The sequence below is a fragment of the Chelativorans alearensis genome (assembly GCF_010993735.1).
Classification (GTDB): Bacteria; Pseudomonadota; Alphaproteobacteria; order Rhizobiales; family Rhizobiaceae; genus Chelativorans; species Chelativorans alearense.
In genome coordinates, this window is sequence record NZ_WQNI01000002.1 from 55,324 (window position 1) to 110,814 (window position 55,491).

Annotated in this window: 53 protein-coding genes, 1 tRNA gene and 1 riboswitch (1 of these 55 only partly in view); of the genes, 30 read left to right on the plus strand and 24 right to left on the minus strand. The window is 65.7% G+C overall.

Annotated features, from left to right (window positions below; genetic code table 11):
- The first annotated feature begins 151 nt into the window (after positions 1 to 151).
- The gene (locus GPJ75_RS03055) at positions 152 to 865 is read left to right on the plus strand and encodes a DNA helicase (protein WP_163265032.1); all 714 of its coding nucleotides are present in this window, start codon (positions 152 to 154) and stop codon (positions 863 to 865) included.
- Between the two features lie 110 nt (positions 866 to 975).
- On the opposite strand, the gene rpoN is transcribed toward GPJ75_RS03055, so the two are convergent.
- The 4 genes from rpoN to lptC form a co-directional block, all read right to left on the minus strand.
- Entirely contained in the window at positions 976 to 2,448 is a 1,473-nt protein-coding gene (rpoN, locus tag GPJ75_RS03060) for an RNA polymerase factor sigma-54 (protein ID WP_163265034.1), read from the minus strand.
- Positions 2,449 to 2,603: 155 nt separating this feature from the next.
- Positions 2,604 to 3,338: an LPS export ABC transporter ATP-binding protein gene (gene lptB, locus GPJ75_RS03065; RefSeq protein WP_246248910.1), complete on the minus strand. Its 735-nt coding sequence runs from the start codon at positions 3,336 to 3,338 to the stop codon at positions 2,604 to 2,606.
- Between the two features lie 82 nt (positions 3,339 to 3,420).
- On the minus strand, positions 3,421 to 3,972 hold the full coding sequence (locus GPJ75_RS03070; RefSeq protein WP_163265038.1) for an LptA/OstA family protein: 552 nt from the start codon (positions 3,970 to 3,972) through the stop codon (positions 3,421 to 3,423).
- A complete protein-coding gene (lptC, locus tag GPJ75_RS03075) occupies positions 3,965 to 4,813 on the minus strand; it encodes an LPS export ABC transporter periplasmic protein LptC (RefSeq protein WP_246248891.1) in 849 nt (282 codons plus the stop codon). Before lptC ends, GPJ75_RS03070 begins: the two co-directional genes overlap by 8 nt.
- Before the next feature lie 312 nt (positions 4,814 to 5,125).
- On the opposite strand from lptC, the gene sppA reads away from it, so the two are divergent.
- The 10 genes from sppA to olsB all read left to right on the plus strand — a co-directional run bounded on the left by sppA (position 5,126) and on the right by olsB (position 14,697).
- Complete coding sequence (sppA, locus tag GPJ75_RS03080) at positions 5,126 to 6,097, plus strand: signal peptide peptidase SppA (RefSeq protein ID WP_163265040.1); 972 nt, start codon at positions 5,126 to 5,128, stop codon at positions 6,095 to 6,097.
- 56 nt (positions 6,098 to 6,153) lie between these two features.
- Positions 6,154 to 6,438, plus strand: a complete 285-nt coding sequence (locus tag GPJ75_RS03085; protein WP_159592134.1) for an integration host factor subunit beta — start codon at positions 6,154 to 6,156, stop codon at positions 6,436 to 6,438.
- Positions 6,439 to 6,531: 93 nt separating this feature from the next.
- A complete protein-coding gene (locus GPJ75_RS03090) occupies positions 6,532 to 6,849 on the plus strand; it encodes a LapA family protein (protein WP_163265042.1) in 318 nt (105 codons plus the stop codon).
- 8 nt (positions 6,850 to 6,857) lie between these two features.
- A complete protein-coding gene (gene lhpI / locus GPJ75_RS03095; RefSeq protein ID WP_163265044.1) occupies positions 6,858 to 7,817 on the plus strand; it encodes a bifunctional Delta(1)-pyrroline-2-carboxylate/Delta(1)-piperideine-2-carboxylate reductase in 960 nt (319 codons plus the stop codon).
- Between the two features lie 179 nt (positions 7,818 to 7,996).
- The gene (locus GPJ75_RS03100; protein WP_205602457.1) at positions 7,997 to 8,998 is read left to right on the plus strand and encodes an RsmD family RNA methyltransferase; all 1,002 of its coding nucleotides are present in this window, start codon (positions 7,997 to 7,999) and stop codon (positions 8,996 to 8,998) included.
- Positions 8,995 to 9,849, plus strand: a complete 855-nt coding sequence (locus GPJ75_RS03105; RefSeq protein ID WP_163265049.1) for a TrmH family RNA methyltransferase — start codon at positions 8,995 to 8,997, stop codon at positions 9,847 to 9,849. Before GPJ75_RS03100 ends, GPJ75_RS03105 begins: the two co-directional genes overlap by 4 nt.
- The gene (gene lspA / locus GPJ75_RS03110) at positions 9,846 to 10,328 is read left to right on the plus strand and encodes a signal peptidase II (protein ID WP_163265051.1); all 483 of its coding nucleotides are present in this window, start codon (positions 9,846 to 9,848) and stop codon (positions 10,326 to 10,328) included. Before GPJ75_RS03105 ends, lspA begins: the two co-directional genes overlap by 4 nt.
- An 83-nt stretch (positions 10,329 to 10,411) precedes the next feature.
- A complete protein-coding gene (gene acuI, locus GPJ75_RS03115) occupies positions 10,412 to 11,401 on the plus strand; it encodes an acrylyl-CoA reductase (NADPH) (protein WP_163265054.1) in 990 nt (329 codons plus the stop codon).
- Positions 11,402 to 11,484: 83 nt separating this feature from the next.
- The gene (locus GPJ75_RS03120; RefSeq protein WP_425483116.1) at positions 11,485 to 13,704 is read left to right on the plus strand and encodes a PAS domain-containing hybrid sensor histidine kinase/response regulator; all 2,220 of its coding nucleotides are present in this window, start codon (positions 11,485 to 11,487) and stop codon (positions 13,702 to 13,704) included.
- 192 nt (positions 13,705 to 13,896) lie between these two features.
- On the plus strand, positions 13,897 to 14,697 hold the full coding sequence (gene olsB / locus GPJ75_RS03125; protein ID WP_163265827.1) for a l-ornithine N(alpha)-acyltransferase: 801 nt from the start codon (positions 13,897 to 13,899) through the stop codon (positions 14,695 to 14,697).
- Between the two features lie 3 nt (positions 14,698 to 14,700).
- On the opposite strand, the gene dgcN is transcribed toward olsB, so the two are convergent.
- The gene (gene dgcN / locus GPJ75_RS03130; protein WP_163265058.1) at positions 14,701 to 15,693 is read right to left on the minus strand and encodes an N-acetyltransferase DgcN; all 993 of its coding nucleotides are present in this window, start codon (positions 15,691 to 15,693) and stop codon (positions 14,701 to 14,703) included.
- Positions 15,694 to 15,849: 156 nt separating this feature from the next.
- On the opposite strand from dgcN, the gene GPJ75_RS03135 reads away from it, so the two are divergent.
- Both GPJ75_RS03135 and hemA read left to right on the plus strand, forming a co-directional pair.
- The gene (locus GPJ75_RS03135) at positions 15,850 to 16,866 is read left to right on the plus strand and encodes a hypothetical protein (RefSeq protein WP_163265060.1); all 1,017 of its coding nucleotides are present in this window, start codon (positions 15,850 to 15,852) and stop codon (positions 16,864 to 16,866) included.
- A gap of 155 nt (positions 16,867 to 17,021) precedes the next feature.
- The gene (hemA, locus tag GPJ75_RS03140) at positions 17,022 to 18,299 is read left to right on the plus strand and encodes a 5-aminolevulinate synthase (RefSeq protein ID WP_163265062.1); all 1,278 of its coding nucleotides are present in this window, start codon (positions 17,022 to 17,024) and stop codon (positions 18,297 to 18,299) included.
- Positions 18,300 to 18,301: 2 nt separating this feature from the next.
- On the opposite strand, the gene GPJ75_RS03145 is transcribed toward hemA, so the two are convergent.
- Together GPJ75_RS03145 and mscL are read right to left on the minus strand one after the other, a co-directional pair.
- Entirely contained in the window at positions 18,302 to 19,465 is a 1,164-nt protein-coding gene (locus tag GPJ75_RS03145; RefSeq protein WP_163265064.1) for a pyridoxal phosphate-dependent aminotransferase, read from the minus strand.
- Positions 19,466 to 19,484: 19 nt separating this feature from the next.
- A complete protein-coding gene (gene mscL, locus GPJ75_RS03150; RefSeq protein ID WP_163265066.1) occupies positions 19,485 to 19,904 on the minus strand; it encodes a large conductance mechanosensitive channel protein MscL in 420 nt (139 codons plus the stop codon).
- 207 nt (positions 19,905 to 20,111) lie between these two features.
- On the opposite strand from mscL, the gene GPJ75_RS03155 reads away from it, so the two are divergent.
- A complete protein-coding gene (locus tag GPJ75_RS03155) occupies positions 20,112 to 23,600 on the plus strand; it encodes a PAS domain-containing hybrid sensor histidine kinase/response regulator (protein ID WP_163265068.1) in 3,489 nt (1,162 codons plus the stop codon).
- 20 nt (positions 23,601 to 23,620) lie between these two features.
- Here GPJ75_RS03155 and GPJ75_RS03160 read toward each other — a convergent pair whose 3' ends face one another.
- Positions 23,621 to 24,274, minus strand: coding sequence for a response regulator transcription factor (locus tag GPJ75_RS03160; protein WP_163265070.1), 654 nt, complete (start codon positions 24,272 to 24,274; stop codon positions 23,621 to 23,623).
- Between the two features lie 194 nt (positions 24,275 to 24,468).
- On the opposite strand from GPJ75_RS03160, the gene GPJ75_RS03165 reads away from it, so the two are divergent.
- Positions 24,469 to 24,843, plus strand: coding sequence for a hypothetical protein (locus tag GPJ75_RS03165; RefSeq protein ID WP_163265072.1), 375 nt, complete (start codon positions 24,469 to 24,471; stop codon positions 24,841 to 24,843).
- A 130-nt stretch (positions 24,844 to 24,973) separates the two neighbouring features.
- Here the strand turns inward: GPJ75_RS03165 and GPJ75_RS03170 are convergent, their stop codons facing one another.
- Positions 24,974 to 25,423 carry a hypothetical protein gene (locus GPJ75_RS03170; RefSeq protein ID WP_163265074.1) on the minus strand — a complete coding sequence of 150 codons (450 nt, stop codon included), beginning with the start codon at positions 25,421 to 25,423 and terminating at the stop codon, positions 24,974 to 24,976.
- A 134-nt stretch (positions 25,424 to 25,557) separates the two neighbouring features.
- Here GPJ75_RS03170 and GPJ75_RS03175 point away from each other — a divergent pair, with 134 nt between their 5' ends.
- On the plus strand, positions 25,558 to 25,905 hold the full coding sequence (locus tag GPJ75_RS03175; RefSeq protein ID WP_163265076.1) for a DUF952 domain-containing protein: 348 nt from the start codon (positions 25,558 to 25,560) through the stop codon (positions 25,903 to 25,905).
- Positions 25,902 to 26,993, plus strand: a complete 1,092-nt coding sequence (locus GPJ75_RS03180) for a quinone-dependent dihydroorotate dehydrogenase (protein WP_163265078.1) — start codon at positions 25,902 to 25,904, stop codon at positions 26,991 to 26,993. The genes GPJ75_RS03175 and GPJ75_RS03180 overlap by 4 nt, the downstream gene beginning before the upstream one ends.
- Before the next feature lie 5 nt (positions 26,994 to 26,998).
- On the opposite strand, the gene GPJ75_RS03185 is transcribed toward GPJ75_RS03180, so the two are convergent.
- The 4 genes from GPJ75_RS03185 to GPJ75_RS03200 form a co-directional block, all read right to left on the minus strand.
- Complete coding sequence (locus tag GPJ75_RS03185; protein ID WP_163265080.1) at positions 26,999 to 27,262, minus strand: DUF6460 domain-containing protein; 264 nt, start codon at positions 27,260 to 27,262, stop codon at positions 26,999 to 27,001.
- A gap of 102 nt (positions 27,263 to 27,364) precedes the next feature.
- Positions 27,365 to 30,448 carry an efflux RND transporter permease subunit gene (locus tag GPJ75_RS03190; RefSeq protein ID WP_163265082.1) on the minus strand — a complete coding sequence of 1,028 codons (3,084 nt, stop codon included), beginning with the start codon at positions 30,446 to 30,448 and terminating at the stop codon, positions 27,365 to 27,367.
- Positions 30,445 to 31,590, minus strand: a complete 1,146-nt coding sequence (locus GPJ75_RS03195) for an efflux RND transporter periplasmic adaptor subunit (RefSeq protein WP_163265084.1) — start codon at positions 31,588 to 31,590, stop codon at positions 30,445 to 30,447. The genes GPJ75_RS03190 and GPJ75_RS03195 overlap by 4 nt, the downstream gene beginning before the upstream one ends.
- A 197-nt stretch (positions 31,591 to 31,787) precedes the next feature.
- Positions 31,788 to 31,862, minus strand: a tRNA-Gly gene (locus GPJ75_RS03200).
- A 135-nt stretch (positions 31,863 to 31,997) separates the two neighbouring features.
- On the opposite strand from GPJ75_RS03200, the gene GPJ75_RS03205 reads away from it, so the two are divergent.
- The gene (locus GPJ75_RS03205; RefSeq protein ID WP_425483109.1) at positions 31,998 to 32,786 is read left to right on the plus strand and encodes an ion transporter; all 789 of its coding nucleotides are present in this window, start codon (positions 31,998 to 32,000) and stop codon (positions 32,784 to 32,786) included.
- Positions 32,787 to 32,858: 72 nt separating this feature from the next.
- Here GPJ75_RS03205 and GPJ75_RS03210 read toward each other — a convergent pair whose 3' ends face one another.
- On the minus strand, positions 32,859 to 33,950 hold the full coding sequence (locus tag GPJ75_RS03210) for a 2'-deoxycytidine 5'-triphosphate deaminase (protein ID WP_163265087.1): 1,092 nt from the start codon (positions 33,948 to 33,950) through the stop codon (positions 32,859 to 32,861).
- Positions 33,951 to 34,028: 78 nt separating this feature from the next.
- Positions 34,029 to 34,106, plus strand: a riboswitch (SAM riboswitch).
- A 40-nt stretch (positions 34,107 to 34,146) separates the two neighbouring features.
- On the opposite strand from GPJ75_RS03210, the gene GPJ75_RS03215 reads away from it, so the two are divergent.
- From GPJ75_RS03215 to trmB, 5 genes are all read left to right on the plus strand, one after another.
- On the plus strand, positions 34,147 to 35,334 hold the full coding sequence (locus tag GPJ75_RS03215; RefSeq protein WP_163265089.1) for an O-succinylhomoserine sulfhydrylase: 1,188 nt from the start codon (positions 34,147 to 34,149) through the stop codon (positions 35,332 to 35,334).
- 105 nt (positions 35,335 to 35,439) lie between these two features.
- The gene (gene lnt, locus GPJ75_RS03220) at positions 35,440 to 36,990 is read left to right on the plus strand and encodes an apolipoprotein N-acyltransferase (protein ID WP_163265091.1); all 1,551 of its coding nucleotides are present in this window, start codon (positions 35,440 to 35,442) and stop codon (positions 36,988 to 36,990) included.
- A 121-nt stretch (positions 36,991 to 37,111) separates the two neighbouring features.
- The gene (locus GPJ75_RS03225; RefSeq protein ID WP_163265093.1) at positions 37,112 to 37,528 is read left to right on the plus strand and encodes a helix-turn-helix domain-containing protein; all 417 of its coding nucleotides are present in this window, start codon (positions 37,112 to 37,114) and stop codon (positions 37,526 to 37,528) included.
- A gap of 256 nt (positions 37,529 to 37,784) precedes the next feature.
- On the plus strand, positions 37,785 to 39,062 hold the full coding sequence (metK, locus tag GPJ75_RS03230) for a methionine adenosyltransferase (RefSeq protein WP_163265096.1): 1,278 nt from the start codon (positions 37,785 to 37,787) through the stop codon (positions 39,060 to 39,062).
- A 177-nt stretch (positions 39,063 to 39,239) separates the two neighbouring features.
- Positions 39,240 to 39,938, plus strand: a complete 699-nt coding sequence (trmB, locus tag GPJ75_RS03235) for a tRNA (guanine(46)-N(7))-methyltransferase TrmB (protein WP_163265098.1) — start codon at positions 39,240 to 39,242, stop codon at positions 39,936 to 39,938.
- Positions 39,939 to 39,945: 7 nt separating this feature from the next.
- On the opposite strand, the gene GPJ75_RS03240 is transcribed toward trmB, so the two are convergent.
- Positions 39,946 to 40,110 carry a hypothetical protein gene (locus tag GPJ75_RS03240; protein ID WP_163265100.1) on the minus strand — a complete coding sequence of 55 codons (165 nt, stop codon included), beginning with the start codon at positions 40,108 to 40,110 and terminating at the stop codon, positions 39,946 to 39,948.
- Positions 40,111 to 40,354: 244 nt separating this feature from the next.
- On the opposite strand from GPJ75_RS03240, the gene GPJ75_RS03245 reads away from it, so the two are divergent.
- The 7 genes from GPJ75_RS03245 to truB all read left to right on the plus strand — a co-directional run bounded on the left by GPJ75_RS03245 (position 40,355) and on the right by truB (position 47,978).
- On the plus strand, positions 40,355 to 40,759 hold the full coding sequence (locus GPJ75_RS03245; RefSeq protein ID WP_163265102.1) for a lysozyme inhibitor LprI family protein: 405 nt from the start codon (positions 40,355 to 40,357) through the stop codon (positions 40,757 to 40,759).
- A gap of 144 nt (positions 40,760 to 40,903) precedes the next feature.
- A complete protein-coding gene (gene rimP / locus GPJ75_RS03250; RefSeq protein WP_163265104.1) occupies positions 40,904 to 41,488 on the plus strand; it encodes a ribosome maturation factor RimP in 585 nt (194 codons plus the stop codon).
- A gap of 54 nt (positions 41,489 to 41,542) precedes the next feature.
- Positions 41,543 to 43,162 (plus strand): transcription termination factor NusA, encoded by a 1,620-nt coding sequence (nusA, locus tag GPJ75_RS03255; protein ID WP_163265106.1) that lies wholly within the window; start codon positions 41,543 to 41,545, stop codon positions 43,160 to 43,162.
- 38 nt (positions 43,163 to 43,200) lie between these two features.
- The gene (locus GPJ75_RS03260) at positions 43,201 to 43,836 is read left to right on the plus strand and encodes an RNA-binding protein (protein ID WP_163265108.1); all 636 of its coding nucleotides are present in this window, start codon (positions 43,201 to 43,203) and stop codon (positions 43,834 to 43,836) included.
- Entirely contained in the window at positions 43,833 to 46,388 is a 2,556-nt protein-coding gene (gene infB, locus GPJ75_RS03265) for a translation initiation factor IF-2 (RefSeq protein WP_163265110.1), read from the plus strand. The genes GPJ75_RS03260 and infB overlap by 4 nt, the downstream gene beginning before the upstream one ends.
- A 216-nt stretch (positions 46,389 to 46,604) precedes the next feature.
- Positions 46,605 to 47,012: a 30S ribosome-binding factor RbfA gene (rbfA, locus tag GPJ75_RS03270; RefSeq protein WP_163265112.1), complete on the plus strand. Its 408-nt coding sequence runs from the start codon at positions 46,605 to 46,607 to the stop codon at positions 47,010 to 47,012.
- Positions 47,013 to 47,039: 27 nt separating this feature from the next.
- Positions 47,040 to 47,978: a tRNA pseudouridine(55) synthase TruB gene (gene truB, locus GPJ75_RS03275; protein WP_163265114.1), complete on the plus strand. Its 939-nt coding sequence runs from the start codon at positions 47,040 to 47,042 to the stop codon at positions 47,976 to 47,978.
- 662 nt (positions 47,979 to 48,640) lie between these two features.
- On the opposite strand, the gene leuC is transcribed toward truB, so the two are convergent.
- The 9 genes from leuC to GPJ75_RS03320 all read right to left on the minus strand — a co-directional run.
- The gene (gene leuC / locus GPJ75_RS03280) at positions 48,641 to 50,050 is read right to left on the minus strand and encodes a 3-isopropylmalate dehydratase large subunit (RefSeq protein WP_163265116.1); all 1,410 of its coding nucleotides are present in this window, start codon (positions 50,048 to 50,050) and stop codon (positions 48,641 to 48,643) included.
- Between the two features lie 230 nt (positions 50,051 to 50,280).
- Positions 50,281 to 50,775: an MgtC/SapB family protein gene (locus tag GPJ75_RS03285; RefSeq protein ID WP_163265118.1), complete on the minus strand. Its 495-nt coding sequence runs from the start codon at positions 50,773 to 50,775 to the stop codon at positions 50,281 to 50,283.
- A gap of 38 nt (positions 50,776 to 50,813) precedes the next feature.
- Entirely contained in the window at positions 50,814 to 51,629 is an 816-nt protein-coding gene (locus GPJ75_RS03290; RefSeq protein ID WP_163265120.1) for an amino acid ABC transporter permease, read from the minus strand.
- Positions 51,630 to 51,672: 43 nt separating this feature from the next.
- Positions 51,673 to 52,467, minus strand: a complete 795-nt coding sequence (locus tag GPJ75_RS03295) for a transporter substrate-binding domain-containing protein (RefSeq protein WP_163265122.1) — start codon at positions 52,465 to 52,467, stop codon at positions 51,673 to 51,675.
- A gap of 182 nt (positions 52,468 to 52,649) precedes the next feature.
- A complete protein-coding gene (gene rplS, locus GPJ75_RS03300; protein ID WP_163265124.1) occupies positions 52,650 to 53,195 on the minus strand; it encodes a 50S ribosomal protein L19 in 546 nt (181 codons plus the stop codon).
- Between the two features lie 254 nt (positions 53,196 to 53,449).
- The gene (gene trmD / locus GPJ75_RS03305; protein WP_163265126.1) at positions 53,450 to 54,157 is read right to left on the minus strand and encodes a tRNA (guanosine(37)-N1)-methyltransferase TrmD; all 708 of its coding nucleotides are present in this window, start codon (positions 54,155 to 54,157) and stop codon (positions 53,450 to 53,452) included.
- Positions 54,154 to 54,747, minus strand: coding sequence for a ribosome maturation factor RimM (gene rimM, locus GPJ75_RS03310; RefSeq protein ID WP_163265128.1), 594 nt, complete (start codon positions 54,745 to 54,747; stop codon positions 54,154 to 54,156). Before rimM ends, trmD begins: the two co-directional genes overlap by 4 nt.
- Positions 54,748 to 54,887: 140 nt before the next feature.
- Positions 54,888 to 55,247, minus strand: coding sequence for a cell division protein ZapA (locus GPJ75_RS03315; RefSeq protein ID WP_163265130.1), 360 nt, complete (start codon positions 55,245 to 55,247; stop codon positions 54,888 to 54,890).
- A gap of 4 nt (positions 55,248 to 55,251) precedes the next feature.
- Positions 55,252 to 55,491, minus strand: partial view of a DUF4164 domain-containing protein gene (locus tag GPJ75_RS03320; protein WP_159587569.1) — the 3' portion only. It continues 33 nt past the right edge of the window; the window shows 240 of its 273 coding nt (coding positions 34–273); its start codon lies off the right edge, out of view — the gene reads right to left on this strand; its stop codon occupies positions 55,252 to 55,254.

Consider the following 55,491-nt stretch of genomic DNA (forward strand, 5'->3'; position numbering starts at 1 on the left):
TGAGCTATCATCCGATTCGGGCGCGGCCCACGCCTCCCCCCTCCGCTTGGGAAAGTATAAATCATACGGGGCTGCCTTATCATCGAACCGACTGTTCGAGCACCAAGCATAAGGAGGGATTGCGAAGATTGCTCGCAATAGGAGGTTACCGATGAAGCTGTCTGCGCCAATTTACCATTTGAAGCGCAAGGCCAAACTCTTATCCCGCGAAGAAGACATTCCACTCCATGAAGCGCTTAATCGTATAGCCCTCCAGGAGGGCTACAACGATTGGAGTCTCCTTGCGGCGAAACTGTCTGCGTTGAAGCCCGCTGGCAAGTTGTTCGCTCGATTGAAGCCTGGTGACATGGTGCTAGTGGGTGCGCGCCCGGGCCAAGGTAAGACTCTGATGAGCCTCGAACTCGCCGTGGAAACTATGAAATCCGGCAATCGGGCCGTGTTCTTCACGCTGGAGTACACAGAAAAGGACGTTCTGGATCGTTTCCGCGCAATTGGGGCGGCGTACGCGCAATTCGACGGACTGTTCGAATTCGACTGCTCCGACGCGATAAGTGCCGATTACATCATGAAGACGTTGGCATCAGCGCCTCGCGGAACCATGGTGATCGTAGATTATCTGCAGTTGCTCGATCAGAAACGTGAAAATCCCGAATTGGCGGTGCAGGTTCGCTCACTGAAGTCGTTCGCTCGGGATCGCGGACTGATCCTCATCATTATCTCTCAGATTCATCGATCATACGATGCGTCGGGGAAGCCGTGTCCTGGCATTCGGGATGTCCGGCTACCGAACCCGCTGGATTTGCACCTGTTTAACAAGACATGCTTCTTGAACAAAGGTGAAGTCCAGTTCCAGGCAACGAGATAGAGAGGCCATCAGATCCCGCTCCTGTCGTATGCTATCGCCCACGACAGGAGCTGGAACGTCTCCCCATCCAAAGCCGAAGCTCGGACAAGACACCGTCCCGCGTTCGCCCCTCACGCTCCTACCCCCGCCAGCGCCTTCTTCTCCCGCCGTCGCTGCACCGATGAGGGGATGTTCATTCCCTCCCGATATTTCGCCACGGTCCTGCGCGCCACGTCGATGCCGTCCTCGCGCAGGATATCCATGATGGCGTCGTCGGAGAGCACGTTTTTCGCGTCTTCCGCCTCCACCAGCCGGCGGATGCGCTCGCGCACGGCTTCGGCCGAATGCGCCTCGCCGCCGTCGGCGGCGGCAAGCGCGGCGGTGAAGAAATAGCGCAGTTCGAAGAGGCCGCGCGGCGTCATCATGTATTTGTTGGCGGCCACGCGGCTCACCGTCGATTCGTGCATGCCGATCGCCTCGGCCACGTCGCGCAGCTTCAAGGGCCGCAGGTGCCGCACCCCGTGCAACAGGAAGGCGTCCTGCTGGCGCACGATCTCGCTTGCCACCTTGAGGATGGTCCTGGCCCGCTGGTCGAGGCTACGCGCCAGCCAGTTGGCGCTTTGCAGGCAGTCGGTGAGGAAGGCCTTGTCCTCCTTCCCGGCGCGCGCCGAGACGGTGGCGAAATAGGTCTGGTCGACCAGCACTCGCGGCAGCGCTTCCTGGTTCAGCTCCACCGCCCAGCCGCCGTCAGCCGCCGACCGCACGGTCACGTCCGGCACCACCGGGTCCGCCGCGGCCGTCGAAAAAGCGGTGCCCGGCTTCGGGTCGAGCGCGCGGATTTCTCCGAGCATTTCTATAAGGTCCTCCTCGTCCACCCGGCACAGCCGCTTGAGCGCCTGGAAGTCGCGCTTGGCGAGCAGATCGAGATTGGCGAGCAGGCCCTCCATCGCCGGGTCCAGCCGATCGCGCGCCTTGAGTTGCAGCGCCAGGCACTCGGCAAGGCTGCGGGCGAACAAGCCCGCGGGATCGAATGTCTGGCAGGTCGAAAGCACACGCTCCAGAAGCGCAAGCTCGGCGCCGGTGCGCACGGCGATCTCTTCCATATCCGCGGTCAGATAGCCCGCCTCGTCCAGCCCCTCGGCCAGTTCCAGCGCCAGGAGCCGCTCCGCCGGCGCCTCGAAGCAGAAGGCGATCTGCTCGCGCACATGCGCGCGCAGCGTCACCGGTTCAGCCGCAATCGCCTCGAGGTTCCAGTCCCCGCCGCCGGTGAGCCCATTGCCGCCGGCAGAGCGCCACTGGGCCGAAAGGTCGGGGCCGATCGACTCGTGCCGGCCGGGATCGTCGGGAAACAGGTTTTCCAGCGAGCTGTCCAACCGGTCGGCCATGGCTTCGGAGGTGTTCGGCGCGGCCGCTTCCTCCCGCGCCGGCGTCGCCGGCCCCTCTCCATCCTCGCGCGCAAGCAGTGGGTTGCGCTCGATCTCGCCGGCGATGAACTGCTCCAGCTCGACATGCGTCAATTGCAGCAGCCGGATCGACTGCAGCAGTTGCGGCGTCATCACCAGCGACTGGCTCTGCCGTAGATTCAAACTGGGCGAAAGGGCCATTTTACTCTGCTTACTCTACCTGCCCCGGCCTTCCGACAAAATCGCGGGCCCTTCCCGCTGCTCGCGCGATAAAACTGGCCCGGGATTTGCTTGTCAAGAAAAGACGGTGGTGCGCGACGCGGAAAATGCGCCCATGGCGCCCGATTCCGCAGGGTTCAAAAGGTAAAACCCTCGCCAAGGTAGAGCCGCCGCACATCGGCATTGCCGACAATATCCTGCGGTCGCCCGTGGGTAAGAACCTGGCCGGCGTGGATGATATAAGCCCGGTCGATGAGCCCCAGCGTCTCGCGCACGTTGTGGTCGGTGATGAGCACACCGATGCCGCGTCCCGTCAGGTGCCGCACGAGCTCCTGGATGTCGGTCACGGCGATGGGATCGATGCCGGCGAAGGGCTCGTCGAGCAGCATGAAATTCGGCTTGCTGGCCAGCGCCCTGGCAATCTCCAGCCGCCGCCGCTCGCCCCCCGAAAGGGAGACGGAAGGCGCCTTGCGCAGATGGCCGATGCGGAACTCCTCGAGGAGGGCGTCCAGCGTCTTCTCGCGCTCCTTTCGGCTTTTCTCCACCACTTCCAGGATGGCGCGGATGTTCTTCTCCACCGTCAGCCCACGAAAGATCGAGGCCTCCTGTGGCAGGTAGCCGATGCCCAGCCTTGCCCGCCGGTACATGGGCATGGAGGTGACGTCGTGACCGTCGATGTGGATAGTCCCCTGGTCGACCGGCACCAGCCCCGTCACCATATAGAAGCAGGTCGTCTTGCCGGCACCGTTCGGCCCCAGAAGGCCGACGGCCTCGCCGGCGCGCACACCCAGCGACACGCCGCTGACCACTTGCCGGTTCTTGTAGGCCTTGGTCAGGCCGCGCGCGATCAGCGTCCCCTTGTAGCGCTCCAGGCCGTTGTCCTGATGCTGTTCAACCGAGGGTTCGGCGCTTCGGCGCTTGGGGCGTTTGGAAGGTGAGGCGGTCACGAAATACCTATTGCCGGTTCTGCGAGCCAGGGGTGAGCAGCATCCGCACGCGGCCGGTCGATCCTTCTTCCTTGCAGCTTTCCAACGTCGCCTGTCCGGTTGCCATCTGCACCGTCAGCTTACAGCCGACGATCACGTTCTCCCCCTCCGACAGCACCACCTCCTTGCCCGAAAGCACCAGCACCTCGGTCTTCATGTCGAAGGTGCCGCGTTCGCCCGTCGCCACCTGGTTCTCGGATTTGACGTAGACTCCGCCTTCCACCTCCAGCCGATCGATCTGTGCGCTGCCGGTGGTCGCCGAGCCGCCCTGGCGGTCGTAGTAGACCGTCATCCGCGCCGATTTGAGGAGCGTCGGCCCCTGCACGACGGAGACATTGCCGACAAAGATGCCCTTGCTCTCGCTCTCGTCCACCTCGAAGCGGTCGCTTTCGATCTGGATAGGCTCGTCGCCGGAGAGCTTCAGCCCGGTAAGCTGGCCCTGCCCGTCCTGCGCCAGAGCCGCGTTCGCCGCAACGAGCGCCAGGCCCCCGGCCACAAGCAAACTGGAAATCCTATTCATCGCCGCTGCCCTCTCCGTCCCGTCCCTGCGCCGGCCGCACCTTTCCCGGGTCGATCTCCACGCGCACGCGGTTCTCGAATACCAGTTTCTTGCCGCCATTCGAAGCGTGCAGCGCATCGGCGTTGATGCGCATCCCGTCCATTTCGATCTCCACCGGCTTGTCCGTGGTGAGATTGTTGGTGGCGATGTCTATCTCGGCCGATTGCAGCCGTGCAATGAACCCGGAGGTCGTCCTGAACGTGATCTCGGTGTCGAGCGTCAAGAGGTCGTTCGCGCGGTCGAACGTGCCGCGCGCCGCGCTGATCGTCGCCTCGTCGTCGGCGTCGATCGGCAGCGTGGCTCTGATCCCCTCCATCTCGATGGGGCCGTCGGTGGTTCCGATCGCCTGCAGCGCCTTCGCGGCGGTCACCGTGTAGGGCCGGCGCTCCCTGGTGAAGCCGTCGAGCGTGGGATTTTCTATCACGAGGTTGCCGCCTTCGATCGCCGTGGAGCCGAGGCCAATCGTGTTTCCGCCGATAGAGGGAAGGAAAGAATAGCCGACGAATAGCACCGACACCAACACCGCCACAGCCGGAAGCGCGAATTTCAGCATCCGCACCCGGCGCGAGTGGCGCGCGGCGCTGGCAAAGACGTCCGCCCCGCGCTCGGCGCGCCTGACGACGTCCGAATCCCGCGTATGGCGGCCGGCGCGTGCGCCGTTCGTATTGGCCCCCGCCTTGCGGGCGTTGTTCATCTGGTCGCTCCTGCCGGGGGAAAGGGCAGGCTCCCTCATCTCGGCCGCGCGCTGCGTGACCGGCCGTGCCACGGCACCGTCCTTCCTCACGCGCTGCAGTCTCGACATAAGGTCCCTTGCCCGCTCGCCCCACTACGGCGTTACACCGCAATATGGCTATTCTTGGGTTAACGTCAGGTACTTAACCCGCTGCCGTGCAAGGTAAACCTTGGTCGCGGGACACTGAAACCATGTAGCTCATAAGCGCGGCTTCGTCTAAAAGGCAAGCTTGGTGGTGCGATCCCGGCAGATGGTACCCATCTGTCAGGGCAAATCGCCCCACCAGATTAATAGCTTGTGGGCTGACTTCTCCAAACGGATGGGCACCATCTGTTTGGGTCAGACCACGAGAGACCCTCTCACATATTCAGCGAGGCCCCCATGTCCACCCGAGCCGACGATCTGATCGACCGCCGCCGCCTCCGGCGCAAGCTCACCTTCTGGCGCGTGATTGCCTTTCTGGTCATCGCACTGGCGCTCGCCGGCTCCCTACGCTGGCTATTCGCCGAGCGTCTCGCCACGGCGACCGCCCATATCGCCCAGGTTCGCATCGAGGGCACCATCACCGAGGACGACGAGCTTCTTGAGCGGCTCGACCGTATCCGCGAATCCGGAGCCGTGAAGGGCGTCATCCTCACCGTCGATTCGCCCGGCGGCACGACCGCTGGCGGCGAGGCCGTCTTCGAGGAGATCCGCCGCCTGGCCGAGGAGAAGCCGGTCGTCGCCCAGGTGGGCACGCTGGCCGCTTCCGCGGGCTACATGATAGCCAGCGCGGCGGACCATATCGTTGCCCGCCAGTCCTCCATCGTCGGCTCCATCGGCGTTATCGTGCAGATTCCCAACGTCACCGATCTGATGGAAAATGTCGGCGTCACGGTGGAGGAGGTGAAGTCGTCGCCGCTCAAGGCAGAGCCTTCGCCCTTCAACGCGACCACCGAAGAGGAGCGCGCCATGCTGCGCGCCATGGTGCTCGACAGCTACGACTGGTTCATCGGCCTCGTCACCGATCGTCGGCCGCTCTCGCGCGGCGAGGTGACGGCGCTTGCCGACGGTTCGGTGTTCACCGGTCGCCAGGCGCTCGACCGCAAGCTGGTCGATGCGCTCGGCGGTAAGCGCGAGGCCAAGGAATGGCTTGTCGAACGCGGCGTCGACGAGAATCTGGAGATCGTCGAATGGAAGGCGGAGACGTCCGGTGGATCGCTGTTCTTCTCAGAGGCTGCCGGCGCATGGCTGGCCCGGATGCTCGGCGTTCCGCAGCAGGGTGGCATTTTGTCCCTTCTGGGTGCCGAACGCATCTTTCTTGACGGTCTGCTGTCGGTCTGGCAACCTGAAATGACCCACTTGCCGGATTGATATTACAATAAAATTTCCGACATTCCCCTGGCAATCAAAGCGGCGGAAACGAAACCATGATCAAGTCTGAGCTTGTGCAGACCATCGCCAACCGCAACCCCCACCTGTTTCTGCGCGACGTGGAAAACATCGTGAACGCGATCTTCGAGGAGATCACCGACGCCCTGGCGGAGGGTAACCGCGTCGAGTTGCGCGGTTTTGGCGCCTTTTCGGTGAAAAACCGCCCCGCGCGCTCGGGTCGCAACCCGCGCACCGGCGAATCGGTCTATGTCGAGGAAAAGTGGGTTCCCTTCTTCAAGACGGGCAAAGAACTGCGCGAGCGGCTGAACGCGGACGAGTAGCGCCCTTCCTCGTGGAGCGATTTTGACAGATGGGTTCTATCTGTTTGGGTCAGACCACGAGGTACCCATTTCCATGAAAAGGCGGGGATCCGCATGTTCAATCGCATCGTGATCGTGCTGGTATTTGTGCCGCTGGCGATCGTCCTCATCGCGCTCGCCGTGGCCAACCGTGCAAGCACCGCCTTCACGCTCGACCCCTTCAATCCCGGCAATCCTGGCCTGACGGTGGAACTGCCGCTGTTCGTCTATCTCTTTGCCGCGCTCCTTATCGGTATGTTCGTCGGCAGCATCGCGACATGGTTCCGCCAAGGGCGATACCGCCGCATAGCCCGCGAGCGGGCGCAAGAGGTCGAGCAGTTGCGCGCGGCCGAGCGCCGGAAAAGCTCCGCCCTCACTCCCACGGACATCTGATACGTTTCATGCTTACGCTCTCCGCCGCCGACGTCGACAAATGCCTCACCTACGAGGGCCTGGTAGAAACCCTGCGCGAGGCCTTCCGTGCCGGCGCCGTGCAGCCGGTGCGCCACCATCACACCATAGAGCGGCCCCGCGGCAGTGAGAGTACGCTGCTCCTCATGCCTGCCTGGAGCGATTTCGCCGCCGAGGAAGGCGACGGCCATATCGGCGTCAAGATCGTCGCCGTCTCGCCGGACAACAACGCCATCGGAAAGCCCGCCGTCATGGGCGTCTATCTGCTGATGGACGGGAAGACGGGCGAGCCGCAGGCCCTCATCGACGGCCAGCGCCTCACCCTGTGGCGCACCGCCTGCGCTTCAGCGCTCGCCGCCTCCTACCTCGCCCGCCCTAAGGCCGAACGCCTTCTCGTCGTCGGTGCCGGCGCGCTCGCCTCCCATCTCGCCCGCGCGCACAAGAGCCAGCGGCCCATCCGCGAGGTGAAGATCTGGAACCGCACCCCCGCCAACGCCGAGAAGGTGGCCGAGACCCTGCGCGGCGAGGGGATCGACGCCAGCGTTGTGGATGACCTCGACGCGGCTGTCGGCTGGGCGCACATCGTCACCTGCGCCACGCTCTCCACCGTGCCGCTGGTTCGCGGCGCCATGCTCTCCCCCGGCACCCATGTCGACCTCGTCGGCGCCTTCTCCCCCACCATGCGCGAAAGCGACGACGAGGCCCTTTCCCGCGCCTCGGTCTACGTCGACACCCGCGCCGGCGCCACGAAGGAAGCGGGCGATATCGTCCAGGGTATCGCGTCCGGCGCCTTGTCGCCCGACGACATCAAGGCAGACCTCTTCGAGCTCACACGCGGCGAGAAACCCGGCCGCCAGAGCGACGGTGATATCACTCTCTTCAAGTCCGTCGGCGCCGCCATAGAAGACCTCGCCGCCGGCATCGCTGTCTACCGCGCCTCGAAGGACTGACGCTCTCCCTCCCCCTTGAGGCAGGGATTGAGGTTAGGGAGCGCCGGCGAAGTCGAACTAAAGACTCCATATTCGACTACCCCCACCGCCAAGGGGGAGGGGCAACCCGCTTGTTGCACCCCTCGAAGCGCTATGGCAGAAGCGGCTCAGGCTTAATCCCTCACGCTCCGGAGCCCTTGTTGAAGCCTTCGCGGGACAAGAACCGTCACCACCGCCAGCGCACCGAAAGCAGCGAAAGGCAGCCCTTAGCCGCCGCGCGCTCGTCTGGGCGCGGCACTGGCCCGCTCCCCGACGAGCGCCTGCCGCTCATCCTGGAGGTGACGCCTGACGAGAATTACGCGCTTCTCGATTCGGGCGCTGGCCGCAAGCTGGAGCAATACGGCCCCTATCGCATCGTCCGCCCCGAGGGGCAGGCGTTCTGGCAGCCGGCCTGGGATGAAGCGGAGTGGGAAAAGGCCGACGCCGTCTTCACCGGCGACACGGACGAGGAGGGTATGGGTCGCTGGCGCTTTCCCCACACCGCGCTCGGCGAAACCTGGCCCATGCGCCACGACGGCATCGCCTATCTCGGCCGATTCACCTCCTTTCGCCATGTTGGCGTATTCCCGGAGCAGGCCTCCCACTGGGCCCACATGGCAGGCCTCATCGAGGATGCGCGCCGCCCGGTCAAGGTGCTCAACCTCTTCGGCTACACCGGCCTTGCTTCGCTGGTCGCCGCCCGCGCCGGCGCCCAGGTCACCCACGTCGATGCCTCGAAGAAGGCGATAGGCTGGGCGCGCGAGAACCAGGAGATGGCGGGGCTTTCCGACCGCCCGATCCGCTGGATCTGCGAGGATGCGGTGAAGTTCGCCGAGCGCGAGGTGCGCCGCGGCAATGCCTACGACATCGTCCTCCTCGACCCGCCCGCCTACGGCCGCGGCCCCAAGGGCGAGGTCTGGCAGCTTTTCGAGCACCTGCCGGGCCTGGTGGAGACCTGCCGCGCCATCCTCTCGCAAAAGCCGCTCGCCGTGGTGCTGACGGCCTATTCCATCCGCGCCTCCTTCTTCGCCATCCACACGCTGATGCGCGATTCCTTCGCCGGCATGGGCGGCCGCGTCGAATCGGGCGAGCTGGTCATCCGCGAAAAGTCGGCCGGCCGCGCCCTCTCCACCTCGCTCTTCTCGCGCTGGGTGGCCCGATGACCGAGAGGCAGAACCGCGCGCCGGGCCGCGTCAAGGAAGTCACGAGCCTTTCCAATCCGCTGGTCAAGGAGATCAAGGCCCTGGCCTTGAAGAAATTTCGGGACCGCGAGCACGCCTTCATGGCCGAAGGCCTGAAGCTCGTCCTCGATGCGCTCGACGCCGGCTGGACCATCCGCACCCTCGTCTACGCCAAGGCCGGCCGCGGCAACGCCACCATCGAAAAGGCCGCTGCCCGGACGGTCGCCGCCGGCGGCCTCGTGCTGGAGGTTTCCGAGAAGGTGCTTTCCGCCATCACCCGCCGCGACAACCCACAGATGGTCGTCGGCGTCTTCCAGCAGCGCTACCGCCCGCTCGCCGACATCCGCCCCGCGAATGGCGACGTCTGGGTGGCGCTCGACCGCGTGCGCGACCCTGGCAATCTCGGCACCATCGTCCGCACCGTCGATGCCGTGGGTGCCGCAGGCGTCATCCTGGTCGGCGACTGCACGGACCCCTTTTCGCTCGAGACCGTCCGCGCCACCATGGGCTCGCTCTTCTCCGTGCCGCTTTCCCGTGCCGATGAGGACGCCTTCCTTGCCTGGCGCAAGTCCTTTCCCGGCCTGGCGGTCGGCACCCATCTCAAGGGCTCCGTCGACTACCGCACCCTCGACTATGCCTCCGGTCCCGTCCTGCTTCTCATGGGCAACGAGCAGCAGGGCCTGCCCGACCGGCTAGCCGAGACCTGCGACCAGCTCGTGCGCATCCCGCAGGCCGGCCGCGCCGACTCGCTCAATCTGGCCGTCGCCACCGGCGTCATGCTCTACGAGATCCGCCGCGCCGCCCTCCCGTCCACACCGGAGGCCGCCCCATGAAGCCGCGCCAGACTGCCTTCTACGGCGTCCTCCTGTTCGTCGCCATCGCCCTGGACCAGGGGATCAAGATGCTGGTCGAGGCCCGCCTGCCACTGCATGAAAGGCTGGACGTCCTGCCTTTCCTCGCCCTTCTGCATTCGCGCAATACCGGCGTCGCCTTCTCCATGTTCTCCGGCGTCGACGGCCTCTGGCTCAGTCTCGCCGTCCTCGGCGTCATCGTCTTCATCGCCGTACTGGCCGTCCGCACCGAGGCAACGCAGATGTTCGCCCGCCTCGGCTTCGCCCTCATCATCGCCGGCGCGCTGGGAAATCTCATCGACCGGGCGGTGCGCGGCTACGTCGTCGACTACGTCTATTTCCACACCCCCGTCTGGTCTTTCGCCATCTTCAATCTGGCGGACGCCTTCATCACCATCGGTGCCGGCCTCGTCATCCTCGAAGAGGTGCTCGCCTGGCGCCGCGGCAGGAAGGCCGGATGATTCCGGCGAGGGGAGTTCTCCATTGACCTCCCGCCCGCGCCGCCCCACAGTTCACTCGAACCCAGCACGCTCGGAGGAGCCCCATGACCGACCGTTTCGAGGCCGTTCTCATCACCCGCGACGAGGAGAAGAAGCAGTCGGCGGCCTTCGTCGAGATGACTGAGGACGAGCTGATGGAAGGCGACGTCACCGTCGCCGTCGAGGCCACTACGGTCAACTACAAGGACGGCCTCGCCATCACCGGCAAGGCTCCCGTCGTGCGCCGCTTCCCCATGATCCCCGGCGTTGACTTCGCGGGCACGGTCACCCGATCCACCCACGCTGACTGGAAGGAGGGCGACAAGGTTATCCTCAACGGCTGGGGCGTCGGCGAGACCCATTACGGCGCCTACGCAGCCAAGGCCCGCGTCAGCGGTGACTGGCTGGTGCCGCTGCCGGGCGGCATGAGCCCGCGCGAGGCCATGGCCGTGGGCACGGCCGGATACACGGCCATGCTCTGCGTCATGGCGCTGGAGCGCCACGGTATCACTCCCGACCGCGGCCCGGTCATCGTCACGGGCGCGGCCGGCGGCGTCGGCTCGGTCGCCATCGCCCTACTTGCCGGTCTTGGCTACGAGATCGCCGCCTCCACCGGCCGCCCCTCGGAGGAGGCCTATCTGAAGGGCCTCGGCGCCAGCGAGATCATCCCCCGCGAGGAGCTTTCCGGCCCCGCCCGGCCGCTCGGCAAGGAGCGCTGGGCCGGCGGCGTCGACGCCGTCGGCAGCCACACGTTGGCCAACGTCCTGTCCATGACCTGCTACGGCGGCGCCGTCGCCGCCTGCGGTCTGGCACAGGGCATGGACCTGCCGGCAAGCGTGGCTCCCTTCATCCTGCGCGGCGTGTCCCTCCTCGGCGTCGATTCGGTCATGGCGCCGAAGGCGTTGCGGCTGGAAGCCTGGCGCCGCATCGCCGGCGAACTCGACCATGCCAAGCTCGCCGCGCTCTCCAGCACGCTCTCCTTTCACGATCTTCTGGAGGCGGCGAAAAATATCGTCGCCGGCCGGGTGCGCGGCCGGCTGGTCGTGGAAATGTAAACAAAGCCCTGCCGTAATCGCTAAGACTTAAGCGGCCGGCCAAAATCTTCCGTAAGTCCCGCCATATATGGTCGGTCCTCATGATGGCGGGCGTCCGGCGGATATTTGCACGATTGTGGCGCGGCAGCCGGGCAGGTGGCGCCGACGGCGCTCTTTTGTGGTTCGGCCTGACGGCGCTGCTTGTCTGCTTCCTGGCTTATCTCACCGGTGCCGCCCCCCTTCTGATCCTTGCGCTGGCCCTTCTTGGATTGGCGGGCTGTGCCCTGGCGTTGCAGCCCCGGCCCGAGCTTCCATCCGGCCCGCAGGAGGATGCGCAGAAGGCGGCAAGCACGGAAGAGATCGAGGCGCTCGCCGACCGCATGTGGGAGATGCAGGAAAGCGAGCAGCGCTTCCACGGCCTTCTCGACGCTCTGGGCGACCTCGTCGTGCACCGCGACCGCAACGGTCGCATTCTCTACGCCAACAGCGTGTTCGCCGAGTTCATGGAGGTCGAGCCGGCGGCGCTGAAGGGCAAGACGCTGCCCGAACTCGGCGTCGATATCGGCCTGGTGCCCGATGCCGCCTTCTCCGACGGCGAAAGCCTGAGCTCGACCGACGTTCCGATCCACGCCAAGGGCGGTCTGCGCTGGTTCTCCTGGACCGAGCTTTCGCTTCGCGACCGGGACAGCGACACCGTCTCCCACTGGGCGATCGCCCGCGACATCACCGCCCGCAAGCGCGCCGAGGGTGCGCTGGTCAACGCCCGCGAGCGCGCCGAGCAGGCAAGTCTTGCCAAGTCGCGCTTCCTGGCCACGGTCAGCCACGAGATCCGCACGCCGATGAACGGCATCATGGGCATGGCAACGCTGCTCGCCGATACGCGTCTTTCGCCCGAGCAGCGAACCTATCTCGGTGCCATCTCCACCTCCGCCGCCGCGCTCCTGGCGCTCATCGAGGACCTGCTCGACTACTCCAAGATAGAGGCCGGCAAGCTGGAGCTGGAGCCGCAGCGCGTGAACGTGCGCGAACTGGTGGAGAATATCGTCGAGCTCCTGGCCTCGCGCGCTTTCGCCAAGAACATCGGGCTCGGCTGCCACATCGCCCCGGAGGTGCCGGACACCGTCACCGCCGATCCGGGTCGCCTGCGCCAGATCCTGCTCAATTTGCTCGGCAACGCCATCAAATTCACCGAAGAGGGCGGCGTGCTCGTCACCGTGACAGCCGCCATGCATGACGACAAGCCGGCCCTCGCCTTCAAGGTAGACGACACCGGACCGGGCCTCGACAAAGCGACCATCGAGCGCATCTTCCACGAGTTCGAGCAGGCCGACAGCGGCCCCACCCGCCGCCACGGCGGCGCCGGTCTGGGTCTTGCCATCACCAGCCGCCTGGTCGAGGCGATGAATGGCGGCATCGCCGTCGAGAGTGCGCCGGGCGAGGGGGCGGCCTTCACCGTCACGTTGCCCCTGCTCGAGGGCGCCGATGCGCCCACCGCGGCCACCCTTGCCCTCAAGGGCTGGAACGTCGCCATCCTCACGCCCCACGCGGTGGAGGGCGAGGCACTTGCCATGACGGTGCGCGCCCATGGCGGCAAGGCGCGTGTCTTCGACGGAGAAAAGAGCGCAGCAGCGCTCCTGCGCCGGGGCGAGGCAACCTTCGACGCCATTCTCGTCGACGCCTCTCTGGAAAGCGGCAATGTGGACCTGCTCGCCCGGCTGCGCCGCCAAGGCCTCCACGCCGAGCAGGCCCTGACGCTCATCGCGCCCACCGATCGCGGCCGGCTCTCCGCCTTCCGCGCCAATGGCTACGGCGTCTTCCTCGCTCGCCCGGTGCGCGGACGAACGATCCTGCGGCTGCTCCTGAACGGCCGCCCGAGCACCGCCGAGAACGCCGCGGCGGAGCCCGACGCTCCCGGCCGCGGCCCGTCCCCGCGCACCGGTGCGGCGCTCCACGTGCTGGTGGCCGAGGACAACGAGATCAACGCCATGCTGGCGCGCGCCACCCTCACCCGCGCCGGCCACCGCGTCACGCTCGTTTCAAACGGCCGCGCCGCCGTCGACGCGCTCACCCATCCCGCCCGCGACTACGACATCGTGCTCATGGACCTGCATATGCCGGTGCTGGGCGGCCTCGACGCCATCTCTGGCGTCCGCCGCTACGAGGAGGAAACGGGCCTTCCGCCGGTCCCCATCCTCGTGCTTTCGGCGGATGGCCAGGAAAAGACGCGCCACGGCGTTCTCGCCCATGGCGCCAGCGGTTTCGTCACCAAGCCGCTAGATCCGGACAAGCTGCTCGCCGCGCTGGAGGCGTATGCCGCGGCATGACCCGCAAGCACATGTCTTTACGGGCGATTGTAAGCCGGCCACTTTCCTGTCATCGTCCTGTCGCAGCTAGCTTCTATGTCGGCTTCAACGCGACGTGGAGGAGAATCAGTGGTGCAGGGCTTGACACTGAAACCGACCGCCTGTCCCGAAGGTGCTGAGAAACTGACGCTTCTCGAAGACCTCGCAGCCCGAATGTCCGAGGAGGCCGTTCTCGGCCGGATCGGCCCGCTCGAAGTGCGGCTGGCGCGGGACCCTGATGAGATCGCCGCCGCCCAATCCATTCGTTTCCGTGTCTTCTGTCAGGAAATGGGCGCGAAACCGGGCTCGCTGGAAGAGCGCGATGCCGACCGCTTCGACGCCGTCTGCGACCACCTGCTTGTGGTCGACACCTCCCTTCCCGGCACCGGGCGCGACCGCATCGTCGGCACATACCGGCTCCTCACTCAGGAAAACGCCGCCGCCGCCGGCGGCTTCTATTCCGAGGAAGAGTTCGAGCTGAAGGCCCTCGTCGGCCGTCATCCGAAGCGCCGCTTTCTGGAGCTCGGCCGCTCATGCGTTTTGCCGGCTTACCGCTCCAAGCGCACCATCGAGCTCCTGTGGCAGGGCATCTGGGCCTATTGCCGGCAGAGGAACGTCGACGTGATGACCGGCTGCGCCTCCTTCCCCGGCACGGTTCCCGCCGCCCACGCCGAGCCCCTTTCCTTCCTCGCCCATTTCTGCCGGGCCGACGCCCCCTGGTACGTGCGTGCCCGCGCCAGCCGCTACGCTGCCATGGACCTGATGCCGCCCGAGGCGGTGAACGCCAAGGCCGCTCTTGCCGCCATGCCACCCCTTATCAAGGGTTATCTCCGCCTCGGCGCCAAGTTCGGCGACGGTTGCGTCATAGACCACGAGTTTTCAACGACGGACGTGCTGGTCGTCCTGCCCGTAGAGGCGATCTCTGAGCGTTATATCGCCTACTACGGTGCGGAAGCCGAGCGCTTCGCGGTGTAGGCGCTACAGCGCGTCCACCAGCCGCCCAGCGCCGTCGCGGAACGGGTCGACCGTGGGTAGGCCCGTGCGCACCTCGATGTCCTCCAGGCACGTCCTCGCCTCCTGCGGCGAAAGTGCCGCCGTGTTGACCGAAATGCCGATCACCTTCGCCGCCGGATTGACGATGCGTGCCGTCGCCAGTGCCAGGTCGCGCAACGCCTCCAGCGAGGGCAGGGCGTAGTGCGGCAAGCCGCGCAGATGCGTGCGCGTCGGCTCGTGGCACAGCACCAGCGCATCCGGTTGCCCGCCGTGGACGAGCGCCAGCGTCACGCCGGAAAAAGACGGGTGGAAGAGGCTGCCCTGGCCTTCGATCAGGTCCCAGTGATCGGGGTCGTTGTCGGGCGTCAGCCACTCCACTGCGCCGGCCATGAAATCCGCCACCACCGCGTCCAGCGGTATGCCCGAACCGGTAATCAGTATGCCGGTCTGGCCCGTGGCACGGAACGTCGCCTTCATGCCGCGCGCCAGCATCTCGCGCTCCATGGCGAGCGCGGTATACATCTTGCCGATGGAGCAGTCCGTGCCGACGGCCAGGCAACGCTTGCCCCTACGCGGCTTGCCGTCGGCGATGGGAAACGCCTGCTGCGGCACACGCACGTCGAAAAGCTCCGTGCCGGCCTGCCGCGCAGCGTCCACCAGTTCGGGCAAGCCAGTCAGCCGGTTGTGCAGTCCGGAGGCGATATCCATGCCGGCACGGGTGGCGGCGACCAGCGTTTCGATCCAGTTGGGCGCGATGACGCCGCCACGGTTGGCCGCGCCGACCACCAGTGTCCGCGCGCCCGCCGCCCACGCCTCGTCCAGTCCCATGTCGGGCAGGCCAAGATCGGCTTTACAACCGTCGAGCCGCAACTGCCCGAGGCAGAATTGCGGGCGCCAGTCCTTGATGCCCTGCGCCACCTTGGCCGCCAGTTGGTCCGGCGCGTCGCCGAGAAAAAGCAGATAGGGCGTCTTCAACATGGCTTGGCTCCCAGAAAAAAGTCTCTCAGATAGCTGACGGCAGGGCCCGCCGCTGTCAAGAAATCCTGCTTAGGCCGGAAGGCTTTATACGCAAAGGGCGTTGATTGCGCCCGCGTCCACAGGTAACGATGGTTAAGGAACGAAAGGGGAGCACGGTTGGAGGCGGTCAAGCGGGCGATCAGGAGCGCGTTGGAAAAGGGGGACGCGCAGGAAAGGGCCTTCCGGGAGAAGGTCTACCGGCAAGCCTTTGCCGCGCTGGAGCGTTCCTTGCAGTCGCGGCCAGAACTCTCCATCGAAGACGTGCGTCAGCGCCGCGACCGCGTGAAGGCGGTTATCGTCGAGATCGAGAACGAATTCATACCCGCCGTAGCTCCCGCCCCCGCTCCCGCGCCTGGATTTGCCGAGCCGGGGCCCGAGGCGGATTTCGTGCCGCGCGTTGAGCGCGAGGATCGGCTGTCGGCTGCCGAAGAGCCGGCGGACGACATCGCCCCGCCCGGCGGCCCCCTCGCATCCGAGGACGAAATGGAGGGGCGGCGGCGCCGGCCCTTCGCCATGCTTTTCCTGTTTGCCACGCTGATCGCCGCCGTCGGCATCGGCGCGTGGTGGACGCTGCAAAGCGGCATCCTGCAGCCGGCCGAAGAGCGCGGCGCTGGCCTGTCCGCTCCGCCGATTGCCGAGGAGGAGGATTTCGACCCCGGCGACGGCCCGCCCCGGCCGGCGGCCGACACCATTCGGGCGGTCGGCGACTGGATCACCATCTTCTCCCCAGGGGATCCCACCACCGTACGGGCTCAAGGCGGCGCGAGCGCCGAGGTGATGGACGAGGATGAGGGCTTCCTGCGGATCGCCGGCGCGCCGGAGGCGGCCGTGCTCTTCGATGTCGGCCAGGGCGTTCTGGAACGGCTAGCCGGCCGGCGTGTCATCTTCAACATAACCGCAAGTGCCCAGGAAGGGCAGGAGACGCAGATCTCCGTCTCCTGCGATTTCGGGGCGCTGGGCGGTTGCGGCCGCTCGCGCTACCTCGTTGGCCCGTCGCCCACCGAATATCTGCTGGAGACGGAACTGCCCGACCGCCAGCCGGGCGCCGGCGGCACGATCTCCATCGTACCCGACGTCGAAGGTGGGGGACGCACGCTCGACATCTTCTCCTTGCGTGTGGCGACCGCCGACTAGTTCTTTCGTACGGGCCGCTTGCCGGAATCCGGTCATAACCTGGTTGATTCAGCGCAAAGCGCTGCTGTTGCGGCGTGGCATTTTGCCCTTCCGCCGGCGATGGACGCGGCGGGAGCGGGCGATTATGATCCCCAGGCAAACTTGGGAATAACAATATGGACTACGCACGGTTTTTTTCCGAGGCAATCGACCAGTTGCACGCGGAGCGGCGCTATCGCGTATTCGCGGATCTGGAGCGCATTGCGGGCGCCTTTCCGCGCGCCATCTGGCGCGCTGACGGCAAGGCCCGGGAAATCACCGTGTGGTGCTCCAACGACTATCTGGGCATGGGCCAGCACCCGGATGTGATCGCCGCCATGCACGAGGCGGCCGGCCGCATGGGCTCCGGCGCCGGCGGCACGCGCAACATCTCCGGCACGAATCACCCGCTGGTGGAGCTGGAAGCGGAGCTTGCCGACCTGCACGGCAAGGAGGCCGCTCTCGTCTTCACCTCGGGTTTCGTCTCAAACGAGGCCTCCATCTCCACCATCGCACGGCTTCTGCCCGATTGCCTGGTGCTTTCGGACGAGTTGAACCACGCCTCGATGATCGAGGGCGTGCGCCGTTCGGGCGCCGAAAAGAAGATTTTCCGCCACAACGACTTGGCGCATCTGGAAAGCCTGCTTGCCGCTACCCCCCGCGAGCGGGCAAAGCTGATCGTCTTCGAATCGGTCTATTCCATGGACGGCGACATCGCCCCCATCGCCGAGATCGCCGACCTGGCCGAGAAGTACAACGCGATGACCTACATCGACGAAGTGCATGCGGTCGGCATGTATGGCGTCCGCGGCGGGGGCATCACCGAGCGTGACGGTCTCGCCCACCGCATGGACGTGATCGAGGGCACGCTGGCCAAGGCCTTCGGCGTCATCGGCGGCTATATCGCCGGCTCGGCGGCAATCATCGACGCCGTACGCTCATACGCGCCGGGCTTCATCTTCACCACCGCTCTTCCGCCGGCCATCGCCAGTGCCGCCACCGCCTCCATCCGGCATTTGAAGGGTTCAACAGTCGAGCGCGCGGCGCACCAGCGCCAGGCCCAGCGCACCAAGGACGTGCTCAAAGCCGTCGGCCTGCCGGTGATGCCGTCGCAAACGCATATCGTGCCGCTGCTGGTGGGCGATCCGGAGCTGTGCAAGATGGCCAGCGACCGGCTGCTGGAAAAGCACGGCATCTACATCCAGCCGATCAACTATCCCACCGTGCCGCGCGGTACGGAGCGCCTGCGCATCACGCCCTCGCCCTTCCATTCCGACGAACTCATCGACGCGCTGAAGGGCGCGCTCATGGAGACGTGGGAAGCGCTCGGCATCCCCTTCCAGGAGATCGGCCAGGCACCCGCCGCCCAATCCGACCGCGTCATTCCGCTTGTGGTGTCGAAGGCCGGCGGGTAAGTCTACCCCACCGTCCACCTCGCCAGCCGCGCCGCCGCCTCTTCGAGCTGATCCGTCCTGCGGTTGAAGCAGATGCGGAAGAAGCGCTCACCGCCAACGCCGAAAGCCGTTCCAGGCGCCAGCCCGACGCCCGTTTCGTCGACGATCCGGATGGCCGCGCTGCGCGTGTCCTCGATCCCCTCCACGGCGAAGAAAAGGTAGAAGGCGCCTTCCGGTACGGCCAGGCGCACCCGCCCCGTTGCCCTGAGGGCGGTAGATAGCAGATCGCGATTATCGCGCGCCCGCTCGACCTGCCGATCGATGAAGGAATCGCCTTCGTCAAGCGCGGCCACGGCACCGCGCTGCATGAATTCCGCGACGCCGGACGTGGAATACTGCACCAGGTTCTCGAACACCTGGCCGAGCGACGGGTGCACCCGCACCCAGCCGATGCGCCAACCGGTCATGGCCCAGTTCTTGGAGAACGAGTTGACGAAGAGGATGCGGTCGTCGTCGGAAGCGATATCGAACAGGGACGGCGCACGCCGGCCCGAATAGAAGAACTTCGTGTAGATCTCGTCGGCGATGATCCACAACCCGCGCCGCCGCGCCAGATCAAGCAGTGCCTCAAGTGTCGCGCGGTTGGCCGTCCAGCCCGTGGGGTTGGACGGCGTATTGACGAAGAGCGCCCGCGTGCGCGGTGTGATGGCGGCTTCGACACGGCCGGGATCGAGGCTCCAGCCGTTCTCCGAAAAGTCCAGTTGCACCGGCACCGGCCTCCCGCCGGCGATGCCGAGTGCGGCGGGAAAGTTGGGCCAGGCGGGGCTTAGATAGACCACTTCGTCGCCGGCGCCGGCCACCGCCTGCAGCGCAAGCTGGATCGCCTGCATGCCGCCGCCGGTGACGATGAACTCCTCCGGTGCGAAGCTTCGGCCGAACGCCCGCTGGTGGTAGCGTGCCAGCGCCGCGCGTAACTCGGGAACGCCGCCCTGCCAGGTGTAGAAGGTGTCTCCGGCGGCAAGGCTCGCCGTCGCCGCCTCGCGGATGAAGTGCGGCGTCGGCAGGTCGCCCTCCCCCACCCACAGGGGAATGAGCCCCTCGCGGCCGCGAGCATGGTCGACCACGGACACAATGCCGCTCACCGGCGCTGCGCGCGCTTCAGTGCGCAGCATCTCCTTCAGGCTCATGCCTTGTTCCTTTGTGTTGCTACTTCTTTGTTGCCAAAAGGTCGCGGATTTCCGTCAACAGCTGGATGTCCTGCGGCGGTGCGGCCGGCGGCGTCGGCGATTCGGCCTGTTGACGCCGCAGGTTGTTCACCCCCTTGACGATCAGGAAGATGATCCAGGCCAGAATAAGGAAATTGATGACGACGGTGATGAAATTGCCGTAGGCGAAGACGGCGCCCTGCTCGCGCGCCGCCTCCAGCGTGTTCGCCGTGACGCCGGAGGAAAGTGGAATGAAATAGTTCGAGAAATCGAAGCCGCCGAAGATGGCACCGACGATCGGCATGATGATGTCGTCGGTGAGCGAACTGACGATAAGGCCGAAGGCGCCGCCGATGATAACGCCTACGGCAAGGTCCATCACGTTGCCACGTGCAATGAATTCCTTGAATTCGTTGAACATTTCATTTCCCTCCGTTTAACGAAGCAGGCTGGGCAGCGGCCGTTTTCCGCCGCACATGCGCCGCGAGAATAGCAAAAGCGCAGCGCTTGGTAAGTTTCCGCTCTGCGCTTTGCACATCCGGCCTCTCGAGCCCACGGCGAAAGAAGCATTGCGCCGCTGGGCCCGGCTGTGCTTGGCTTCATCATCTTGGGAGGATAAGGGTCCGCCGTGCAAGGGTGGGTCATCGGCATCATCGCCATCGCTTACGTCACGCTGCTTTTCGTGATCGCGAGCCATGGCGACAGACGGGCGGCGATCCGCAATGCCGGATCGCGGCCGTTCATCTATGCGCTGAGCCTGGCCATCTACTGCACCTCGTGGACCTTCTTCGGCTCGGTGGGGCTCGCCTCCGAGCGCGCCTTCGAGTTCCTGGCCATCTATATCGGGCCGGTGCTCGTCTTCCTTTTCGCCAGCCGCCTCATTGCTCGCATCATCCGGCTGGCCAAGAGCGAGAAGATCACCTCCATCGCCGATTTCCTGGCCGCCCGCTACGGCAAGAGCTTCGCCGTCGCCCTTGTCGCCACGCTCATCGCCACCTCGGGCACCATCCCCTATATCGCGCTGCAACTGAAGGCGATCTCCGATTCGGTGAACCTGATGGTGGAGCACTACACCGGCGCACCGCCCAATATCGACCTTGTCATCGGCGACATCTCGCTGATCGTGGCGATGCTCCTGGCGCTCTTCGCCGTCCTGTTCGGCACCCGCCATGCCGACGCCACGGAGCACCAGAACGGGCTGGTCCTCGCCGTGGCAGTGGAATCGATCGTCAAGCTCGCCGCCTTCCTCGCCGTCGGCGTGGCGGTGACCTTCGTGCTGTTCGACGGCCCGGCGGAACTGGCAAGCCGCGTGGCGTCGGAGCCGCAGGTCGCCAGCGCCTTCGCCCATCCCACCTCGCTTGCCACCTGGATCGTCATGACGACGCTGTCGGCCTGCGCCATCGTCATGCTGCCGCGCCAGTTCTACGTCACCATCGTCGAGAACAAGCACCCGGACGAATTGAAGACGGCGGTCTGGCTCTTCCCGCTCTATCTCGTGCTCATCAACCTGTTCGTCATCCCTATCGCCTTCGCCGGCCTGCAGGTGGTGGGCGCACGCACGAACGCCGACCTCTACGTCCTCGCCCTGCCGCTCTTGTCCGGTCACGACATCCTGGCGCTGCTCGCCTTCATCGGCGGCCTGTCGGCGGCGACCGCCATGGTAATCGTCGCCAGCGTGGCTCTGTCGATCATGATCTCCAACGACCTCGTCATCCCGCTCTTCGTGCGGCGGCTTTTGCGGTCCGAAAGCCGGGAGAAGGAGGATTGGTCCACCGTCATCCTCAACATCCGCCGCGCGGCGATCTTCATCATCCTTTTCACGGCCTTCCTCTATTATCGCGAGATCACCACCAACATCCGCCTGGCGGCCATCGGCCTGATCTCGTTCGCGGCCATCGCGCAGTTCGCGCCTGCCTTCTTCGGCGGCCTCATCTGGCGCGGGGCCAACAGCCGCGGCGCCCTCCTCGGCATGGGTGCCGGCTTTGCCGTCTGGGCCTATACGCTGCTCTTCCCGTCGCTGGCGCCGGCCGGAACCGAGATCATCGCCCACGGCCCCTTCGGCATAGAGGCGCTGCGCCCGCAGGCGCTGTTCGGCACGGTCGGCGAGCCGCTGAACCACGGCGTCCTGTGGAGCCTGTCGGTCAACATGCTGTTCTTCATCCTGGGCTCGCTCTCGCGCGCCGCCAAGCCGCAGGAGCGCATCCAGGCGGCGATCTTCGTACCGCGCGACGCCACGCCCATGCCCAGCCTGCGCCGCTTCCGCACGGCGGTCACCGTCAACGACCTCAAGGACACCATCTCGCGGTATCTGGGCGTGGAGCGCACCGAGCGCTCCTTCCTCACCTTCGAGACCGAGCAGGGCACGCCCCTCAACGGCCACGAGCAGGCCAGCATGGCCGTCATCCGCTTTTCCGAGCAGTTGCTCGCCAGTGCCGTCGGCTCCTCCTCGGCAAGGCTCATCCTGTCGCTCCTGTTCCAGCGCAACGACAGTTCCCCGCGCGATGCCATGCGCCTTCTGGACGACGCGTCGATGGCGCTGCAGCACAACCGCGACCTGCTGCAGACCGCACTCGACCAGATGGAGGAGGGGATCACCGTCTTCGACCAGGACTTCCGGCTCACCTGCTGGAACCGGCAATTCCGCACCCTTTTCGACCTGCCCGACGCCATGGGGCAGGTGGGCGTGTCGCTGAGCCGCATCGTCGGCCACCTGATCACCCGCGGCGACTTGGCGCCCGATTCGGAAAGGACGATCCTCGACCGGCTGACCTCCTTCGGCTCGCCCTGGGAGCTCAGGCTGCAGAACAGCGGCCGCATCATGGAGATCCGCTCCAACCTCATGCCGGGCGGCGGCATCGTCGCCACCTATACCGACATCACCGCGCGCGTGGAGGCCGACATGGCGCTGAAACGCGCCAACGAGACGCTGGAGCAGCGGGTGGCAAGCCGCACGGTCGAGTTGGTGCGCGTCAACGAGGAGTTGGCGCAGGCGCAGATGCTGGCAGAGGAAGCCAATCTTTCAAAGACGCGCTTCCTGGCCGGCGCCGGCCACGACATCCTGCAGCCGCTGAATGCGGCGCGTCTCTACTGCGCGCCGCTCAGGGAGAAGCTGGACAGGGAAGACCTGCGCGCCGTCGTCGATAACATCGATTCCTCGCTCGATTCGGTGGAAGCCATCCTGGGCGCGGTGCTCGATATCTCGCGTCTCGACACCGGCGCGCTCAAGCCCGCCGAGACGGTTTTCCGGCTGGACGGACTGCTGCGCCAGGTCGCCACCGACTTCCAACCGCTCGCCGCCGAGAAGGGGTTGCTGCTCACCATCGTCCCTTCTTCCCTCACGGTGAAGACGGACCGCAATCTCTTCCGCCGGCTGGTGCAGAACCTGGTCTCCAACGCCGTCAAATATACGCGCAAGGGCCGCGTCCTGGTGGGCGTGCGGCGGCGTGGGGAATTGGTCGAACTGCAGGTCTGGGACACCGGTATCGGCATTGCCGGCGGCGAGCTCAACGCCGTCTTCCGCGAGTTCACGCGGCTCGACGAGGGCATGCGCGAGGCGCGGGGCCTCGGCCTCGGCCTCTCCATTGTCGATCGCATCGCCCGTGTCCTCAGGCTGGAGATACAGCTCCAGTCCGAGCGTGGGAAAGGCACCCGCTTCTCCGTCATCCTGCCGGTGAGCGCGGCGCCGGCCGATGCACACCCGGAGCCCGCCGCCCCGCAAATCCGCCCGAACGTCATCCTGGCCGGGCTCGACGTCCTGTGCATCGACAACGACGACCGCATCCTCGAAGGTATGCGCCTTCTCCTGGAAGGTTGGGGCTGCCGCGTGCGGACCATCGCCGGCACGTCCGAGTTGGACGAGCGCCGGCCGCCGGAGATGCGGCCGGACATCATTCTGGCCGACTATCATCTCGACGGCGAGGATGGGCTTTCGGCCGTGCGCCGCCTGCGCCACGCCTGGGGCGCGGATATACAGGCCGTGCTCGTCACCGCCGACCGCACGAGCGAGGTGCGCGCGGCGGCCGAGGCGATGGACATCGCCGTTCTGAACAAGCCCGTCAAGCCAGCCGCCCTCCGCGCCCTCCTGACGCGCTACCGCCAGGTGCAGGCGGCGGAGTGATTGGCTTCCCCTGCTTGCCCCTACACCCCCTCCGACAGCGGATCCGTGCCGATGCGTGAAAGAAGGATCACCGCCTGGGTGCGGCTGTCGACGCCCAGCTTCTGCAGGATGGCCGAGACATGCGCCTTGATGGTGGCCTCGGAGACGGAAAGCTCATAGGCGATCTGCTTGTTGAGCAGCCCCTCGGCAAGCATGGCGAGCACCCGCGTCTGCTGGGGGGTGAGCGTCTGCAGGCGGCTGATGAGATCGGAGATCTCAGGATCGCCCTCCTCACCGAGCTCGATCTCCTCGGGCGTGTAGATGCCGCCGTCGAGCACCGTTTTGACGGCGCGACGCATCTCCTCCATGCGTGCGGATTTGGAGATGAAGCCCGAAGCGCCAAGCTCCAGCGCGCGGCGTATGGTCTGCGGGTCGTCATAGGCCGTGACGACGACGATGGGCATCGCCGGGCTGAACCCGCGCAGGGCGACCAGCCCGGAAAGCCCGCTGGCGCCGGGCATCGCCAGGTCCAGAAGCACAAGGTCTATCTCCGGGTCCTTGGCGATCAGCGCCTTGACGCTGTCGAAATCGCCGGCTTCCAGAATGGTGCAATCGGCGCCGAAGCCGGCGAGCGCCTGCTGCAGCGCGCCCCGGAAAAGCGGATGGTCGTCGGCGACCACGAAACGGTAACCCAAGAAACCCTCCCCATTTTCCCGCCAACTTATCGTTTTTTTCACTCGGCAGGATAGCTGCTGATTATGCGGGGATGGCTGCAGTTTTCAAGCGGCATGCACAATTGCCCTTGTTCTGTGGGTCAGCGTGGAACAAAATGGCGGACGCCACATTGCGCCGGGCAAGGCACCGGCACGCGAAAGCAATGGGCTCAACGATGGAAAAGATACGCAATACCGCGCTTATCTGCATCGGCCGCGCTGTGTTGTTCGGCGCGCTGGCCATTTCCCTTATTATGGTGAGCCTGTCGTTCGATCTGGCGCTGGCCTTGTTCGTGGGTGCGGTCCTGACCCTGGCCATGGCCGAAATCCTCATCGTCAAGGCGCTGATCGTGCCCTGGCAGAAGCCCAACCGCACCGAGGTGTGGACCTGCCTGGACAAGGCCGCGCGTCCCGCCGGTGCGCAGGGCAGGGCGGTTTTCACCGGTGTGCTGCGCGAGGTCTACATGGTTTTCGCCCGCAACAGCTACACCATTGCCTGCTCGCTTTTCGCCGCCTCGCTCGTCCTGCGCATCGCCCGCGGTGTTGTGTAGGGCATCGGCCCTTCGCCTTACCGTTTTGCCTGTTGGACCGTTCAGGCATGGATCTTCGGTCAAGCCCGAGGATCCGTGCCTGAACATCGACGCACCACCAGCGGTCAAATATAATGCTGCAAGGCTGCCATCAGGTGCGGTTAGGCGTGGCGGATCCTCCGCCCTCTTCCTGATTTCTATCCTCTTCAAGCCCCTTCACGATATCTATGAAGCGGCGGAAGAAACGCTCCATCAGGCCGAGCGTCTGCTCGAATTCGTCCTCGGTGGGCAGCTTGGACGTTTCCTCGCCCGCGCTCTCTTCCAGGGCCTCGACACGCGCTTCGAGCGCGGAAAGCCTTTCGCGCAGGGTCTCCATCTCGGTTTCGTACGCCTCGCGCTCGTCGGCGGCTACGTTGCAGACAAGCTGGCCTGAGCGTTCGCGGCAGAGCGACATGACGCCGGTTTGGGTATCCATGCGCATATAGCCGCTTTCCGTTTTTTCGAGACGAAAACGCTCCGTTCCCTGCGCGTATGCCTGCGCACCAAGGCCAGCGGGAACCAGCAGAAGAAGCCCTGTTGCGGCGGCGACCGGAACTCGCATTGCTTTACTCCCAGAAGCTCGATTGCTTCTTTTTCGCATAGGCGGCGAATGCGCCGCAAATAGGTTCGTGCAAAAGCGCCATCCGCGACCGCCTGTCCCTTTCGCTCCGCCATCATTGGCATTATAGCGCCCTCATGGCAAAGTTGATCTACAAGATTTGTCCCGCAGCGCTGTGGCGCCAGGCCGAGCGGGACGGCGTTTTCACCGGTGCACCGATCGACCACGCCGACGGCTTTATCCACTTCTCCACCGAAGGCCAGCTGCGTGAGACGGCCGAAAAGCACTTTGCCGGGCAAGACGATCTCGTGCTCGTCGCGGTGGATGAGGCCGTGCTTGGCGAAGCGCTGAGATATGAGATTTCGCGCGGCGGGCAGCCTTTCCCGCATCTTTACGCGCCGTTGGCGCTGGTCGCCGTGCGCTGGGTCAGGCCGCTGCCGCTCGGGCATGACGGCAAGCACCGGTTTCCGCCGCTCGCCGCATGAAGCGCCTTATCGACCTCGCCAGTCGGCCACTGCTGTTCTCGCTCGATCCGGAGCGGGCGCACGGGCTTTCCATCGCGGCGCTGAAGAGCGGTGTTCCCCTGTGCAGCCCGCCGCCCCACTCCGACAGGCTTTCTCTCACGCTGGCGGGCCTCTCCTTCCCCAATCCGCTCGGCATGGCTGCCGGCTACGACAAGAATGCCGAGGTGCCGGACGCGCTCTTGAGGCTCGGCTTCGGCTTCACCGAATGCGGGACCGTGACACCGCGCCCACAGGAGGGCAATCCGAAGCCGCGCATCTTCCGGCTCATCGAGGATCGCGCCGTCATCAACCGGCTCGGCTTCAACAATGACGGCCACGAAAGCGCCCTTGCCCGGCTCCTCGCCCGTGCCCCCCGCGGCGGCATCGTCGGCGTCAATATCGGCGCCAACCGTGACAGCCCCGACCGCGTGGCCGACTATGAGGAGGGCGTGCGCGTCTTCGCCGGGGTGGCCTCCTACCTGACGGTCAACATCTCCTCGCCCAATACGGCCGGCCTGCGCGCGCTGCAGGGCCGCGAGCAGCTTTCCGAGCTCCTGGCCCGCGTCATGGCCGCGCGCGACAGTCGGAACATCGGGCTCGCGCCAAGCACGCCGGTGTTCCTGAAGATCGCCCCGGATCTTTCCGAGGAAGCGTTGGCCGACATCGCGGCGGAGGTGCTGGACAAGCGGGTGGACGGGCTCATCGTCTCCAACACGACGCTGTCGCGCGATGGCGTAACGCACATCGCCGCCAACGAGACGGGCGGGCTTTCCGGCGCGCCGCTTTTCCCTCGCTCCACCATCGTGCTGGCCAAGATGCGCCGGCTCATCGGGCCATGGCTGCCGATCATCGGCGTCGGCGGCGTTCATTCGGCGGAGACGGCGCTGGAGAAGATTCGCGCCGGCGCCGACCTCGTGCAGCTCTATACCGGGATGATCTACGAAGGCCCCGGCCTTGCCGCGCGCATCGTGCGGGACATGGATGCCTACGTGGAGGCTGAGGGTCTCGCTTCCATCGCCGAAATACGCGACAGCCACGTCGACGACTGGGCGGCGCGGCCCCTCGACTGAGGCGCCTACCGCCGAAAGCTCAGAAGCCGCAGGATGAGGAAGGCCGGCACGACGATCATCGCGCCGAGCAGGATATAGCCGAGGAAATTGCCGAGCGCGGCAAAGCCCATGTCCCAGATGCGCAGCACCATATCGCGCAGCGCGTAAAAGATATCCAACGGCGACCAGTGGAATGCGCTCATGACGAAGCCGACGATGAGGGAGATCACCAGCAGTTTCACGATCACGCGCAGCGGGCTGTCGCCCAGGAATCTCGTCAGTGCCGACACGGTTTCACCCTGTTCAAGACGTCGAATGCCGGCCATGCACATATGGATTGTGCACGGCCGGCGCAAGCATGGCGGCAAAATGCGGTGGCAGCCGGATTACAACTAATCCGGCAAGACCGGCATCAGCTCTGGGTCCGGTTTCTCCGCGTGTTCCGGCAGGTCCTTGCCCGAAAGGAACGTGTAGAACATCGGCACCACGAAGAGGGTGAACATCGTTCCGACCAGGATGCCGGTGAAGATCACGAGACCGATGGAGAAGCGCGCCGCCGCGCCGGCGCCCGAGGCGATGATCAGCGGCACCACGCCCAGCGACATGGCGCCCGTCGTCATCAGGATCGGCCTGAGCCGCACGCGCGCCGAGGCGACGATCGCGTCGCGCCGCCGCATCCCATGCCGCTCGCGCTGCTGGTTGGCAAACTCGACGAGCAGGATGCCGTGCTTGGTGATCAGCCCGATAAGCGTGATCAGCCCCACTTGCGTATAGATGTTGAGCGTGCCCAGGCCGAGGTTCAGCGGGATGATCGCGCCGAAGATCGACAGCGGCACCGACATCATGATGATGAGCGGATCGCGGAAACTCTCGAACTGAGCGGCAAGTACGAGATAGATCACCACCACGGCCAGCACGAAGGCGATCAGGATCGTGTTTCCCTGCTCCTGTTCGAGCCGCGACTGTCCGGAATAGTCGATGAAGAAACCGGCCGGCAGGTTCCGCCTGGCGATGTCCTCGATCGTCGCGAGGCCCGTGCCGGTGGTCACGCCGGGGCGCGGAAGGGCGGAGATTGTCGCCGCGTTCAGCTGGTTGAACTGCTCGATGGAGGCGGGCGAGGCGTTGGTGGAGATGTTCACCACCGCCGAAAGCGGCACCATCTCGTCGGTCACGCTGCGCACGAAAAGGTTGCCCAGCCGCTCCGGGTTGTTCCGGTATTCCTGCGGCACCTGCATGATGATGTCGTAGCTTTGCGAATCGCGGTCGAACTGCGCGATGGAGCCGCTGCCGACGAGCAGGCTCAAGGTGTTGGCGATGTCGCGGATCGGCAGGTTCAAGGCCGCCGCGCGGTTGCGGTCGATGGAGACCGTCACCTGCGGCGCGTCGTAGGCAAGCGAGTTCTGCACGACGATGAACCGGCCGGAAGCCTGCGCTTCCTGCTTGATGGTCTCGGCCACTTCATAGACCTGGCTCGGGTCGCCGGTGGCCTGGATCACCAGCGATATCGGCAGTCCGCCGCCGGTGCCCGGCAGTGTCGGCGGCGCGAAGACCAGCGCTTCGACGCCCGTGTTGGCGATGCGGCCCTGGATGTCCTGCTGGATCTCGGCCTGCGAGCGGTCGCGGTCGGCCCAGTCCTTGAAGGCCCAGACGGCGAAGGCCTGGTCGGTGCCGCCGCCGAAGGCGACGGCCGAGAAGCTGGCTCTTAGCTCCGGCAGGTCCGCGGTCGCCCCCATCATCTCGTCGACGTAGCGGGAGGTGTATTCGGATGTCGCGTAGCGCGGCGCGGTGACCAGCGAGAAAAGCGCCCCCTGGTCCTCTTCCGGCGCAAGCTCGCTGGAGGTCTTGAGGAACATGAAGCCCGTCACCGCCACCAGCGCCACGACGATCATCAGCGTCACCGGCCGGTACTTCAGGGAACCCGCGACCAGCCTTTCGTAGCGGTTTTCGACACGCTCGAAGGTCCGGTCGACGAAGGCCTGGAAGCGGCTGGGCTCGCCCGCCCTCAGGATGCGCGCCGCCATCATCGGCGTGATGGTGAGTGCCACGATACCGGAGATGATGACGGAACCGGCGAGCGTCACCGCGAATTCGCGGAAGAGCGCGCCGGTCAGCCCGCCGGTGAAGGCGAGCGGCGCGAAGACGGCGGCAAGCGTTATCGTCATCGCGACGACGGCGGAGGAGATCTCGCGCATGCCGTTGAACGCGGCCTGGATGGCCGACATCCCCTCCTCCTCCATGTGGCGGTGGATGTTCTCCACCACGACGATCGCGTCGTCCACCACCAGGCCGATGGCCAACACCATGGCAAGCAGTGACAAAAGGTTGATCGAATAGCCGAAGGCGAAAAGGACGAAGCAAACGCCGATCAGCGACAGCGGAATGGTGACGATCGGCATCAGCACGGAGCGGAACGAGCCGAGGAAGAGCAGGATGACGAGGATGACGATTGCTACCGCCTCGCCGATGGTCTTGAACACCTCCTCGATGGAGGCGCCGATCTGCTCCGTCGCGTCGTAGACCATGGTGATGGTCATGCCTTCCGGAAGGCTCTCCTGGATGGCCGGCAATTCGTCGATGACCGCGCCCGCCGTGTCGAGCGGGTTGGCCGCCGGCGTCGGGAAGATGCCGATGAAGGTGCCGGGCTCGCCATTGAAGTTGACGATGGTGTCGGTGCTTTCGGCGGCAAGCTCCACACGCGCCACGTCGCGCAATCTCACCACCCCGCCGCTGTCGTCCGATTTCAAAGGCAGGGCGCCGAAGGCCTCCGCGGACTGCAGCGTCGACTGCACGGTGATGGAATAGGCGACCTCCTTGTTCTCGGTCTTGCCCGGCGAGGAGAGGAAGTTGGAGGCATTGATGGCATCGAGCACCTCGCTCGCCGTCATGCCGCGGGCGGCGAGCTTCACCGGGTCGACCCACACCCGCATCGAATACTCGGCGGCACCCAGGATCTGGATTTCCGCCACGCCCTGGATCGTCGAGACACGCGGCCGGATGACGCGCTCGATATATTCGGTCAGCTGCTCGGCCGTCATGTTCGGGTTCTGCATCGCCAGATACATGATGGCGAACTGCTCGCCCGTGCCCTTGACGATGACCGGGTCCTCGGCATCCCCCGGCAGTTCGCCGCGCACGCCCTGGACCTTGGACATCACCTCGGTCAGCGCGATGTCGGGATCGGAGCCGAGCTGCATCTGCACGGTCACCGTGCTGCTCGAGGGGCGGCTCTGGGAGGTGACGTAGTCGATGTTCTCGGTGGTCGAGACGGCGCGGGCGATCGGCGCGCTGATGAAGCCCTGGATCAGGTCCGCGCTGGCGCCCGGATAGGTCGTGGTGATGGTGACCACCGTCTCCTCGACCTCCGGATACTGCCGCACCTGCAGATTGATGAGGCTCTGCAGGCCGAGAAGCAGGATCAGCGCGCCCAGGACTGTGGACAGGACCGGGCGCCGGATGAAGATATCGGAGAAATTCATTTCCCAGTCGCCTCCGCGCTGTCCTGGGCCGTGGCGTCTCCACCGTCGCCATTGCCGTCGGCGACGGTGACCGGCGTCCCGTTGCTCAGCCTGTTCTGCCCTGCCGTCACCACCTGATCGCCGGCTGAAAGGCCCTCCACGATCTCGACCATTTCGCCGCTGCGGCGGCCGGTCTTCACGAACACCTGCCTGACGACGAGCGAAGACTGGTCGGCCCCGTCCTCGCCGTCCTCGGCCGGCCGCACCACATAGGCGTAGTCGCCGTAAAGGCTCGTCACCACTGCCGTCTGCGGCAGCGCCAGCACGTCGCTTTCCTTCGGCAGATCGACCTTCACCTCCGCGAACTGCCCAGGCACCAGCCCGCCGTCGGGATTTGCGACCTCGGCCCGCACGTTGGCCAGGCGCGAACTGGGGTCGATCTTGGGATCGATGCCGCGAATGGCGCCCGTATAGGACAGGTTCTGCTCGTCGGAGCCGAGCCGCACGGGCTGCCCGATCTTCAACAGGCCGAACTCCTGCTCGGGAACAGTGAAATCGACGCGCATGGTGTCGACGTCCTGCAGGGTGGCGACGGTCGTTCCCGGCGTGATGTACTGGCCGAGCACCACCCGCGGGATACCGGCAACGCCGGCAAAGGGAGCCTTGAGCTGCTTCTGGTCGAGGGCTGCTTGCGCCTTCTCGACCTCGGCAGCCGAGGCATCCGCGGAGGCCCGCGACGACTCCACGTTCACCTCCGTGCCGACCTGCCGGCGCTGCAGTTCGAGCGCGCGCTGCAGATTTGTCTGGTCCAGCTTGGCCTGCGCCTGCGCGGCCGCAAGGTCGGCGCGCTGCGTGGCATCGTCGAGCTGCACGAGAACGTCGTCTTTCTCGACCCGATCGTTGGCCTGAAAGCGGATCTCGCTGACGATCCCCGCCACCTCGACCGTAAGGTCGACGCCATTGATGGCGCTCACCGTGCCGATCGCCTCGATGGACGGGGTCCACTCGACGGGTTCCAGGGTGACGGTCGACACCGAGACCGAAGGCACCGGCATGTTGGCGAAGAAGTCCTGGATCATCCTGTCGCGAAACAGATTATAGCCGACCAGGCCGCCGACAACGATAACAAGAAGTACGAATGCGATGAGAAAGCGCTTGATCATGCGGAAAGCCCTTCGATGGACGCTGCCCGCCAAGCCCCGGCGCCCCCCATGCAGCAAACAGGAGGGGAAGTATACGTTCTAGTCTGCTTAATCAAGCAGACCGGTTTAGGAGGTCCGTCAGCACCGGGAGCCAGGCTTGGCCAAAGGCGCTTTCCTTGCGGGGGGAAGGGGCATCGGCACTTAGGCCGCTGAAACCATGGAGCGGGCGATGGGGATCGAACCCACGACATCAAGCTTGGGAAGCTTGCGTTCTACCACTGAACTACACCCGCTTGCGCGCTCATTAAATCGCCATGCCGATGCGGGCTGTCAAGCGGCTTTTCACGGATGGGCAATTGCCCTGGCTTGACGCAAGGCCGCCGTCATACCACTTCTGCGGCATTCTTCATCAACCGACGATGCCGCCCGTGATCCCCCTCAAGCAATTCATCGAGTCCCGCCGTTTCGAGGCGGCCATCACCATCCTCATTGTCCTCAACGCGATCACGTTGGGGCTGGAGACCTCGCAGCGCGCGGTCGAGGCGGCGGGCCCGCTCCTGCTGGCCGTCGACCGCCTCATCCTCGGTATCTTCGTCGTCGAGCTCATGGCAAAGCTCGCCATCTACCGCCTGCGCTTCTTCCGCGATCCCTGGCGCATATTCGATTTCGCCGTGGTCGCGATCGCACTGGTGCCGGCGACGGGCAATCTGTCGGTACTGCGGGCGTTGCGCATCCTGCGGGTGCTGCGCCTGGTCAGCATCGTGCCCTCGCTCAAGCGGGTGGTCGGCGGGCTTATCGCCGCGCTGCCCGGCATGGGCTCGATCATGTTGCTCCTGTCGCTCGTTTACTACGTATTCTCGGTCATGGCGACGAAGCTCTTCGGCGCGGAATTCCCCGACTGGTTCGGCTCCATCGGCGCCTCGGCCTACTCCCTGTTCCAGATCATGACGCTGGAGAGCTGGTCCATGGGCATCGTGCGGCCGGTCATGGAGGTCTTCCCCTGGGCGTGGCTGTTCTTCATCCCCTTCATCGTCTCGACCACCTTCACGGTGCTCAACCTGTTCATCGGCATCATCGTCTCGGCCATGCAGGCCGAGCACGAGGCCGAAGCCACCGCCGAGCGCAACGCGCTGCAGCACGAGCAGGAAGCGATCCTGACCGAGATCAGGGCGCTCCGCGAAGAGGTGCGGGCGCTGCGCGGGGCGAAGCAGTCTTAACGTCGTCATCCCGGAAAGCCGAAGACTTGTCCGGGATGACGACGGTGGGTGGTCCCCACCCGGGTTCTTGTGTTACCCCGCCCGAAAATGCTTCGACAGCTTGAGCGCTTGGCCCTGGTAGTTCGACTTCAGGTCGGTGCCGTAGAGCGTCTTCGGCAGCGCGCTCATCTTTTCATAGACCAGCCGCCCGACGATCTGCCCGTGCTCCAGGATGAACGGCACCTCGTGGCTGCGCACTTCCAGCACGGCGCGGCTGCCCGTGCCGCCGGCGGCGGAGTGGCCGAAGCCGGGGTCGAAAAAGCCGGCATAGTGCACGCGGAACTCCCCCACCAGCGGGTCGAAGGGTGTCATCTCGGCGGCATAGGCCGGCGGCACGTGCACCGCCTCGCGCGAGACGAGGATGTAGAATTCGTCCGGGTCGAGCACGAGGTCCGCCGAGCCGTGATTGTAGAGCGGCTCCCAGAATTCGGGTACGTCGTAGGCGGCCTTGCGATCGACATCGACCAGCCCCGTATGGTGCTTGGCGCGGTAGCCGATAAGATCGCCGCGTCCGCCGCCGAGATCGATGGAAAGCGCGATGCCGCCGCCGGAGATGTTGGGCGTCTCCGAGGCCACCAGCGTCTCGCGCTCGTGCAGCATTGCAAGATCGGCTTCGGTAAGCAGCGCATTGCCGCGGCGGAAGCGTATCTGCGAAAGCCGCGAGCCGGGCCGCACGACGATGGGGAAGGTGCGCGGGCTCACCTCCAGGTAAAGCGGGCCCGCATAGCCGGCGGCGATCTTGTCGAACTCGTGGCCGTTGTCGGTGAGCACGCGGGTGAAGATGTCGAGGCGGCCGGTGGAGCTCTTCGGGTTGGCGGACGCCGAGACGTCCTTCGGCAGGGCGAGGCTTTCCATCAGGGGCACGATGTAGACGCACCCCACCTCCAGAACGGCCCCTTCCTCGAGGCGGAATTCGTGCAGCTTCAGCCGCTCCAGCTTCTCCGCCACCGAATGGCCGGGGCCGGGCAGGAAGCTGGCGCGCACGCGGTAGGCGGCCTCGCCCAGCCTGAGGTCGAGGCTCGCCGGCTGGATCTGGTCGGAATCGAGCGGGCGCTGTGCTGCGAGCGCGCCATCGTCGAACAGCGCGGCGATCTCGGTGTCCGGCAGAATACCCGCGGTGGCCATCGATCCTCCATGGGAAGGCTGATCCGGGACGTTTAGCGCCCCTTGCGATTGACGCAAGGCGTTCCCGCGTCTAAAGAGATTTTATCCCGTGGTGATTTGGCCGGTCGGCTTGCAGCCACGTTAAACAAGTCGCTAAAAGGCCGTGCTCGTTGCTCGACCGGCTTTCGCGGCCGGTTTTTTTTGTTGAGCAGGGACAATGACAGATAAATCCGACGACTGGAAGCCGCAGACCGCCCTCGTGCATGGGGGCACGTTGCGTTCGCAATTCGGCGAGACCTCCGAGGCGATCTACCTCACCCAGGGCTTTCTCTATGAAAGCGCAGAGGCCGCCGAAGCCCGCTTCAAGGGCGAGGAGCCGGGTTTCATCTATTCCCGCTACGCCAATCCCACCGTCGACATGTTCGAGAAGCGCATGTGCGCGCTCGAAGGCGCCGAGGATGCGCGCGCGACGGCTTCCGGCATGGCCGCCGTCTCGGCGGCGCTCTTATGTTCGCTCAAGGCGGGCGACCACGTGGTCGCCGCCCGCGCTCTCTTCGGCTCCTGCCGCTGGGTGGTGGAGACCCTGATGCCCCGCTACGGCATCGAGGCGACGCTGGTCGACGGAGCCTCACTCGCGGCCTGGGAAGGCGCGGTGCGCCCCAACACGAAGCTCTTCTTCCTCGAAAGCCCCACCAACCCGACGCTCGAAGTCTGTGACATCGCCGCTATCGCCAGCCTGGCAAACGGCATCGGCGCCCGCCTCGTCGTCGATAACGTCTTCGCCACGCCGCTCCTGCAGAAGCCGCTGGAGCTCGGCGCGCATGTGGTCGTCTATTCGGCCACCAAGCACATCGACGGCCAGGGCCGCTGCCTCGGCGGGGTCATCCTCTCCGACAAGGAATGGATCGACGAGCACCTGCACGATTATTTCCGCCACACGGGACCCAGCCTCTCGCCCTTCAACGCCTGGACGCTCCTGAAGGGCCTGGAGACGCTGCCCTTGCGCGTGCGCCAGCAGATGGAGAACGCCGCCCGCGCCGCCGACTATCTGGCCGAGCACCCGAAGGTTGCCCGCGTCGTCTACCCCGGCCGCAAGGACCACCCGCAGGCCGATCTCGTGGCGCGCCAGATGAAGGGCGGCTCGACGCTGGTCTGCTTCGACCTCAAGGGCGGCAAGGAAGCCGCCTTCGCCTTCGAGAACGCGCTCCGCATCATCGGCATCTCCAACAACCTCGGCGACGCCAAGAGCCTCATCACCCACCCGGCGACGACCACACACAAGAACCTCGACGACGACGCCCGCGCCCAGGCCGGCATCGGCCCCGGAACCCTGCGCCTCTCACTCGGGCTGGAGGACGTCGAGGACCTGATCAAGGATATCGACCAGGCACTGCAGCGGGCGTAGCTGCTTACCCTGAGCCCAAGGCCCCAACAGTCAAAGCACACACGTTGGAAGCCGCCGCGCCTGCTGGTAAGTCTATCTTCCCGATTCGTGTTGGCGGATACCTCAATGAAGCGCCTTGCCGGTGGAGTGATCCTGTCGTGGGGGTGGCGGCGCCGGCTCGTCGCTCTCCTCGCCGGCGCCGTGGCCTCGCTGGCGCTGGCGCCGGTCGACTTTCAGGCCGCCTGCTTCATCGCCTTTCCCGTTCTCGTCTGGCTGTTGGATGGCGCCGTCGGCACGGGCGGCCGCCTCAGGCAGCTTCTGCCGGCCTTTACCACCGGGTGGTGGTTCGGCTTCGGCTATTTCCTGGCCGGCATGTGGTGGGTTGGCGCCGGGTTCCTCGGCGCGGATGCCGGCCTCGCATGGGCGCTCCCCTTCGCCGTTCTCGGCCTGCCGGCGCTGCTGGCGCTGTTCTACGGCTGCGCCACCCTTCTCGCCCGCCTCCTGTGGAGCGATGGGCTTGGCCGCATCGCCGCGCTGGCCTTCGGCTTCGGCCTCGCCGAATGGCTTCGCACCATCCTCCTTTCGGGTTTCGCATGGAACGCCGTCGGCTACGCGGCGATGCCGGTGCCGCCTCTCATGCAGGCCGCCGAGGTCGTCGGCGTCTTCGGCATCGGTGCGCTAGCCGTGTTCGTCTTCTCCGCCCCCGCCCTTCTGGTCACCGGGCGCCATGCCCACGCCGGCCTTGCCCTCGCCGCCTTTTTTGCAGCAGCAGTTGTCGGCTACGGCTATCTGCGGCTCGCCCTGCTCCCGCCGGCAGAGCCGTTGCTGCAGGTCCGCATCGTCCAGATCGCTGGCGAGCCGGGGGAGCCGTTCGAGGCGGCTTTCGATTCCTTTCTGAAGCTTTCAGGCGCCCCCGGCCCGGACGACGCTCCCGCCCCCCGCCTCATCCTGTGGCCCGAGATGGCCGTTCCCTTCGTGCTGGCCGAGCGGCCGGACCTGCTCGACGCGCTGGGGCAAGCCGCCAGTGAAGAGCAGGTGCTGCTCGTCGGCGCTATGCGCGGGGAATCCGGCGCCGGCACGCGGCGCCTCTACGATTCCGTTATCGCCGTAGACGGCAGCGGCGAGATCGCCGATGCCGCCGACAAGATGCACCTCCTGCCTTTTGCCGACTACCTTCCCTTCGCGCGCCTGTTGTCCATAGCCGGGATCGAAAGACCGTTTCCGGCAGCCGGCTACGCCGCCGGCACCAGGCGCCGGCTATTGCCGGTGGCCGCCGGGATAAAGGCGCTGCCCCTCATCGGCAGCGAGGCGGCCATTCCCGATATCGCGGCGCGCCAGGCGGGCGAAGCCGCGATCATCGTCAATCCGGCCGCTTATGCCGGCTATGCCGGCACGTCCGCCCCCTATCAGCATCTGCGGCAGGCCCAGCTTCGCGCCGTCGAGGCCGGTCTGCCGCTGCTTGCCGCGACGGCCGGCGGCATCTCGGCGGTCATCGATTCCAGTGGCCAGATCATCGATGCCCTCGCCCCACGCGCCCACGGCGCGTTGAACGTGAATGTGCCGGCGCCAAGAGAAAAATTCCTAAATACTGGGCATATCCGAGTGCGTGGGCTGACATTTGTCATGTTTTTCGGCATTCTCTCATTGCTGTTAAGCATACGTGGTCGCTTGAATTGACATTGGGGGTGAGCGCTCCACATATGCGCAGGTACCGTTGTACGCGTTTGCAACCGGGGGGCCATCCCGCAGGTGAGGCGCGAGTTTCGTTGGCTGTGTTCGAGCCGATGCCGAGGGATATATGAATAACAACAAAAAGAAGCCGAATCCGATTGACGTCCATGTCGGAGGCAGGATCCGGCTTCGCCGGAACATGCTAGGCATCAGCCAGGAAAAGCTGGGGGAGAGCTTGGGCATCACGTTCCAGCAGATCCAGAAATACGAGAAGGGCACCAATCGTGTCGGCGCCAGCCGCCTTCAGGCCATCGCCTCCATTTTGAGCGCGCCGATCTCCTTCTTCTTCGAAGGCGCTCCGGGCGAGGATGGCGCCCCGGCATCGGGCCTTGCCGAGGAAGGGTCCGTTTTCGTCACGGACTTCCTCAGCAGCTCCGAAGGCATCCAGCTCAACCGCGCCTTCGTGAAGATCACCGATCCGAAAGTGCGGCGCAAGGTGCTCGATTTGGTAAAGGCTCTCGCGGCCGAGGCCACCAACGACTGATCCGACCAGGCTTCCACGCCAGAGCAATTCCAGGAAAAGTGGAAACCGGTTCTCCGACCGGAATTGCAACTATTCGATAACATGCAGCGCCGTGCGCCCTAAAGGACGTACTGCGCCGTAGGGCGGTATCCAAACGGTGTATTGCTTTGCAGTACGCCCAAATCCATAATTCCTTGACCAATTCTATGGTGATTGGCTAACAAGGTGCCGCCAAACGCCGGCGGGGAGCCGGCCTTTTTTCTCAGAGGGGTTACCCGTGGCGCGCAAAAACTATCTCTTCACAAGTGAATCCGTCTCCGAAGGCCATCCCGACAAGGTCTGCGACCGCATCTCGGACGAGATCGTGGACCTGGTCTATCGCGAGGCGAAGAAGGAAGGCATGGACCCGTGGAAGGTCCGGGTGGCCTGCGAGACGCTGGCGACCACCAACCGCGTGATCATCGCCGGCGAGGTCCGCGTGCCCGAGAGCCTCCTGAAACGCGACAAAGCCGGCGCTATCGTGATGGACAAGAGCGGCAATCCGGCCGTCAACCCCTCAAAGTTCCGCTCTGCCGCGCGCCGCGCCATCCGCTCCATCGGCTACGAGCAGGAAGGCTTCCATTGGAAGACGGCAAAGATCGACGTGCTCCTGCACGGCCAGTCGCCGGACATCGGCCAGGGTGTCGATAGCGCCGCCGACCGGCAGGGCGAAGAAGGGGCCGGCGACCAGGGCATCATGTTCGGCTACGCCTGCCGCGAAACGCCGGACCTCATGCCGGCGCCGATCTACTACGCCCACCGCATCCTCCAACTCCTGGCCGACGCCCGCAAGGCAGGCGAGGGCGACGCCGCCAAGCTTGGCCCAGACGCCAAGAGCCAGGTGACCGTGCGTTACGTCGACGGCAAGCCGGTGGCGGCCACCGAGATCGTCCTTTCCACCCAGCACCTCGATGCGACCTGGGATTCGAAGAAGGTGCGCGAGGTGGTCGAGCCCTATATCCGCGAGGCGCTTTCGGCCGGCGGGCTGGCCATCGACGACGACTGCAACTGGTACATAAACCCCACCGGAAAGTTCGTGATCGGCGGGCCGGACGGCGACGCCGGCCTGACCGGCCGCAAGATCATCGTCGACACCTATGGCGGTGCGGCCGCCCACGGCGGCGGTGCCTTCTCCGGCAAGGACACGACCAAGGTCGACCGTTCGGCGGCTTATGCCGCGCGCTACCTGGCGAAGAACGTGGTGGCCGCCGGCCTTGCCGACCGCTGCGCCATCCAGCTTTCCTACGCCATCGGCGTCGCCCAGCCGCTTTCGGTCTATGTGGACCTCTACGGCACCGGCCGCGTCAGCGAGGAAGAGGTGGAGCTTGCCATCCGCCAGGTCATGGACCTGTCGCCCTCCGGCATCCGCCGCCATCTCGATCTCAACCGGCCGATCTACGCCAAGACAGCGGCCTACGGCCATTTCGGCCGCAAGCCCGGGCGCGACGGCTCCTTCTCCTGGGAGCGGATGGACCTGGTGAAGGCGCTGAAGCAGGCGCTGGCGGCGGCCGCGTGAGTGGAGTAGGAGATTGACGGCTGGAGGCCGTGCGCCCGTTCGGACGCACAAGGGACGCTCTAAGTCTTTGAATCTATGCATCGTGCGGCCCGAAAATCGTTTCTGATTTTCGGGCCGATGCTGTAGGCGAGGGGTCTGCTCGCAATCATCGCGGAACGACAGAACGACACCAAACCGATGACAGCCGACCATCCCGAACGCTCGACGGAAGCCTTCTTCGGCCGCCGTCGGGGAAAACGTCTACGCCCGCAGCAGGAGGCTGCGCTTCACGCGCTCCTGCCGCGCCTCAGGCTCGATCTCGGTTCCCCGGCGCCGGCGGACATCCGCACGCTCTTCACGCGCCCCGTCACCGGCGTGCGGCTGGAGATCGGCTTTGGCGGGGGCGAGCATCTGCTGGGCGAGATAGAGCGCCATCCGGATACGGGCTTCATCGGCGTGGAGCCCTTCGTGAACGGCATGGCCAAGCTGCTTTCGGCGCTTGAGGGAAGGGCGCCGGAGAACCTGAGGGTTTACGACGACGACGCCACCGCACTTCTGGATTGGCTGCCGGCGGCGTCCCTGTCGGGCATCGACCTTCTCTACCCCGACCCGTGGCCGAAGAAGAAACATTGGAAGCGGCGCTTCGTCGGCCCCGTCAATCTCGACCGTTTCGCCCGCGTTATGAAACCGGGCGCAGCCTTCCGCTTCGCCTCCGATATCGACACCTATGTGAACTGGACGCTGCTTCATTGCCGCGCCCATCCTGCCTTCGCCTGGAAGGCGCAAAGCGCCGAAGACTGGCGCCAACCCTACGAAGGATGGCCGGGCACCCGCTACGAGGCGAAAGCCATGCGCGAGGGGCGGACGCCGGCCTATCTCACCTTCGTCCGGGTGTAATGCGGTATCAGCGGCGGCTGATCTGGCGGAACTGCTCAGCGTCGATGCCGAGGCGCGCGAGGTCGGCGGGGCGCGCCGGCCGGCGGTCGCGCACAGCGGCCGAAACCGCGATCGCGCTGCCCACGGTGTCGAAGAATTCGCCAATTCCGGTCATGAAACGTCGGGCACGCATTTTGCTCTCCAATGATTGTGCATTGCAGCAAAGATAGGTGCCCGACTGCAGCAAAAGTAGCGCTATTTCAGCAGTTCTGCCATGCATTTGTGCGGTGCAAAGCGCTCCGGGAGGGGATGGTATTGAAGATGCACCGGCCTTTACCTCGCCAGCGGCTGGCCATGGAGGCCGTTAGTATACCCCATGCACCGCTGTTGCCGGCCCTTTCTTGGGCTGGCAATCTGTTGCGTGAGGAGTTGTAAAGATGACGCGCAACGCATGGTTTTCCGCCACACTCACCGTCGCTCTGACACTGACAGCCGGCATGGCTGCCTCCGACGAACTCTACGACCAGTGCATCCGGCAGTCGGACAACACCGACCCCGCTTGGGCCGAGTGCGGGGGTGACTGGCTGAAGCGCGAGGACGATAGGCTGAACGCGACTTGGAAAAAGGTGTTCGCGCAGACCGATGGTCGGACGAAGGCCGATCTTTTGGCGGAGCAGCGCCTGTGGGTCGCCTACAAGGAAGGTGCCTGCAGGTTCTTCGCCAACGGCGACTGGGGCAGCAAAGGGCGGGTGCTGGACTATGTGGCCTGCCAGGCGGGCGTCATGGCGGCGCGGAGGACGGATCTCGAAGGTTACGAGGCTTACTTCGATTTGGACGGCTAGCAAACCGCACGGCAGCGCTTGAAACCGCCCCCCATCTGAGCTATATGCAATGCAAATTCTTGGTCTCTAAGGCGAAGAGTGGGTCCGGCCGGTCCCGCTCTTTTTTGTTAGCCGCGGGACCGCATTGGAGGCGTGAAACACCGGATGCAGGACGACCGCATCATCCGCGAGAACGGCGCAGAGGCACGCGTGGCCGGTATCGTCATGCCCGTTCTCGATGCGCTGGGCTACAGGCTCGTGCGGGTCAAGCTTTCGGCGCAGGACGGGCTGACGCTGCAGATCATGGCCGAGCGGCCGGACGGTTCGATGACGGTCGAGGATTGCGAGGAGGCGAGCCGCGCCATCTCGCCGGCGCTCGATGTCGAAGATCCGATCGACAGCGCCTATCAACTGGAGATATCCTCGCCCGGTATCGACCGCCCGTTGGTGCGCCGCACCGATTTCGAGGCCGCGGTCGGCCATCTGGCGAAGATCGAGACCTCGGTAATGGTTGGCGGGCGCAAGCGCTTTCGCGGCCAGATCGTCGCCTGCACCCACGGTGCGGTGACAATCGAGCGCGACAAGACGGCCGAGGGCGAGGAGCCGCTGGTGGAGATCCCGCTGGAGGCCGTCGACGAGGCAAAGCTTGTGCTGACGGACGCGCTCGTCCGCGAGGCGCTCAAGAAGGACAAGGAAGAACGGCGGCAGCGCAAGAAGGCGCGCCGCAGCGGCGATGACGCCGAGGAATAGAAGCAGATCGTACGGCCGGCGCCCGAGCGCCGCCCATCCCCAGGGGAGACCAAAATGGCAGTCAGTGCAAACAGGCTGGAGCTCTTGCAGATCGCCGACGCGGTGGCGCGCGAGAAATCCATCGACAAGGAAATCGTGATCGCGGCGATGGCCGATGCGATCCAGAAGGCGGCGCGCTCGCGCTACGGCCAGGAGACCAACATCCGCGCCGACATCAACCCGCAGACCGGCGAGATGAAGCTGCAGCGGCTGATGGAAGTGGTCGAGGAGGTCGAGGAGCCGGCACGCGAAATCCCCCTCTCTCTGGCGCGCGGGCGCAATCCCGATGCCCAGGTGGGCGATTTCATCGCCGAGCAGCTTCCACCCATGGATTTCGGTCGCATCGCCGCCCAGTCCGCAAAGCAGGTGATCGTGCAGAAGGTGCGCGAGGCCGAGCGCGACCGCCAGTACGACGAGTACAAGGACCGCATCGGCGAGATCGTCAACGGCACGGTCAAGCGCGTCGAATACGGCAACGTGATCGTCGACCTCGGCCGAGGCGAGGCCATCATCCGCCGCGACGAACTGATCCCCCGCGAGATCTTCAAATATGGCGACCGCGTGCGCGCCTATGTCTACGACGTGAGGCGCGAGCAGCGCGGCCCGCAGATCTTCCTGTCGCGTACGCACCCGCAGTTCATGGCCAAGCTCTTCACCATGGAAGTGCCGGAGATCTATGACGGCATCATCGAGATCAGGTCGGTGGCGCGCGATCCGGGCAGCCGTGCCAAGATCGCCGTCATCAGCCACGATTCCTCGATCGACCCCGTCGGCGCCTGCGTCGGCATGCGCGGTTCCCGCGTGCAGGCGGTCGTCGGCGAGCTCCAGGGCGAGAAGATCGACATCATCCCCTGGAACGACAACGCCGCCAGCTTCATCGTCAATGCGCTGCAGCCTGCGGAAGTCGCCAAGGTGGTGCTCGACGAGGATGCCGAGCGTATCGAGGTGGTCGTCCCCGACGATCAGCTCTCGCTCGCCATCGGCCGGCGCGGCCAGAACGTGCGGCTTGCCTCGCAGCTCACCGGCTGGGACATCGACATCCTGACCGAGGAAGAGGAGTCGAGCCGCCGTCAGAAGGAGTTCGTCGAGCGCTCGACGCTCTTCATGGACGCCCTCAACGTCGACGAGATGGTCGGCCAGGTGCTGGCCTCGGAAGGCTTCACCAGCGTCGAGGAGCTGGCCTATGTCGAATCTGACGAGATCGCCTCCATCGATGGCTTCGACGAGGACACGGCGGCCGAGATTCAGGCCCGCGCGCGCGAATATCTGGAGCGCATCGAGGCCGAGAACGACGCCAGGCGCAAGGAGCTGGGCGTGGCCGACGAGCTGCGCGAGATCCCCGGCATCACCACCCCGATGATGGTGGCGCTGGGCGAGAGCGAGGATGGCGTGAAGACCGTCGAGGATTTTGCCGGCTACGCCGCGGACGATCTCGTCGGCTGGCGCGAGCGCAAGGATGGCGAGACGAAGTTCTTTCCCGGCGTTTTCTCCAACTTCGACATCTCGCGCGCCGAGGCGGAGCAGATGATCGTCGCCGCCCGGCTGAAGGCGGGCTGGATCACCGAGGAGGATCTGCGCGCCGGCGAAGAGGCGCCCGAGGAAGAGGAAGAAGCCAGCGAGCCGGCGGAAAGCTGAAATGCCCGGTTGCGTGAAGACAGGTCTTGTGGAACGCGATGAACGACCGCACATGTATCGTGACGCGCCAGGCGCGACAGCCGGAAGAACTCATCCGGTTCGTCGCGGGTCCGGACGGCGCGGTCGTGCCCGACCTGAAACGCAATCTGCCGGGGCGCGGCTGCTGGGTCGGCGCTGAGAAAGGCCTCGTCGAGAAGGCAGCGGCGAAGAACCTGTTCTCCCGGGCCCTGAAAGCGCCGGTGACGGTGCCCCCGGATTTGGCCGAAATGGTCGATTCGCTGCTCGCGGCATCCGCTTTGGGCGCGCTCGGCCTTGCGCGCAAGGCCGGAGCCGTGGCATTGGGGGCAACCAAAGTGGAAATGGCGGTGCGCGGCGGCAGTGCTGCCGCGGTGCTGCATGCGGCGGAGGCCTCGGAAGACGGCATCCGCAAGATCATGGCCGCAAGGAAGGCGGTAGCCCGTGCCGGAGGCAGGCAAATGCCGGCATTCAAGCTCTTTTCGGAAGCCGAAATGAGTTTGGCATTAGGGGCGACAAATGTGATACATGCTGCCGTGCTCGACCAGGGGCCGGGCGAGGCAGCGCTGAAACGCGCGAAAACGCTCGCCGTTTTTCGGGGTGTTGCCCCGGAAATTCCGGCGTCGGGTGCGGCAGACGCCGCAGAGGATATGGAATGACTGATACGAAGACCGGTGACGACAAGACGCTGAGCGTCAACACGAAGAAGACGCTGACGCTGAAACGGCCCGGCATGGAGCAGGGCACGGTGCGCCAGAACTTTTCGCATGGGCGCACGAAAGCTGTCGTGGTCGAAACCAAGAAGCGGAAATTCGCGCGGCCGGACGAACAGGCACCGCCGCCTCCGCCGGTAGCGCCCGTTCAGGCCAAGCCCGCCCAGGCGCCTTCCCCGGCGCCCGCCCGTGAGGCGCCGCGCCCGCCGCAGCCTTCGGGTGGCCGCTCCGGCGTCGTCCTGAACGACCTCTCCACCCAGGAGATGGAGGCCCGCCGCAGGGCCCTGCAGGATTCCAAGGTGCGCGAGACCGAGGAGCGCGCGCGTGCGGCCGAGGAGGCCAAGCGCCGCGCCGAGGAAGAAGAGCGCCGGCGTATCGAGCGTGAGGAATCCGCCCGCAGGCAGGCGGAAGAGGAAGAGCGTCTGAAGGCGGAAGCCGAAGCGCGCAAGCGCGCCGAGGAAGAGGCGCGCCGCCGCGCGCCGGCGGAAGCCGCGCCCCAGGTGGTGGAGGAAGAGGAGCCGGTTCGCCCCGGTGCCGGCGCCAAGCGCGGTGCGCCCAAACCCGAAACCCCGGCTCCCCGCCCGGCCAAGCCGCGCGCCGAGGAGCAGCGCCGCCGCGGCAAGCTGACGCTCAACTCCGCGCTTTCGGACGAGGAGACGCGCGCCCGTTCGCTCTCCTCGATGCGTCGCCGGCAGGAGAAGTTCAAGCGCACACAGAGCCAGGAGCCGCGCGAGAAGATCGCCCGCGAAGTGGTGCTGCCCGAGACCATCACCATCCAGGAACTCGCCGGCCGCATGGCCGAGCGCGCAGTGGACGTGGTCAAGTACTTCATGAAGCAGGGCCAGATCATGAAGCCCGGCGACGTGATCGACGCCGACACGGCGGAGCTGGTGGCCGAGGAGTTCGGCCACACGGTGAAGCGCGTGGCCGAATCCGACGTCGAGGAAGGCCTGTTCAACATCGAGGACAAGCCGGAGGACATGGTGTCGCGGCCGCCGGTGGTCACCATCATGGGCCACGTCGACCACGGCAAGACGTCGCTGCTCGATGCCATCCGCAAGGCCAATGTCGTCTCCGGCGAGGCCGGCGGCATCACCCAGCACATCGGCGCCTATCAGGTGGAGCAGGGCGGCCAGACGATCACCTTCATCGATACGCCGGGCCACGCCGCCTTCACCGCCATGCGCGCCCGCGGCGCGCAGGCCACCGACATCGCCGTGCTGGTGGTGGCGGCCGACGACAGCGTGATGCCGCAGACGATCGAATCCATCAACCACGCCAAGGCGGCGGGTGTGCCGATCATCGTGGCGATCAACAAGATCGACAAGCCGGACGCCGATGCGCAGAAAGTGCGCACGGAGCTTCTGCAGCACGAGGTGTTCGTGGAATCCATGGGCGGCGAGGTGCTCGATGTCGAGGTGTCGGCGATCAAGCAGACCAACCTCGACAAGCTTCTCGAGGCGATCCTGCTGCAGGCCGAGCTCCTGGAGATAAAGGCCAACCCCAACCGCACGGCGGAAGGCGTCGTCATCGAGGCCAAGCTCGACCGCGGCCGTGGCTCCGTCGCCACGGTGCTGGTGCAGGCCGGCACGCTCCGCCCAGGCGACATCGTCGTTGCCGGCAACGAGTGGGGCCGCGTGCGCGCGCTGGTCAACGAGCGCGGCGAGCAGTTGAAGGAGGCGCCGCCCTCGACGCCGGTCGAGATCCTCGGCCTCCAGGGCACGCCGCAGGCTGGCGACCGCCTCGCCGTCGTCGATACGGAAGGCCGGGCACGCGAGATCTCCGAATACCGCCAGCGCCTGGCGCGCGAGAAGGCGGTGGCCCGCCAGGCCGGCCAGCGCGGCTCGCTTGAGCAGATGATGTCGCAATTGCAGACGAGCGGGCTCCAGGAGTTCCCGCTCATCATCAAGGGTGACGTGCAGGGCTCCATCGAGGCCATCGTCAACGCGCTGGACAAGCTCGGCACCGACGAGGTGCGCGCCAACATCGTCCATTCGGGCGCCGGCGCCATCACCGAGAGCGACGTGTCCCTGGCCGAGACGTCCGAGGCCGCCATCATCGGCTTCAACGTGCGTGCCAACAAGCAGGCGCGCGACGCCGCCGAGCAGGCGGGCATCGAGATCCGCTACTACAACATCATCTACGACCTCGTGGATGACATCAAAGCGGCCATGTCCGGCCTCCTCTCGCCCGAGCGCCGCGAGACCTTCCTCGGCAATGCCGAGATCCTCGAGGTCTTCAACATCACCAAGGTCGGCAAGGTCGCCGGCTGCCGTGTCACGGAAGGCAAGGTCGAGCGTGGTGCCGGCGTCCGCCTCATCCGCGACAACGTGGTCATCCACGAGGGCAAGCTGAAGACGCTGAAGCGCTTCAAGGACGAAGTCTCGGAAGTGCCGGGCGGCCAGGAATGCGGAATGGCCTTCGAGAACTACGAGGACATCCGCGTCGGCGACGTCATCGAGGCCTACCGCGTCGAGATGGTGACGCGCACGCTGTAAGGGCTGCCTGAAGCCTTCACCCTCTTCCTCGACAGGATTGAGGGTGAAGGCGGGCCCGCCTTACCGCAAGCTTCGGCGCAAACGGATAGGCGCAAGCACCAGCCCTCATGGTGAGCTTGTCGAACCACGAGGGCGGGATGCCGCCACACCCTAACCCTGAACGCATCTCAAAGCCGCCGTGCCAGATCGGCGCAACCCCGTTTCAAGAGGCGCCCCATGCCTTCCTCAGCCCCATCCCAACGCCAGCTTCGTGTCGGCGAGCAGGCACGCCATGCGCTGGCCGAGATCCTGCAGCGCGGCGACGTGCGCGACCCCGAGGTCGAGGGCGCCGTCATCTCGGTCGCCGAAGTGCGCATGTCGCCGGATTTGAAGATCGCCACCGCCTTCGTCTCGCCGCTCGGCGTGGAGGACAAGGAGAAGGTGGTGGCGGCGCTCAACCGCAATGCGCGTTTCATCCGCGGCCGCGCGGCGCCGGCGCTCAGGCAGATGAAATACATGCCCGAATTCCGCTTCCGCCTGGACACCAGCTTCGACAATTTCGAGAAGATCGACAAGCTTTTGAAATCGCCCGAGGTGGCACGGGACCTGGATAATGAAGACCAAGATGACGATGACGAACGCTGACTGTCTGCGCATGAGGGGTATCGGCTGATGGCGCGCCGCGGAAAGAAGAAGGGCCGGCCTCTCTCCGGCTGGCTGGTCCTCGACAAGCCGGTGGGCATGGGCTCCACCGACGCCGTGTCCAAGGTGAAATGGCTGTTCGGGGCGCAGAAGGCGGGGCACGCCGGCACGCTCGACCCGCTGGCCTCGGGCATGCTGCCCATCGCGCTTGGCGAGGCGACGAAGACCGTGCCCTACGTGATGGAAGGCGCCAAGGTCTACCGCTTCACCATCGCCTGGGGCGAGGAGCGCTCGACGGACGACCTTGAAGGCCCCGTCGTCAAATCCTCGGAAAAGCGGCCGACGGAAGAGGAGATCCGCGCCCTCCTGCCGCGCTATACCGGCCTCATCATGCAAACGCCGCCGCAGTTCTCCGCCATCAAGGTGGGTGGCGAGCGCGCCTACGATCTGGCGCGCGAGGGCGGGACGGTGGAGATCGCCGCCCGCGAGGTGGAGGTTGGCAGGCTCGACCTCGTCTCGATCCCCGACGCCGGGCAGGCCGTTCTGGAAATCGAGTGCGGCAAGGGCACCTATGTGCGCAGCATAGCCCGCGACATGGGCCGCGACCTCGGCTGCTTCGGCCATGTGGCCGATCTGCGCCGCACGGAGGTCTTTCCATTCGAGCCGGCGCAACTCGTCACTATGCAGGCGCTCGAGGAGGCAGCGGCGAATGCTGCCAGCGAGGAAGAACGCTTCGCCGCCCTCGACCCGTATCTCATGGACATCGCAGCCGCCCTCGACGGCCTGCCGGAAGTCCCGCTCAGCGACGACGCCGCCACCCGCATCCGCCTCGGCAACCCGGTCATCGTCCGCGGCCGCGACGCCCCGGTCGAAGCACCCGAAGCCTGGGCCAGCGCCCGCGGCCGCCTGATCGCCATCGGCGCCGTCGAAGCCGGCATGTTCAAGCCCAAGCGCGTCTTCGGCCAGTAAACGGCAACGCCTTCGCCGAGGATCCATGCTCGCCTCGCTGAAGCTTCGGCGAAGCGGGCCTGAACGCCGATCACGGGCGCCGTCTGGCCCAATGCTATGATCCAAGGCGGGGATAAATTTCGCCGGTCTTTCCCGACAACCCATTGATCCCAAACAACCTGCAAACTTTTTTCGCGGGAAAATACGCCCCCCTGCCCAGCCCGCCCATAAAATCCTCCCCATCGCCCTCACGGGAACCGTGGTCCGGACCGGGGACACGGGGAGGGCGGCGGAGACCTCTTCCTGCGGGCTGCCGGTGCCCGCAGGCGTGAGGGCCCGCGACAGGCCGGCGGTGCCGGGGTGCTGGGTTTCAGGCAGCGCCACGGAGGCCGCGGAGAAGCCGCTAGGGTTTCGCATGGCCCGGCTAAGACCACCCCGTAATTGGGTGCAGCCGGGAAGCACGGAACCCAAGTGACCGGCCGACTGTCGGGACAGCCTCCGGCGGGGCGCGTTGGAAGCGCCTTAAAAAAAAATTGAGTGGCACGGACAACGCGCCCCGCTTCCCACGTTCTTTGACATAGCCCGGCGGGCAACCCCCGCGCGGCAACGAATAAGCACGTCCTTCGTCAGGAAAGACGCAACGCTCGCGTCTCCCCTCCCAGCAAGAGGGGGAGGGAAGGCGTCTATCGCCACTCGCGAATGTCCACGAAGTGCCCGGCGATCGCCGCCGCTGCCGCCATCGCCGGCGAGACGAGGTGGGTGCGGCCCTTGAAGCCCTGGCGGCCTTCGAAGTTGCGGTTCGAGGTCGAAGCGCAGCGCTCGCCCGGCTTCAGGCGGTCGTCGTTCATGGCGAGGCACATGGAGCAACCGGGCTCTCGCCAGTCGAAGCCGGCCTCGATGAAGATCTTGTCGAGACCTTCCGCCTCCGCCTGCGCCTTCACCAGGCCGGAACCCGGCACGATCATGGCGTCGACATGCTCGTGCACCTTGCGGCCTTCGGCGACCTTCGCCACTTCGCGCAGATCCTCGATGCGGCCGTTGGTGCAGGAGCCGATGAAGACACGGTCGAGCGCGATGTCGGTGATCCTGGTGCCCGGCGTGAGGCCCATATAATCAAGAGCGCGCTTCTTCGACAGGCGCTTGTTCTCGTCGGGGATGAGGTCCGGGTCGGGCACGGCGCCGGTGACCGACACCACGTCCTCGGGCGAGGAGCCCCAGGTGACGATGGGCGGCAGGTTGGCCGCGTCGAGCTTGACGACGCGGTCGAAATGGGCACCTTCGTCGGAGTGCAGCGTCTCCCAATAGGCACGTGCCATGTCCCAGGCTTTGCCTTTGGGCGCGCGGGGGCGGTCCTTGATATAGGCGTAGGTCGTCTCGTCCGGGGCGATCATGCCGGCGCGCGCACCGCCCTCGATGGACATGTTGCAGACCGTCATGCGGCCTTCCATGGAGAGCGCGCGGATCGCCTCGCCGGCATATTCCATCACGTGGCCGGTGCCGCCGGCGGTGCCGATCTCGCCGATGATGGCGAGGATGATGTCCTTGGCCGTCACACCCTCCGGCAGCTTGCCGTCCACCTGGATGAGCATGTTCTTGGCTTTGCGCTGGATGAGCGTCTGGGTGGCCAGCACATGCTCGACCTCGGAGGTGCCGATGCCGTGCGCCAAGGCGCCGAAGGCGCCATGGGTGGAGGTGTGGCTGTCGCCGCAGACGATGGTCATGCCGGGCAGCGTGAAACCCTGCTCGGGCCCGACGATGTGGACGATGCCCTGCCGCTGGTCGGCCTCGTTGTAATATTCGATGCCGAAATCGGCTGCATTCTTGGCCAATGCCTCGACCTGGATGCGGCTTTCCGGGTTCTTGATGCCGAATTTGCGGTCCGGCGAGGTCGGCACATTATGGTCGACCACGGCGAGCGTCTTTTCCGGATGGCGCACGGTGCGCGAGGCCAGGCGCAGGCCTTCGAAGGCCTGCGGGCTGGTGACTTCGTGCACCAGGTGGCGGTCGATATAGAGGAGGCAGGTGCCGTCGTCCTGCCGGTCGACCAGATGGTCGTCGAATACCTTGTCGTAGAGCGTATTGGGTTTGGTCATCGTCTGCTGTTCCTCGAAAGCGGAGAGGGAAGTGCCCGAGGGCGGTGTCTCGTCCGCTCAGGGAAGTCGGCACAAAAGCGCGCCGGAAATGCGCGCGAAAAAGCGGCCCGGCAGGCGCTTCACGTCCTGCAGAACGAAGCTCTTGCAGGATGGATGTGCGAAAATCTCTTCCATGGGCCGCGTCATACCAGCGTTTTGCGCCTTCGGCAATCGGAGGTGCGGATGGATACTTACTTCTCGTCGGGCGGGTTTTTCAAATCGAGCCGTATCTCCAGTTGGCGCATGGCGGCCAGCACCAGAGCGCCGAGCAGGCAGGCGAGCGTTGCGACCAGCCACAGGCCGAGCCCCACCGCCAGCCCGATGGCAGCGGCGAGCCACATGCCGGCGCCCGTGGTCAGCCCGCGCACATGGCCGCGCTTGAAGATGATGAACCCGGCGGCGAGGAAAGCGACACCCGAGGTGATCGCCTCGACGAGGCGGACCGGGTCGGACCGCACGCTCTCGTCCTGGAAAACCGGCATGGATACGATCTCCACCGCAACGATGGCGAACGTGGCCGAGGCGAGGCAGACGAGCATATGGGTCCTCAGGCCTGCCGGGCGGGCGAGCAGCTCCCGCTCGAAGCCCAGAATACCGCCGAGGACAAGGGACAGCGCGAGGCGGACGGCGATCACCTGCCAGGGCAGAGTTGTCTGCGGTACAAATTCCTGAAGGAGCGCGTCCATGCGGCATTGAACGCCCTGCCGGCGGAAGGGGTTCCGGTTCAGGCGGTCTTGCTTCGGCGCAGGCGCCGCTCCAGTGCACGCAGCGCCAGCGACAGGCTGATGGTCAGGAGCAGGTAGATATAGGCTACGATGGAATAGGTCTCGAAGAAGCGAAAGGAGCCGGAGGCGTAGATCTTGCCCATCTGCGTGATGTCGGCCACGCCGAGCACCGAGACCAGCGAAGAGTCTTTCACCATGGCCACGAAGTCGTTGCCGAGCGGCGGCAGGATGGTGCGCAGCGCCTGGGGCATGACGATGAGGCGGAAGCGCTGGAAGCGCGTGAGGCCGAGCGCCTCACCGGCCTCGATCTGCCCTTCGTCCACCGACTGGATGCCGGCGCGGAATATCTCGGCGATGAAGGCGGAATAGCCGATAGTGAGCGCGATGACGGCGCGCCACAGAAGGGAGACGTCGCGCACCTGGAGCGCACCGGTCAGCCCGGCCTCCTGCAGCGGGCCGGTAAGCGCGTTCCAGCCCGCTACGAATGCCGGCACGCCGGCGAAGGCGATCCAGAACAGGAGCACAAGCACCGGCACGCCGCGGATGACCTCGACATAGAAACGCGCCGTCTGGCGCAGCAGCGTCCTCTTCGACAAAGCCATCAGCGCCATCACGAGCCCCAGCGCGGAGGCGAGCGCAAAGCCGGTGACGGTGACGAACACGGTGATGAGGACGCCGCGCGATACGGTGGAGATGACTTGCGTATAGAGATCGCTCGTCGCCACGTAGACGGCGACGCCGACGGCAATCGCCCCGGCGGCGACGAGCCACCAGGGGAACTCCTTATCGGCTGCGGCGGGTCGGGGAGAGGCCATCAGCGGCGACGGTCGGCGCCCCCTTCACCCTTCATGCGTGGTTTCATTCGCCCAGCTTGTAATCGAGGAACCACTTCTTATCGAGCGCGTCGAGTGTGCCGTCGGCCTCGAGCGCGGCGATCGCGGCGTTGATGGGCTCGACGAGATCGGAGCCCTTGGGGAAGATGAAGCCGAAATCCTCCGATCCGAGCGGCTCGCCGATAACCTTCAGGGCGCCGTTTGAAGCTTCGACATAGCCGTTGGCCGCCACACCGTCGGTGAGTACGAGATCGACATCGCCGGCCCTGAGTGCCTGGACCGTCGCCCCGAACGTCTCGAAGAGCTTTATCCGCGGGTTCTGCTCGTTCCCGTCGAGCACGTCGTAGACGGAGACGTAGAAGGGCGTGGTGCCGGGCTGCGCGGCGATCAGCAGATCCTCCTCCGCGGCAAAGCTCTCCGCATCGGTGAAACGCTCCTCGTCGGACCGCACCAGCATACGCATCTCCGAGTGCATGTAAGGGGCGGAGAAGTCGACGCTCTCCTTGCGGTCGTCGCGTATGGTGATGCCGGTCATGCCGATGTCGTACTGCCCGTCGGAAACCGCCTGGATCATCGCCTCCCAGCTGATGTTCTGATAGGCGATCTCGAAATTCAGCCGCTTGGCGATCTCCTCCATGGCGTCGTACTCCCAGCCGACCTGCTGCCCGGTCTTCGGATCGATGAATTGCAGCGGCGGATAGGCGTTTTCGGTCACCACGGTGACACTGCGGCCGCCCAGATCCGGCAGGTCCTGCGCATGGGTGACAGCCGTGGTAGCGAGGATGGTGAGTGTTCCGGCGAGAAACGTGCGAAACGACATGATGGATTTCCCCCTGTGGCTGGCCGTGGATGCGGCCGGATTCGGGACCGCACCATAGAGCATCGGATGAAGAAGGTGGATACCGTTTTGCGCGGCTCACAGGAACCGGCACGCGTAGGCCGCAACAAAAAAGAGCGCCGGACGGCGCTCTTTTTCAAAAACAAGCATGGCTTAGATGAGGCCTACTCGCCCTGCGCTTCGGCGGGAGCTGCCTCCTGGGCGGCGGCTTCCGCTGCCTTGGCCTCGGCTGCTTCCTCCGCCGCCTTCTCGGCAGCCAGCGCCTGCGCCGCGGCGATCTTCTCGGCCTCGATGCGGGCCTTCTCGTCGGCGGCGGCCTGGCGCTCGGCGTCGTTCAGCTTGCGGGCGCGGGCGCCGGTGTTCTCGCTGATGCGGGCCGACTTGCCGCGGCGGTCGCGCAGGTAATAGAGCTTGGCGCGGCGCACCTTGCCGCGGCGCACCACCTCGACCGCCTCGACCAGCGGGGAGTAGACGGGGAAGACGCGCTCCACACCCTCGCCGTAGGAAATCTTGCGCACGGTGAAGTTCTCGTTGAGGCCGGCGCCGGCGCGGGCGATGCACACGCCCTCATAGGCCTGCACACGGGTACGGGTGCCCTCGGTGACGCGCACCTGCACGCGCACGGTGTCACCGGGCGAGAAATCAGGAAGGGTGCGCTGGGCGGCGATCTTCTGGGCCTGCTCGGCCTCGAGCTGACGGATAAGGTCCATCGTCCTGTCCTCTTGTTCTTGGCGACCGCCAGAGCGCTCGTCCCATCGGCAGTCCTTCTTGACCGCCTGAAAGGTGCGCCTCCCAGGGAAGCGCAGGAGCGAATTCGCGTTCTTTAGCTTAAGTTCCGGCCATGGACCCCCATGGCAGCTTCGGTGCGGCGCACATACACCACATCACATGAGGAATCAACAGGCCGAGCGCGGGACGTCAGCCGCCAAGGCCAATGCCGCGTTCTCGATCTTGAGCAAGGTGATCACTTGGTCTTTTCCGCCTTCTGGTGCTCGGCCCACAGGTCGGGCCGCCGCTCCGCGGTCAGTTTCTCCGCCTCGGCGAGCCTCCATTCGGCGATCTTGCGATGGTTGCCGGACAGAAGCACTTCCGGGATTTCGCGGCCCTCGAAGCTTTGCGGCCTCGTATAGTGCGGGTGTTCCAGGAGACCGCTTTCGAAGCTTTCCTCGGTGCCGGAGGTCTCGTTGCCCATGACACCCGGCAGGAGGCGCACCACCGCGTCCAACAGCACCAGGGCGGCAGGCTCGCCGCCGGAGAGGACGTAGTCGCCGATGGAGACCTCCTCCAGGGCGCGCGCCTCGATGAGGCGCTGGTCGACCCCCTCGAAGCGGCCGCAGAGGATGACGGCGCCGGGGCCGGCGGCGAGTTGGCGCACGCGGGCCTGGGTGAGCGGGATGCCGCGCGGGCTCATGAGGAGCTTCGGGCGCGGGTCGCCTTCGGGGGCGGCATGGTCGATGGCGCGGGCCAGCACGTCGGCGCGCATGACCATGCCCGCGCCGCCGCCGGCGGGCGTATCGTCGACGCTGCGGTGCTTGTCAGTGGCAAAGTCGCGGATCTGCACGGCTTCCAGCGACCAGGTGCCGGCGGCCCGGGCGCGGCCGGCGAGTGAAACGGCGAGCGGTCCCGGAAACATTTCGGGATAGAGAGTGAGTACGGTGGCGCGGAAGCTCACCGGTTGCCCCCGGCCGATTTGGGTCCGCGCGGGCGCGCCTTCGGGTCCGGATGTGCATCCTCATCGATCGGCTTCTGGTGGTCGAGGCCGGCGGCGGAGCTATCGAGATGCACGATGCCCTCGGCAACATCCACCTTCGGCACCGCCTCACGGGTGAAAGGGACCATGAGCGTCGGCCCGGCGTCGGGACGGATTTCGAGGATGTCGCTGGCCCCGAAATTATGGATGGCGATCACCTTGCCGATTTCCTCCTGCGTCTCGTCGAAGACGGGCAGGCCCACCAGATCGGCGTGATAAAATTCCTCTTCCTCAAGTTCCTCCGGCAGAACGGAGCGGTCCACGAACAGGGCTTCGCCCGTCAGGGCTTCCGCTGCGTCGCGGTCCGTTACGTCGCCGAAACGAACGATCACGACATCCTTGGCGGGTCGGACGGAGGCGACGGTCAGCGCACGGCCGTCCGCGGTGAAGAGGGGACCGTAGCGGCCGAGCGCCATGGGATCGTCGGTGAAGGGTTTCACGCGCAGCTCACCACGGATGCCATGGGCCGCGCCCACGACGCCGAGCTGGACTGGATTCCTGGGTTTTGTCATATGCCGACGCTCGTCTTATGCGCTCTGCGGATCCGGGTGGCAAATCGCCCCGCCCCGGCAATTCGGCCAGGGAGCAGCGCTCCCGCGATGGCACACGAGCAGGAAAAGGGCCAATCACCGCACGCCATGCCGCCGATAGGTTAGGACTTTGCCAGCTTCGATGCCACCGCCTCGATGCGGTCGGCAAGCTCGGCCAATGTGCCGGTCAGCGTGGCGTCGTTCTTGCCGGCCTTCGAGAGCGCGTCGTCGCGCGTCTTGCGCAGGGTGGCGATCTCGCTCTCCATGCCGTGGACACGCTTCTGCAACTCGGCAAACTCGTCCATCACCATGATGCCGGCCATCACGGTGAGGCGCTGATCGCCGATTTCGCCGAAGGACTCCTTCAGATGTGCCACATAGCGGTCGAACCGCTGGGCGAGGTCGATCAGGTGTTCCTCCTGACCCTCATCGCAGGCCATGCGGTAGGCCTTGCCGTCGATGGTGACCGTTACCTGTGCCATGAGCCTATCGATCCAGGACGGCGCGGATGGTCTCCATGGCCGTCACCAGCCTGCGCGAGACCTCCCGGTTCACCTCAGCCAGGCGTTCCGCGCGCGCTTCGGACTTGTCGATCTCCTGGGCGAGGCGGGTGCGGTCAGCGCCCATGCGCTGCACTTCGGCTTCGGCTTCCGCGTAGTCCTGTTCCTTCTCGATCCGGTTATCGGCAGCAGCTTCCAGCCCCTCTATGGCTTTGCCAAGGCGGCC

Excerpts from the sequence above, each read along its gene's own strand:
- GPJ75_RS03190 (WP_163265082.1), bottom strand. The coding sequence starts at position 30,448 with ATGAATTTCTCCGATATCTTCATCCGGCGCCCGGTCCTGTCCACAGTC.
- lptC (WP_246248891.1), bottom strand. The coding sequence starts at position 4,813 with ATGTCGAGACTGCAGCGCGTGAGGAAGGACGGTGCCGTGGCACGGCCG.
- dgcN (WP_163265058.1), bottom strand. The coding sequence starts at position 15,693 with ATGTTGAAGACGCCCTATCTGCTTTTTCTCGGCGACGCGCCGGACCAA.
- GPJ75_RS03195 (WP_163265084.1), bottom strand. The coding sequence starts at position 31,590 with ATGATCAAGCGCTTTCTCATCGCATTCGTACTTCTTGTTATCGTTGTC.
- rimM (WP_163265128.1), bottom strand. The coding sequence starts at position 54,747 with ATGACAAAACCCAGGAATCCAGTCCAGCTCGGCGTCGTGGGCGCGGCC.
- lspA (WP_163265051.1), top strand. The coding sequence starts at position 9,846 with ATGAAGCCGCGCCAGACTGCCTTCTACGGCGTCCTCCTGTTCGTCGCC.
- GPJ75_RS03215 (WP_163265089.1), top strand. The coding sequence starts at position 34,147 with ATGACAGATAAATCCGACGACTGGAAGCCGCAGACCGCCCTCGTGCAT.
- GPJ75_RS03090 (WP_163265042.1), top strand. The coding sequence starts at position 6,532 with ATGTTCAATCGCATCGTGATCGTGCTGGTATTTGTGCCGCTGGCGATC.
- GPJ75_RS03240 (WP_163265100.1), bottom strand. The coding sequence starts at position 40,110 with ATGCGTGCCCGACGTTTCATGACCGGAATTGGCGAATTCTTCGACACC.
- GPJ75_RS03290 (WP_163265120.1), bottom strand. The coding sequence starts at position 51,629 with ATGGCCTCTCCCCGACCCGCCGCAGCCGATAAGGAGTTCCCCTGGTGG.
- GPJ75_RS03260 (WP_163265108.1), top strand. The coding sequence starts at position 43,201 with ATGAACGACCGCACATGTATCGTGACGCGCCAGGCGCGACAGCCGGAA.
- GPJ75_RS03295 (WP_163265122.1), bottom strand. The coding sequence starts at position 52,467 with ATGTCGTTTCGCACGTTTCTCGCCGGAACACTCACCATCCTCGCTACC.
- nusA (WP_163265106.1), top strand. The coding sequence starts at position 41,543 with ATGGCAGTCAGTGCAAACAGGCTGGAGCTCTTGCAGATCGCCGACGCG.
- rpoN (WP_163265034.1), bottom strand. The coding sequence starts at position 2,448 with ATGGCCCTTTCGCCCAGTTTGAATCTACGGCAGAGCCAGTCGCTGGTG.
- rbfA (WP_163265112.1), top strand. The coding sequence starts at position 46,605 with ATGCCTTCCTCAGCCCCATCCCAACGCCAGCTTCGTGTCGGCGAGCAG.
- truB (WP_163265114.1), top strand. The coding sequence starts at position 47,040 with ATGGCGCGCCGCGGAAAGAAGAAGGGCCGGCCTCTCTCCGGCTGGCTG.
- GPJ75_RS03210 (WP_163265087.1), bottom strand. The coding sequence starts at position 33,950 with ATGGCCACCGCGGGTATTCTGCCGGACACCGAGATCGCCGCGCTGTTC.
- olsB (WP_163265827.1), top strand. The coding sequence starts at position 13,897 with ATGTCCGAGGAGGCCGTTCTCGGCCGGATCGGCCCGCTCGAAGTGCGG.
- rimP (WP_163265104.1), top strand. The coding sequence starts at position 40,904 with ATGCAGGACGACCGCATCATCCGCGAGAACGGCGCAGAGGCACGCGTG.
- GPJ75_RS03285 (WP_163265118.1), bottom strand. The coding sequence starts at position 50,775 with ATGGACGCGCTCCTTCAGGAATTTGTACCGCAGACAACTCTGCCCTGG.
- infB (WP_163265110.1), top strand. The coding sequence starts at position 43,833 with ATGACTGATACGAAGACCGGTGACGACAAGACGCTGAGCGTCAACACG.
- trmB (WP_163265098.1), top strand. The coding sequence starts at position 39,240 with ATGACAGCCGACCATCCCGAACGCTCGACGGAAGCCTTCTTCGGCCGC.
- GPJ75_RS03085 (WP_159592134.1), top strand. The coding sequence starts at position 6,154 with ATGATCAAGTCTGAGCTTGTGCAGACCATCGCCAACCGCAACCCCCAC.
- lhpI (WP_163265044.1), top strand. The coding sequence starts at position 6,858 with ATGCTTACGCTCTCCGCCGCCGACGTCGACAAATGCCTCACCTACGAG.
- GPJ75_RS03070 (WP_163265038.1), bottom strand. The coding sequence starts at position 3,972 with ATGAATAGGATTTCCAGTTTGCTTGTGGCCGGGGGCCTGGCGCTCGTT.
- mscL (WP_163265066.1), bottom strand. The coding sequence starts at position 19,904 with ATGTTCAACGAATTCAAGGAATTCATTGCACGTGGCAACGTGATGGAC.
- GPJ75_RS03180 (WP_163265078.1), top strand. The coding sequence starts at position 25,902 with ATGAAGCGCCTTATCGACCTCGCCAGTCGGCCACTGCTGTTCTCGCTC.
- GPJ75_RS03170 (WP_163265074.1), bottom strand. The coding sequence starts at position 25,423 with ATGCGAGTTCCGGTCGCCGCCGCAACAGGGCTTCTTCTGCTGGTTCCC.
- GPJ75_RS03120 (WP_425483116.1), top strand. The coding sequence starts at position 11,485 with ATGGCGGGCGTCCGGCGGATATTTGCACGATTGTGGCGCGGCAGCCGG.
- GPJ75_RS03145 (WP_163265064.1), bottom strand. The coding sequence starts at position 19,465 with ATGAGCCTGAAGGAGATGCTGCGCACTGAAGCGCGCGCAGCGCCGGTG.
- rplS (WP_163265124.1), bottom strand. The coding sequence starts at position 53,195 with ATGGACCTTATCCGTCAGCTCGAGGCCGAGCAGGCCCAGAAGATCGCC.
- lnt (WP_163265091.1), top strand. The coding sequence starts at position 35,440 with ATGAAGCGCCTTGCCGGTGGAGTGATCCTGTCGTGGGGGTGGCGGCGC.
- GPJ75_RS03175 (WP_163265076.1), top strand. The coding sequence starts at position 25,558 with ATGGCAAAGTTGATCTACAAGATTTGTCCCGCAGCGCTGTGGCGCCAG.
- sppA (WP_163265040.1), top strand. The coding sequence starts at position 5,126 with ATGTCCACCCGAGCCGACGATCTGATCGACCGCCGCCGCCTCCGGCGC.
- GPJ75_RS03105 (WP_163265049.1), top strand. The coding sequence starts at position 8,995 with ATGACCGAGAGGCAGAACCGCGCGCCGGGCCGCGTCAAGGAAGTCACG.
- GPJ75_RS03245 (WP_163265102.1), top strand. The coding sequence starts at position 40,355 with ATGACGCGCAACGCATGGTTTTCCGCCACACTCACCGTCGCTCTGACA.
- GPJ75_RS03165 (WP_163265072.1), top strand. The coding sequence starts at position 24,469 with ATGGAAAAGATACGCAATACCGCGCTTATCTGCATCGGCCGCGCTGTG.
- GPJ75_RS03315 (WP_163265130.1), bottom strand. The coding sequence starts at position 55,247 with ATGGCACAGGTAACGGTCACCATCGACGGCAAGGCCTACCGCATGGCC.
- hemA (WP_163265062.1), top strand. The coding sequence starts at position 17,022 with ATGGACTACGCACGGTTTTTTTCCGAGGCAATCGACCAGTTGCACGCG.
- acuI (WP_163265054.1), top strand. The coding sequence starts at position 10,412 with ATGACCGACCGTTTCGAGGCCGTTCTCATCACCCGCGACGAGGAGAAG.
- leuC (WP_163265116.1), bottom strand. The coding sequence starts at position 50,050 with ATGACCAAACCCAATACGCTCTACGACAAGGTATTCGACGACCATCTG.
- GPJ75_RS03055 (WP_163265032.1), top strand. The coding sequence starts at position 152 with ATGAAGCTGTCTGCGCCAATTTACCATTTGAAGCGCAAGGCCAAACTC.
- GPJ75_RS03225 (WP_163265093.1), top strand. The coding sequence starts at position 37,112 with ATGAATAACAACAAAAAGAAGCCGAATCCGATTGACGTCCATGTCGGA.